The organism is Ruegeria sp. CJ6 (assembly GCF_056536665.1).
Genome location: NZ_JBQFQB010000002.1, coordinates 514,906 through 572,576 on the forward strand (window position 1 = coordinate 514,906; position 57,671 = coordinate 572,576).

The following is a 57,671-nucleotide window of genomic DNA, read 5'->3' on the forward strand; positions in this document are numbered from 1 at the left end:
CTGTTGTGGTTGGCCAGAGCGTGAGTCGAAGGGACAATTCGGGTCTGAAAAAATGGAGACCAGCAATAGCTGGATCTGTCTGATGGGCGTTGACTCGCAAATAATTGGCCCATCCACGCAAGCGGGCGAGGAATGGCTCAGCGTCTCGCTTAAGCCCGTTCGCTAGAGCCCTACAATGTCGAAGTCCTAGGTTTCCCAGCGCATGATTAAGGGGATGGGTTCTGGTGCCGCAGCATCCGGGTGTTCCAAACCTCCTATTGGGCCATGCGGAAACCAGACGTCGAAGAAGGAGGTTGCAGCTACGAAGATATATTACTCATTGCTATTCCCTTTGCTTTAGTAATGAACATATGATAAATACAACAAAATAAGGCGCTTACGTCTGATTTGGAACACAAACACACAAGAAGAAGTTACCTTGCAGGACGTTGTTGGTTACATACGCGTATCTACTCCTAGACAGGCGCAAGAAGGTGGCAGTCTGGATGAGCAAGGTTACGTGGTTCGTGGTTATAGTGAAGAGAAGAACCTGAACCTGCTGACGATCGAAGAAGACGATTGCTCAGCTGCTGGCGCACAAGGTCATCTGTATCGTCCTGGCCTTCGAAGAGCTATTCAAATTGCTGAGGAGAAAGAGGCAGCGATCTTGGTGCCCAGTGTCGATCGTCTCGCGCGACATCCGGCCGTGCTTGAGGACCTCTTCGAGAGCAACGTTCAGGTGATCTCAATAACTGAGCGTCGCAGGGTTGGGCGCAAATGTCTGGAACGTCTTCTTCTAAAGGCTCAGCGTGATCGTGACGAAATAGCTGGGCGTGCACGTTATGGAATGGCAAATGCCAAGAAGCGCGGCGTCAAGATGGGGAACCGGACCAACCTCCCTGTTGCACAGCGCAAAGGATCGATCTCCAATGCTGCGCGAGCTGACCGTAAGGTGCAGGAGCTCGCTGACTTCATCGAACGCACGGCTGGCTGGGAGAAGATGACCCTCCGGGAGAAGTTGGAGTTGGTGAACCGTTCTGGACTGCACAATCTCATCAGTGAGAAGCGTGACGAACGACGCCCTTGGACGGAAAGCAGCATTCGGAAACCCCTCAAGCGCGCAGAACAAGAGCTGTTGCTGCGCGAAGAGATTGAAGACGAGCCGGTCATCATCGCGCCGAATTGGTCTTCGGATGAGCCACAAGAGATACCGGCCGACGATAAGGGTGTCGATGCTGTCCGCGAAGCAGCGCTCGACGAAGACACGACTGTCGCGGACGCCTACAAGGATCATCCGGATTTTGGAAAGTTCTAACGCATACTGGTTGCAATCGTGCTTGCGCTCCTCGCCTCGCCATAACATCTTATAGGAGATCCAGCTCTTCCAGAAGGACAACGAGATGAAGAGTATCGTGCTCAGCGATAGCGAGGCGCGTGAGCAGGCGACACGGCACTTTTTTTTAGGCGGGCACAGCGGGCTGCGCGAGAGGCATGAACTATCGAGATTAAAGATGATTTGTAATCAATCTGTGGCCCTAAAGGCGCTGGTAGTTGTGATGCTGTGTTTCCGTGCAGCCAGTTTTCCCGCCACTGAACTCTTCTAAGACACGTCCAGCGCCAGCATAGGTTGGATTTGATTTAGCCATTCAAAGTAGGAGGAATCCTTGATTAAAGCTACATTTTCTGAGGCTGTTGCATGCGAGTAATTCTGCTTGGTGCAGGTGCATCCAAAAGTTATGGCGATTCTCCAACCGGCCAGAGAATGCCTATAGCAAACGACTTTTTTCCGACTTTCTTCAAATTAGACGCCGCGGCGAACCCGTGGGTGTTGCGCGATGGGTTAATTCACTACCTCCAGTCACAAAAGGGTATCAAGGACACAGACGCATATCTCGCTGCAGGTGTAGACTTAGAAGAAATACATAGCGAGATCGCCGAGAAGTTGGCTCGCGTCGAAAAGCAGCTAGATGGTTTTGAACGTATCATTCTTTCAAGACCTTACAATCAACTGATGTTCCTGTTTGCGACGACTTTGAATGAGATCGCAAATGGCCCGGTCTCGCGAAGTCACGTTGAACTTGCAGAAATACTTCAACCTGATGACGTCGTCCTGACATTTAACTGGGACACGCTGATGGATCGCGCGCTGATGGAGGTGGCAGGTTGGGCGGTCGATGGAGGATACGGCATTACACCACATAGTGTGTTTCGCGATGGCTGGAGTCCTGCCAAAGACTGTCGTTCACCCAACAAACTAATCAAGCTTCACGGCTCAGTGAATTGGTTGACCGCTCATCCGGTCTACGAAGGAGAGGAACTGGTTTTTACACATGCTCTTCCTGCAGAGTCGTTATTTGTCTACGAACATGCCACTCGTCCCTATGCGACGCATGCTGGTCGTTACATGGAAGGTTACGCCCCACTGACCTACGGATATTATCCACCTAACCTCACTGATGTCCCAGGTCGCCCTGCTCCTGCTGAGCACGTGATTGTCAAAGTTCAACCACGCATGCCTTGGATGCCAGATGGTGTTTCTGGAAAAGAAGGCCTCGCTTCGATGCCTCTGATAATCCCGCCGGTAAAGGACAAAAGCTATCAGTTTTTTGGAACATTGTTCGATTCTCTTTGGGGCCAGGCGAGCGACGCGCTGCAAGCTTGCGATGAAGTTCTAGTAATCGGTTACTCATTTCCTAGGACCGATCTAAAAAGCCTTGATCTATTTAAGGACGCTTTCGTGCGCCGAAGCTCTCTTCCCCGCGTTACTATCATTGATCCTCAACCAAATCGTCCAAGAGAGGTGTTCCAGCTGGAACTGGGAATCCCGGAGACACATATGCGAGTAGTGGCGGGGCCGTTCCACGGCGCCGAGACATTAAAGCCACTTCATTTGTAGGTTTTCTCACGAAAAGCATAGGAGTGTGGTCATGCCCGTCTCAGTGGCATTTAAACGCAGAACTCATTGCCAACGAATTGCCGAGAAGGAGCCGAAACTACCAGCACCCAATTTTCTTTCTTTTAATTTCAGATAGTTGAGATTTATTTTTCGAGGCATTCGCGCGTCCGACATCATTCTCGCTATAGACTAAACAGTTCGAAGCAAAAAGGAGCTGTTCAGGCGATGATCGCAATCACTCAAAAAGACGCCCATCATTGTTGGCCGACCTCAGTCAGCCGAGTCTTAGTTGTCTCCTCAGAAATAGGATCTCGTCGGGGATATGCCTCATGATTGCCGACGAAGCGCTCCTGACGATCGAGGATTTTGCGTCAGCTCTTCATAGCTCCGTCAAGCCTAGAGCGGTGAGGACGATGATACATCTCGGCAAAATCAAAGCGATCAAGATCGGTCGACGCTACTATATGACTCACGAAGAACTGGAGAGGTTCGTATCGACATGCCCCGTAAACGCAAACCGGCCCGACTCTTCCAGCGCAAGGACGATGGAGCCTGGGTCATCCTCGACGGAGGGCAGCAGATCCGGACAGGCTTTGGTGATGGACTTCATGAGGCAGCGGAAGAAGCCCTGAGCAATTACATCGCCAGCAAGAAGCGGCAAGATGATCGGGTCCGCGACCCGAGCGAGATCACCGTCGGCGAGGTTTTGGTGCATTACGGCGAGGCTAAGGTAAAGGTGGTCCGCGACAGGGACCGTCTGCTCTACACGATACAGGCACTGTCGCCCTACTGGAGCGACCTCAAGGTTTCCCAGATCGACATCGACAGGTGCCGGGGCTATACGGCCTGGAGGCGGTGCGCCGCATGGACCGTCCGGCGCGAGATGAACACACTGAACGCCGCTGTCAAATACGCCCTGGCGTCGCGCAGGATCAGCCATGCACCGATCGTAACCCTGCCTGAGAAGGGAGTCGCCAATGACCGCTGGCTGACCGAGGAGGAGATCCAGCGCCTGCTGGAAGCCTCTGCTTCTCACGTCCATCGGTTCATCAAGATCGCGCTATACACCGGACGTCGGAAGACCGCGATCACGCGGCTGAAGTGGATGCCCTCGCTTGATAGCGGCTGGGTCGATCTTGACAGCGGGGTGATCCATTTCCTTGGCAAGGCCGAGGCCGAGACCAAGAAGCGCAAGGGAATGGTCAAGATGCCTGGCACGCTCCACGCGGAGATGAAGACCTGGGCCCAGGAGGGGAGCCACGTAGTGTCGTTTAAGGGGGCGGCGATAGATCGGATCGACAAGGCGTTTCGTGCGGCCGTCCAGCGGGCCGGTCTAAAGGATGTGACGCCGCACACCCTAAAGCACACAGCGGTTACCTGGGCGTTCATGCGCGGCATGACACTGGAGGACGCCACGGCCTATTTTGCGACCTCGCGCGAAACCCTGGAAAACGTCTATCGGTCCTACAGCCCAGATGCGCTTAAGAACGCAGCGGGAATAATGGACTGGAAGATATGAAGCGCTAATTCGGTAGTTGGTGGATGCCGGTAATGAACGAACTGAGCACATCTATCGAACGAAACGTTGCGAATATCGTTGCGGCTTTCCCTCTGAAAACAACAAAGGCGCCCTTGGGCGCCTTGTTTTATTGGTCGGAGTGAGAGGATTCGAACCTCCGACCCCTGCCTCCCGAAGACAGTGCTCTACCAGGCTGAGCTACACTCCGACCGTGGCGCGTGATCTATACCTCGTCATATCGATGTGCAAGAGGGATTTTGGGCGTACACACATATGTCGTCGCTGGATTCGAGGGGTGGTTTTAACCCTTCGCCTGATCTGCGAATTCGCTGAGTCACTGCAACGGATCGGTTCGATACAGTCGGATTTTTGTTCCGCCGTGATCAACGATTGGGCCGGGGGGAAGCATTGGCAATCGCGTTGCGCGGGCAAGTCCGGGTGTGGTGGTGATGATGCCTACACGCCATCGCTGGAAACGACTGGATAATACCTTGCCTAAACTGCCATAGAGCGACCGCAGGCGCTTTTCATCACCGATGCGTGTCCCGTAGGGTGGATTGACGATGACCAGCCCAGCTGGGCCTTCTGGCGGCTTGATATCACTGACCGAACAGTGCTGAAATCGGGTGGCATGATCCACTTGTGCCTGTCGGGCGTTAGAGCCTGAAGCCTCGACTGCGCCTGTATTGCGATCTGAGCCAAAGAATCTCAGCTCTGTTTCGGGTTGACCGGTACGAGCGCGCATTTTTTGCCAGACATCTGGATCGAAGCTTGCCAAATCTTCGAATGCGAACTGACGTGAGCGGCCTGGGGGCAGACCAAGTGCAATTTCAGCCGCTTCGATAACGAATGTTCCAGAGCCACACATCGGGTCCAGAACCGGTTCAGACCCGTCAAACCCACACTCACGCAGGAACATCGAAGCCATTGTTTCCCGCATCGGGGCCTTGGCGACTGCAGGCTTATGACCGCGCTTGTGCAAGGGCTCGCCGGATGTGTCGACGGAGATCGTGCATATGTCTTTTTCGATTCTTAGCAGCACGCGGACTTTGCCATCGGGTGAGACTGAGGTGCCGAGCCCCTCGGATATGGCTTGTTCGATGCGCTGTCGCGCCGCTCCTGCATGATAGATACGAGATTTACGGCAGGTTGCTTCGACCTTCACGGGAATGTCTGGCCTGAGATAACTCGCCCACGGGAATTTTCGGGCGCGCTTGTCCAATTGCGCCAAATGCACGGCGGGGAAACTGCCCAGTCGCACCAGAACCTTGTTGGCACCGCGCAATTCCAGATTGGCGCGCCAGACTTCCGGCCAATCGCCACGGCACACGACACCACCCGGAACGATCCTGGCGCCCGAGAATCCGCGCTCGATGGCCTCGGCACACAAAGGCGTTTCGAGCCCCGGAGTGGCAATCAGAAAAATCTCGAATTTATCATTGTTGTCCATTGTGGTTGCTTACACCGGTTGATCAGCCTGTGCGACACGCAAATTAAATGGGCAAATTGTTCTGAACGACCGTAAGCTCAAAAGAATGTGACATTCCTTTTCGATTTTGGGCGGTAACAGGTTTGCGTTTGCACTCATCCCCGCGTAAAGGAGCCGTGATCGGAAATACGCCTGCGGATTCTGGTCGGATAATGGCGCTTTCGCGACCGGACAGACGGGAAATTTCGTGTTATTTCCTGGCATCATTGTAAGATGGCGCGCAGCAGGCGCAGGACAAAGGCTTGGAAGAACGTAGCAACATGCAAACTTTCAAACTAAAAAAAGGGTTGGATTTGCCGGTTGAAGGCGCGCCCGAACAGAAAATCCAGCCGGGGCCTGAATTCTCGTCGGTTGCCGTTCTGGGCAGTGATTATATCGGATTAAAGCCCAAGATGCTGGTGCAAGAGGGCGACGCGGTCCAGCGAGGAACGCCGTTGTTCTGCCACAAGGATGCGCCCGACGCGATGATGGTCGCGCCGCTGACCGGCAAGGTCGTGGCAATTAATCGCGGGGCGCGACGCGTATTGCAAAGCGTGGTGATAGAGGTCTCGGATGCCAATGACGCCGGCATAGATTTCTCGGGCACCGGCGATGCCGAGACTGCCGAAGGTGTTACGGCTAAGCTCTGCGCGGCCGGGCTGTGGACTTCTTTCCGGACACGTCCTTATTCAAAGATGCCCGAACCAGGCTCCAAGCCTACAGCAATCTTCGTGACAGCCATGGACAGCGATCCACTGGCAGGTGATGCGGCATTGGTTATTGCGGATGCGGGCGAGGCATTTGCGGCTGGTCTCGCAGCTGTCTCAAACCTGACCGACGGCAAGACTTATCTGTGCCAGCAAGAGGGGGCATCCATCCCCGGGTCCGATCTGCCAGGTATAGAAGCGGCTGCGTTTTCCGGCCCACACCCCTCGGGCCTTGCTGGAACTCATATTCACTTCCTTGAGCCGCTGGGAGGGGACAAGCAGGTTTGGACCATTGGCTACCAGGACGTGATCGCGATCGGTCGTCTGATGCAGACCGGTCATCTGGATACAAACATCGTGATTGCACTGTCTGGACCGGGCGCGCGCCAACCGCGCCTGATCCGCACCTTGATGGGCGCGTCGACGGATGACCTGACCCGGGATGAAGTGAACGTCGACGGGATCGCGCGGATCATCTCGGGGTCGATCTTGTCGGGGCAGCATGCCGATGGTCCGACCGCCTATCTGGGCCGTTTTGCGCGCCAGATCAGCATTATTCGCGAAGATCATGATCAGCACACACTGGGCTGGATTCTTCCTATGCCTTCGAAATATGCGGTACAGCCTGTTTTGGGATCGGCTTTTGCCAAGAAGCTCTATTCATTCACGTCAAACCTGAACGGTGGCCGCCGCGCGATGGTGCCGACGGGTGTATTCGAAGAGCTTATGCCCCAGGATTATCTGCCGACGCAATTGCTGCGGGCGCTACTGGTGATGGACACCGACACCGCGCAGGCGTTGGGTGCACTGGAACTGGACGAAGAAGATCTGGGCCTAGTGGGCTTTGCCTGCCCTGCGAAATATGAATATGGGCTGGCGCTGCGCGACTGCCTCACCAAGATTGAAAAGGAGGGCTGATCCACATGGGTTTGCGCAGCTTCTTCGATCGGATCGAGCCGAACTTTACCAAGGGCGGCAAGTACGAAAAATATTTCCCCATCTACGAGATGGTGGAAAGCTTTATCTACACTCCGAAAACCGTCACGACCGTCGCGCCGCATGCGCGCTCTTACGTGGATATGAAGCGGATCATGACCTACGTCGTGATTGCTACGATCCCCGCAATCCTCTGGGGGATGTATAACACCGGCTATCAGGCAAACTCGGCCATCGCCACGCTAGGACCGGATTCGGCAACAGGATGGCGGATTGCGATCCTGCAGATGTTCGGTATCTCGCTGAACCCTGACAGCATTTTCGCCAATGTGATGCATGGATTGATGTATTTCCTTCCGATCTACATCACCACACTGGTTGCGGGCGGTATTTTTGAGGTCATCTTCGCCACTGTGCGCGGCCATGAGGTCAACGAGGGTTTTCTAGTAACCTCCATGCTTTACACCCTGATTATGCCTGCGACTGCGCCATTGTGGCAGGTCGCGTTAGGCATCATTTTCGGTGTCGTGATCGGTAAGGAAGTATTTGGCGGCACGGGCAAGAACTTCCTCAACCCGGCGCTGGTCGGGCGTGCTTTCCTATATTTCGCCTATCCCGCGCAAATGTCGGGGGATTCAGTCTGGACCCCGGTGGATGGATTTTCCGGTGCGACGGCATTGGGCATCTCCGCTGCTGAAGGCGTTCAGGCACTGGCGGCCGACGGGATCACCTGGGCCAATGCGTTCTTCGGGCAAATTCAGGGTAGCTTTGGAGAGACATCGACGCTGGCTTGCATGATTGGCCTGGCCTTCCTGCTGATGACCAAGATTGCCAATTATCGCCTGATTGTGGGCTGTCTTGCGGGCACCATAGGCTTCACGCTTCTGCTGAATCTGATCGGATCGGACACTAATCCGATGTTCGCGATGCCTTGGTACTGGCATATCGTGCTTGGGGGCTACGCCTTTGGTCTGGCGTTCATGGTAACTGAGCCCGTTTCGGCCAGCCACACCAATATGGGCCGCTACATCTATGGCGCGCTGATTGGTATCATGGTTGTGATGATCCGCGTCATTAACCCCGCTTTCCCAGAAGGTATGATGCTGGCAATCTTGTTCGGAAACGTTTTTGCGCCGCTGATCGACTATTTCGTCGTCCAGGCAAACATCAAACGGAGGGCGCGTCGCCATGTCTGATACGCAATCCAATGAACCCAAGGGAGCGATTGCCAAGTTTCTGGCTGCTTCGCCGGATTCGGTTGGCAAGACTATCTTTGTTGCCGTTGCCGTCTGCCTTGTAGCCTCGATGGTCGTGTCTGCTGCTGCGGTTAGCCTGCGCCCGGTGCAGGAAATCAACCGTTTGAAGGATAAGCAAGTCAACGTTCTGCAAGTTGCCGGCATCTACGAACCAGGCATTGATGTGACCGAGGCATTCGCTGCCTTTGAGCCGCATGTACTGGAATTGTCTACAGGTGAATTCGTTGACGATCAGTTCGACGCGAGCACCTTTGATGATATCGCTGCTGCCAGCGATCCAGATCTGAGCGTCGCTTTGGACGATGACCCGGCTGGGATCGGGCGCAAGTCCAAGTACCGCGTGATCTATCTGCTGCGTGATGATGCAGGCGCGCTCGACAAGGTAATCCTGCCGCTTCACGGTTATGGCCTGTGGTCCACGCTTTATGGTTTCATCGCGCTGGAAAACAACGGCAACGATATCTACGGCCTGCAGTTCTATCAGCACGGTGAGACACCGGGCCTTGGCGCCGAGGTGGACAATCCTCGCTGGAAGGCGCTGTGGAATGGCAAAAAGCTGCGCGATGATGCAGGCGATCTGCAAATCACCGTTGCCAAGTCGCAACCCGCAGCAGGTCCTGATTTCTATGTCGATGCGCTGGCAGGCGCGACGCTGACTTCGGTTGGTGTCGATAACCTGGTGAAATTCTGGATGGGCGACGCGGGCTATGCTCCGTTCCTGGCCAAACTGCAAGCAGGAGAGCTTTGATGTCTCAGACCAAGAAAGAGATGCTGGTCGACCCGCTTGTCGACAACAACCCGATCACGCTGCAGGTGCTGGGCATCTGTTCGGCGCTGGCGGTGACCTCGTCGTTACAGGTATCGATGGTGATGGCGCTGGCGGTGATCTTCGTGACCTCGTTCTCGTCCTTCTTTATCTCGTGCCTGCGAAACCAAATCCCGGGTTCGATCCGGATCATCGTGCAGATGGTTATCATTGCCTCACTGGTGATCCTGGTGGACCAGATCCTCAAGGCTTATGCATTTGAGATTTCCAAGACGCTGTCGGTTTTCGTGGGCCTGATCATCACCAACTGCATCGTGATGGGCCGCGCCGAGGCCTTTGCGATGAAGAACCCTCCTGTCGCGTCATTCATCGACGGTATGGGTAACGGAATGGGCTATGGACTGATCCTGCTGCTGGTAGGTTTCATTCGTGAGTTATTCGGGGCCGGGTCATTGTTCGGCGTCACCATTCTGGAGACCGTCAACAATGGCGGCTGGTATGTGCCCAACGGCATGCTGCTACTGCCGCCGTCGGCTTTCTTCATCATCGGTCTGATCATCTGGGCCTTCCGCACATGGAAGCCGAACCAGGTGGAAGAGCGTGAATACAAAATCCAGCAGGTAGAGGCCCACTGATGGAAGGTCTGATTTCACTGGCCGTAAAGGCCATCTTTGTCGAAAACCTTGCGCTCAGCTTCTTTCTGGGGATGTGTACCTTCATCGCTGTTTCGAAGAAGATTTCAACTGCGCTGGGTCTGGGCATCTCGGTCATGGTGGTGCAAGCCATCACCGTGCCGGCGAATAATCTGCTGCTGAACTATCTGCTGAAACCAGGTGCTCTGGCTTGGGCAGGTTTCCCGGATGTGGACCTGACGTTCCTTGGACTGATCTCGTATATCGGCGTGATCGCAGCGATGGTTCAGATCCTAGAGATGGTGCTGGATAAGTATTTCCCCCCACTCTACAACGCGCTGGGGATCTTCCTACCACTGATCACGGTGAACTGCGCCATTTTGGGTGGTTCACTGTTCATGGTGGAACGTGACTACAATTTTGCCGAAGCGGCGACTTACGGTCTGTCCTCTGGCTTTGGCTGGGCTCTGGCGATTACTGCGATGGCGGGTGTTCGGGAAAAGCTGAAGTATTCGGACATTCCCGATGGTCTGCAAGGCCTGGGCATCACTTTCATCACCGCTGGACTGATGGCGATGGCCTTCATGTCCTTCTCGGGCGTGAAACTGTAAGGAGGGCGGAATGGAAACCTTTGGCTTAGGTGTAGCCCTTTTCACCGTTATCGTTCTTGGTCTGGTTGCCATCATCATGGCGGCGCGGTCCAAGCTGGTTTCAACCGGTAACGTGAACATCACCATCAATGGTGAGAAAACAATCTCGGTCCCGGCGGGTGGCAAGCTGCTGCAGACGCTTGCGGCAGAGAAGCTATTCGTGCCCTCCGCTTGTGGTGGTGGTGGCACCTGCGCGCAATGTCGCGTGCGCGTGCATTCCGGCGGTGGCTCGATCCTGCCGACCGAGGAAAGCCACATCACCAAGCGCGAGGCGTCTTGTGGTGACCGGCTATCCTGTCAGGTTGCAGTCAAGCAGGATATGGACATCGAAGTTCCCGAAGAGGTCTTCGGCGTCAAAAAATGGGAATGCACGGTGCGTTCGAACGAGAACGTAGCGACCTTCATCAAGGCTCTGACATTGGACCTCCCGGAAGGTGAGGACGTGAACTTCCGCGCTGGTGGTTACATCCAAATCGAAGCGCCTGCACACCAGCTCGCCTATACGGATTTCGACGTAGAAGAAGAATACCGCGAGGATTGGGATCGCTTCAATCTATGGCAGTACAAATCCGTCGTCGCCGAACCGATCGAACGCGCCTATTCCATGGCAAACTATCCGGATGAAAAAGGCATGATCATGCTGAACGTCCGCGTGGCTTCGCCCCCTCCTGGGTCCGAAGGTATCCCTCCGGGTCAGATGTCGTCGTATATTTTCAACCTGAAACCGGGCGACAAGGTCACAATCTCAGGTCCCTTTGGCGAGTTTTTTGCTCGCGAGACAGAAAAAGAGATGGTCTTCATCGGTGGTGGTGCTGGTATGGCCCCAATGCGCAGCCATATCTTTGACCAGCTCAAACGCCTTGAAAACCGCAACCGCAAGATCAGCTTCTGGTACGGCGCGCGGTCGAAGAAAGAGATGTTCTTTGTCGAAGACTTCGACACGCTGGCCAAGGAATTCGACAATTTCGAATGGCACGTTGCGTTGTCGGACGCCCAGCCCGAGGATGACTGGAAAGGCTACACTGGCTTTATCCACAACGTTTTGTTCGAGGAATATCTGAAGAACCACCCCGCACCCGAGGATTGCGAATACTACATGTGTGGTCCGCCAATCATGAACCAGTCGGTCATCAACATGCTGCTGGATCTGGGCGTGGACCGCGAAGACATCATGCTCGATGATTTCGGCGGATAAACAGCATCGGTCGGTTCCAACCCTTGGGACCGACCATTTTCATTTTTAGGTCTGATGTTGGGCAGGCTGCCAATATCAACGTCTGCATTTGGCGAATGCTGCTCCATATTTTTCCGCATTAGGCAGCAGGTCTTATGTTAACCGGATGGATCAAAAGGCTTATCGCATCTCAAACACCGTCTGATCAGCCGGTGAATCTGTATTCATTGGCGCCTACAGAAAAATTCTACGCAATCGGAGACATACATGGGAGGTTGGATCTTTTACAACGGCTCCTACCTGCGCTGGATAACGACTGTCCGGTGGTGTTTGTAGGCGACTATGTTGACCGGGGCGGATACAGCGCGCAGGTGTTGCGTCAGCTACACCACCTCGACACGAACCCTGAAACCCGGGCGATCTGCCTGAAAGGCAATCACGAAGATATGCTGCTTGGGTTTTTGTCTGATCCAACACGGATGGAGCGTGTCTGGCTGTATAATGGCGGTGCTCAGACTTTGGCTTCGTTTGGGCTTGCAGATATTGACCAGTCCAACCCGCAAGCCGTTGCCGAACAACTGCAGCAAGCGATGGGACAACCGCTTTTGGACTGGCTGCATGATCGGCCGCTGACCTGGACGAGCGGGAATGTAACGGTTGTTCATGCCGCGCTTGATCCTTCGCAGCCGGTCGATCGGCAACAGGACAGAACTTGCCTTTGGGGGCATCCTCATTTCCGCAAGAAACGCCGGAAAGACGAGCAATGGGTGGTGCATGGCCATACCATCGTCGACGAAGCTCGGGTCGAGCATGATGTTATTTCGATCGATACAGGTGCGTTCATCACCGATCAGTTGACGGCTGCGGAAATCTCGCCTGGTTCTGTCCGATTTATCTCGACAGCGCGCACCGGAATCGCGCGCGTATCAGCGTAAGTCGCTAACCGACGATCATTTGCTTCATTCTAAGTGCTTCGTATTCCAGTTCTTTCAAGCGGAAATGAACCACATCGCCAATGGTGATCACCCCGCGCAGATTTTCATCACTCAGCACGGGCATATGCCTGAACCGGCCTTCGGTCATGGTTTTCAGCACGTCGTTCAGATAATCTTCGGGGCTGCAGGTTTTAACCTCAGTCGTCATAAGATCAGCCACGGATTGGGGTAGGGTCTGGCCGGGCGTTTCCGCCATACGGCGCACGATATCACGTTCGGAAAGGATACCCTGCAGGGCACCATTCTGATCTGTCACAACAACAGCCCCGATGCGTTTTTCGCGCAAGATGTCCACGACCGAGTGAATCGTGTCGTTGGGCCGCACCGAAAACACAGCATCCCCTTTGCCTTCCATCAGTTTCGCAACCGTTGTCTGGGTATGCGACAGATTGGTCTCAACTGATTGACTGCGGGTTGTCGCCGCGGCCTTGTCGCCGCGTGTCGGAGGCTGGTAAGAGCTTGGGGCCATGGGCGGTCTCCTCTTTCACCGGTATTGTCCTTACAACCTACCTTACCGCAGGGACCGGCCCTGTATAGGGTGCAATTTCGAAAACCGGCGTAACTTGACCACTTCAAAAGGAAATTGCTTGTGAGCAACCTGTATCTGACGCCACCAGTTGCCGCGCTGATATTCTTTATCGTGGTGGTCTGCGGCCATAATTTTCGCATGGCTTGGAAACAGCAATCGGAAGGTTGGCAAAAGCGCGCTTGGCTGTTTGGCGTCCCGGCAGCAATCGGGCTTTTCGCATTGGCGTTTTTGCCGCTCAAGATTTGAGGTCGGTTTGACTCTGAACAGGCTCACTGGCATATGCCGGGCAAGAACACTCCCGGGAGATTGCACCATGCGCCCACTGATCGCACTGGCCTTACTTTTGACTGTTTCGGCCTGCTTGTTTGGCAAAGAGCCTGACGTGGTACGCCTGTCCGGCGAGACGATGGGCACCACGTTCAACATCACTGCAATCGGCGATGATTTGGACGAAGCAGCGCTGGGGCAAGCGGTTCAGGAGACCTTGGCGCAGGTCAATGCCAAGATGTCCAACTGGGACCCGAATTCCGAGGTCTCGACCTTCTCGGCCTCAGGCAGCACGGACCCCATGCAAGTGTCAGACGAATTTGCCTTCGTCATCGAGGCCGCAAATGAGGTTCACGAGAAATCCGGTGGTACGTTTGATGTTACCCTTGGTCCGCTGATCGAATTGTGGGGGTTTGGACCGCGAAAACCTGAAGACCCAATTCCGGCAGATGACGAGATCGCGACAGCGCTAGGGCAAGTGGGACAAGCGCGGTTGTTAGACTTGGATCGCGGAGCGGGCACTTTGGCCAAGTCAGAGGCCGGAGTCGGGATCAACCTGTCTGCGATTGCCAAAGGCTATGGCATCGATGCGGTTGCCGCACAGCTGCGCGAGGCCGGGATCGAGAACTATATGGTCGAGATCGGTGGTGATCTGGTGACCATGGGCGAGAATGACAAAGGCGAAAGCTGGCGGATCGGGATCGAAAAACCCGAGACTGGCGCGCAATCAATCCAGTTGATCGTGCCGCTCGACAATCTGGGAATGGCGACCTCGGGTGATTACAAGAACTTCTTCGAACAGGACGGGGTGCGCTATTCGCATATCATTGACCCGACGACGGGCCGCCCGATTACTCATCGCACCACTTCGGTTACTGTTTTAGCAGACAACGCCATGATGGCGGATGCGTGGGCAACGGCGATGCTAGCATTGGGTCTGGAAAAGGGTCTGGAACTGGCCGAAGAGCATAAACTTGCCGTGTTCTTCATCTCTCGGGATGTGACAAGCGGAGAAGAAGCCTATATCACCGTACAAAGCAGCGCCTTCAAGGATGCGCTGGGGACCAACTGACCGGTAGGAACCGCTATGAGCACCTTTATTCTAGCCTTTTTCCTGTTGCTGATCGTCATGGTTGGCATGGCGCTGGGTGTGATGTTGATGGGCAAAACCATCAAAGGCAGCTGCGGTGGCCTGAACGCGATCTCGGGTGCCGATAAATGTGTGGTCTGTCAAAAGGATATCGATCCCGACAGCCCTCTGCGCGACCAGTTGCAGTGCAAGCGTGCGAAAAAGATGCTGCAACAGATGGAAGGCTAGGATAACCCTCTTGGCATGAACAAAGCCAAGAACGTCCTCTTCATCATGTTCGACCAATTGCGCTGGGACTATCTCAGCTGCTACGGGCATCCACATCTGCATACGCCAAATATTGACCGTCTCGCCTCGATGGGTATGCGGTTCACACGGGCCTACATCCAGTCACCGATCTGCGGCAGTTCCCGTATGTCGACCTATACCGGCCGCTATGTGCATTCGCACGGCGCGTCATGGAACGGAATCCCGCTGAAAGTTGGTGAGATCACCATGGCCGATCACTTGCGCAAGGTAGGGATGGATTGCTGGTTGGTCGGCAAGACTCATATGCGCGCAGATGCCGAGGGCATGGCCCGTTTGGGGCTTGAGCCCGACAGCCTGATCGGCGCGCGCGTCGCTGAATGCGGGTTTGATGTCTTTGAACGCGATGACGGGATGCGCCCCGAAGGACCGGATGGGTATTATGACCCGGATGGCGCCAAAAGGTACAACGAGTATCTGAAAGACAAAGGCTATGAGAGTGACAACCCCTGGCACGACTTCGCCAATTCGGGGCTGGATGAAGAGGGCAATGTACTTTCAGGTTGGTTCCTGAAGAATTCGTCAGAGGCCGCGAATATCGCCGAGGAAGACAGCGAAACGCCTTATCTCACCTCTCGCGGCATGGAGTTCATGGAAAACCATGAGGGGCCGTGGTGCTGCCACCTCAGCTATATCAAACCGCATTGGCCCTATATTGTGCCAGAACCCTACGCCTCGATGTATGGTCCCGAACACATTCTGCCTGTCATTCGGTCCGAAGCTGAACGGCAGAACGCTCATCCGGTGCTGAAAGCGTTCATGGATACGAAAATCGGCCAGACCTTCTCGCGTCAGGATGTACGCGAGGCCGTGATTCCAGCCTATATGGGCCTGATCAAGCAGGCTGACGACCAAATGGGGCGGCTGTTTGACTGGATGGAACAGACCGGACGAATGCAGGACACGATGATCGTGCTGACCTCGGACCACGGGGATTTTCTGGGCGATCACTGGATGGGAGAGAAGACCTTCTTCCATGACGCCTCGACCAAAATGCCGCTGATCATCTATGATCCATCGCCCGAGGCTGATGCCACGCGCGGCACCACATGCGATGCATTGGTCGAATCCATCGATCTAGCGCCTACGTTTTTAGACATCGCAGGCGGTGAACCTGCGGGGCACATTTTGGAGGGGCATTCATTGCTGCCCATCCTGCGCGGTCAGGCCGAAAGCACTCCGCGCGATGTGGTGATTTGTGAGTACGACTACTCCGCATCCCCCATTGCGCAGACACTGAACGCCTCGGTTCGGGATGCGGTCATGTTCATGGTTGCAAACGAGAAATGGAAGCTGATCCATTGTGAAGGGGGCTATCGCCCGCTTTTGTTTGATCTAGAGAATGATCCGAATGAGCTGACGGACCTTGGCGTAAGCGATGAGCATGCAGACATCATCGCCGAGATGTATGATCACCTGTTCACCTGGACGCGGCGCCAGTCGCAGCGCACGACCCGGTCGGAAGAACAACTGCTAAACATGCGTGGATCAAGCCGAGGAACAGGCGTGGTGATCGGTATTTACGACGAAAACGAGATGCCGCTTGAGCTGACCGTTAAATACCGCAACCGCAAAGCGCGACCCTTTGGGGACTACAAGACAGATTAATTCTTCATTCGCGGCCCTAATGACGGTTCAACCTTGAGCGGGCAGGGGGTAGAAGACAGCAACGCCGCCTCAATCGGAGAGCTTTCATGACCGCCCCAAAGCCCGTTGTCCTTTGTATCCTTGATGGTTGGGGCATATCCGACGACACCAAGGCCAATGCGCCTTATCTGGCAAATACGCCAACCTTTGATGCTCTCATGGCTGAAGGTCCTCATGCGCAACTGAAAACGCACGGGCCGGATGTGGGTCTACCCAGTGGTCAGATGGGTAATTCCGAGGTTGGTCACACCAATATCGGGGCTGGGCGCGTGGTTGCGATGGATTTGGGGCAGATTGACCTAGCCATAGAAGACGGTTCTTTCTTTCACAATGAGGCGCTGCAGAGCTTCATCGCTAAGGTGAAAGCTGCAGGCGGGACAGCGCATCTGATGGGGCTGGTATCGGATGGGGGCGTGCACGGGCACCTGGATCATATCGTGGCTGCCGCCAAAGCGGTTACCGATGCGGGCGTGCCCGTGGCGCTACATGCGATCACCGATGGGCGCGATGTGGCCCCGAAATCGGCCTTTACCTACATCGCCGAACTCGAAGACCGGTTGCCCGATGGCGCAAAGGTCGTCACCGTCTGTGGGCGCTACTTTGTCATGGACCGCGATAATCGCTGGGAACGCGTTTCCGAGGCCTATGACGCAATAGTCAAAGGTCAGGGGCGCACCGTGGCCTCGGCCCATGAGGCCGTCGACCATGCCTACGCCCAATCCGAAACCGACGAGTTTATCGCGCCCACGGTTCTTGCTGGTTATTCCGGTATTAAGGACGGTGACGGGTTCTTTTGCCTGAACTTCCGCGCCGACCGTGCCCGAGAAATCCTGCGGGCAATTGGGGAGCCCGGTTTTGCCGAGTTCGACAACGGTCCGCGCCCGCAGTTGTCGGCGTTACTGGGCATGGTTGAGTATTCCGATGGCCACAGCGATTATATGACGACCGTATTTCCCAAGCGGGATATCGTGAACACGCTGGGCGAATGGGTTGCTAAGCAAGGCCTGCGCCAGTTCCGGCTGGCCGAAACCGAGAAGTACCCTCATGTCACTTTCTTCCTGAACGGTGGCAAAGAGCAGCCCGAGGGTGGCGAGGATCGCTTCATGCCCAAATCGCCCAAAGTGGCGACATATGATTTGCAGCCCGAGATGTCCTCGGCCGAAGTGACAGAAAAGTTCGTCGAGGCGATCCACGGCGGATATGATCTGATCGTCACCAACTACGCCAATCCAGATATGGTTGGTCATACCGGTGATCTGCAAGCTGCGATTGAAGCCTGTGAAGCTGTTGATCAAGGGCTGGGGCAGGTGGTTGCAGCGCTGAAGCAGGTCGGGGGTGCGATGATTTTGACCGCAGATCACGGTAATTGTGAAATGATGGTTGACCCGGAAACGGGCGGTCCACATACGGCGCATACGCTGAATCCCGTGCCTGTTGTTCTGGTCGGCGGCCCCGAAGGGGCAAGCCTGCGCGATGGGCGCTTGGCCGATCTTGCTCCAACTTTGTTGCAGCTTATGGAATTGCCGAAACCCGTTGAAATGACAGGGGAAAGCTTGCTGACATGAGATTGCGCCCGATCGTTGCTGCAGCGCTGATTTGGGCCACCCCTGTCGTCGCCCAAACCAGCCCGTCAAAGGCGGCACTAGAAGCGGCCGAGATGCTGGAGCAAGCCTCGATCGCGTTGACTGAGGCCGAATCTGCCCGCGACCGTGTCAAAGCTCTGACCGAAACCATAAAAGCCTACGAGGCTGGTCTGAGCGCCATGCGCGACGGCCTGCGCCGCGCGGCCTTGCGCGAGGCGCAATTGACTGCGGAATTGCAGGTACAAGAGCAGGAGGTGGCGCAGCTGTTAGGTGTTCTGCAGACGATCGAAACCACCGCGCCTCCGGTACTTATGCTGCACCCGTCCGGCCCACTTGGGGCCGCGCGCACTGGTATGATGTTGTCCGAAGTCACGCCTGGGTTGAACGCGCAGGCTCAGGCGCTTGCAAACGAATTGCAAGAGGTACAGACACTGCGACAGCTTCAACAAAACGCTGCCAATACGCTGACCGAAGGGTTGGAGGGTGTTCAGTATGCCCGCACGCAGCTTAGTGAGGCGATAGCGGACCGGACCGATCTGCCTCGCCGTTTCGTAGAAGATCCTGTGCGTACAGCGATCCTGATATCCTCGACCGAAACGCTGGATGGGTTTGCCAGTGGGTTATCCGAGATCACCGATGGTGAGATTGAAGATACAAATGCAGATGTCTCGGGCCGGAAAGGTCAAATCGCCTTGCCCGCACAAGGGGTCATGCTGCATCGGGCGGGCGAAACGGACGCAGCGGGGGTAACGCGCCCCGGGCTGGTGCTGGGCACGCGACCCCGCGCATTGGTCACCGCGCCAACGGCTGCCACGATCCGTTACCGCGGGCCCTTGCTGGATCTCGGGAATCTTGTGATCCTTGAACCCCAGCCCGGATTGCTATTCGTGTTCTCAGGTCTGCAAGAGGTATATGGTCTGACCGGGGAAGTGATACCCGAGGGTACTCCGGTAGGTTTGATGCCGGGTGAAACTCCGGAAATCGGCGCTATTATGTCAACAAGCGGTGATGGCACTGGAACTGACTGGTCAGAAACGCTCTATATAGAAGTAAGACAGGATAACAGCCCAGTGGACCCGGAATCATGGTTCCGGACGGACAAGGATGGATAAACGAGTATGAAGAAATTTGTGATGGCCGGACTGGCCGGCACCGTGGCAGGGATAGTCGCAACAACACAGATCGCAGGCCCTCTGCTTGCGCAAGAGGCCGAGAACAAGGCAAGTGTTTACGAACAACTTGATCTGTTCGGTGACATTTTCGAACGTATTCGCGCCCAGTATGTCGAAGAGGTAGAAACCGACGAGCTGATCGAGGCTGCGATTGACGGGATGCTGACCTCGCTAGACCCACATTCCAGCTACCTGTCGCCTGATGATGCCGAGCAGATGCGTGTGCAGACACGTGGCGAGTTTGGCGGGCTCGGTATCGAAGTCACGCAGGAAGAAGGCTTTGTCAAAGTTGTATCGCCCATCGATGACACCCCAGCGGATGCTGCTGGTATCGAAGCGGGCGATTTCATCACCCATGTGGATGGCGAGAGTATTTTGGGGCTGACGCTGGATAAAGCCGTGGACCTGATGCGCGGCCCGGTGGGATCGGAAATCGTGATCACAGTCGTGCGTGAAGGCGAGCAGGAGCCATTCGACGTGACGATCGTTCGCGACACGATCAAGCTGACCGCAGTTCGTGCACGTACCGAAGGTACAAGTGTCGTGTTGCGTGTCACGACCTTCAATGACCAAACCTATCCGAACCTCAAGGAAGGACTGGAAGAACAGATCGAAGAGGCCGGAGGCATCGAAAACGTCAATGGCATCGTTCTGGATCTGCGTAACAATCCGGGCGGGCTATTGACACAGGCCATTAAGGTCTCTGACGCGTTCCTGGATGAGGGCGAAATCGTCTCGACCCGGGGTCGCAATCTCGAAGATGGTGAGCGATTCAACGCAACACCCGGCGATCTGACCGGAGGCAAGCCCATCGTTGTGCTGATCAACGGTGGTTCGGCCTCGGCGTCGGAAATTGTCGCGGGCGCCTTGCAGGATCACAATCGCGCCATCGTGGTTGGCACTAAGAGCTTCGGCAAGGGATCGGTGCAGACGGTCATGCCGCTTCGGGGTGACGGGGCTATGCGTCTGACAACCTCTCGCTACTACACGCCCTCGGGTCGTTCGATTCAGGCGCTTGGCGTCAGCCCGGACATCATCGTCGAACAACCACGCAACAACCCGGTTGACGAGGAAGAGGAAGATACAAACACCCGCACCCGGTCCGAGGCCGATCTGCGTGGCAGCCTGAACAATGACAGCCTCAGCGAGGACGAGATTCGCCAGATCGAAGAAGATCGCGCCAAGGCCGAAGCCACCGCGGAGCTGCGGGAAGAGGATTATCAACTGGCCTATGCCATCGATATTCTCAAAGGCCTGTCCGCATTCAATCCGACTGGACCGTCACAATAAAGGGTAGGGGCCGCCACCAGCGGCCCCATACTTACACCTGTACGGGTTACCCTTCGACCTTGTGCAGTTTCTTCTCATCCAGCATCAGCGCTAGGACGATTCCGGCAGCGACTGAGATCGTGGCGAATACGAAAGCCATATTCATTCCGGTATCAAAGGCCGCCGCAATGGCGGCCTGAACCTTTTCAGTTTCACCTGAATTCAACTTTTCAAGCACTGCTTTTGCCGAGTCTGTGTTCAGCGTTCCACCATTGATCGCTTTCTGATCAGCCTCGGACATGTTGATGCCTGACGCGGTCAATCGGGTTTTCAGGCTGGACAGGCTTGTCACATACATGACCGCCGTCGCACAGGCGACCGCGATTGCTCCATAGACAAGATGGGTCATGAAACTCAGGCCGCCAACCAGTCCGGCGCGTTCCGGCTTGACCGCGCATACAGCGGCTGTTCCCGAAGGCCCGACCGTCAGCGTTGCGCCCAAACCAATCAGCGCCATTCCGGGAAGAATCTGAAAATATCCGGTCCCGGAAGGCATGATGACAACGCTTGCCGCCCCGACTGTGGCGCAAATATATCCCCAAAACAGCAGTCGCTTGGGCCCAAAATCGTTATACAGCGTACCCGAGACGATTGATCCGACCGCTAGCAACACCGTCAGCGGTGCCAAACCCAGCGCCGATTGGAACACAGACCATCCCAAGACTTTTTGCATATACTGCGGAAAATAAAGCAGCCCGACAAAAGCTGCCGAGACGTTGAACATATTCAAACCTAAGGTAATCAGAAACTCTCGGTTCTGCATCAACTGAGGCATTAGCAAGGGTTCCTTGACCCTCTTTTCGACTTTCGGAAACAGGAAGAACAAAACGGCGCTGACAAAAAACAGCAGCAAAAGCGGCAGCGAAGTCCAGCCCCAATCGGCACCAACATCCAAACCGTAAAGCAAGAGCAAAACTGCAAAAGACAGGATACCCATCCCGGCAAAGTCGATGTGTTCACCTTTCTTATGCTCGGTCTCACGCTCCATCAGCAGGATCGAAGTCGTCATCGAAATGCTGGAAAACACCACATTGGCGAGGAAAAACAACCGCCAATCACCCAGATTGACCACCGCGCCGCTAATCATCGGTCCAAAGACATTACCCGTGGTGACACCCGCCAGTATCAGCCCCATGACCAATGCGCGGTGTTCTTCTTTCGACACTTTGGTGGCTCCAAATGCAAGCGTGCAGGGCCACACGCATCCCGCCCCGATCCCCTGCAAGGCGCGTGCGCCGATCAGGTAGTCCAAACCGGGTGAGACAAAGCATAAAACCGACGCAAACAGAAAGATCGAAAGACCGATGATCATCATCTTGCGATGACCATACATGTCACCCAGGCGACCTCCGGCCACCATCGTCATGGCAAAGAACAGAGCGTAAATATTCAGAACCCACTGAGTGCTGGTGATGTCGGCGTCAAAGCTGTTTTCGATTGCCGGGACCAGCATGAGGGCACCGGTAAAATCGATCCCGATCCCGAAACCCGTCACCATCAGCGCGATGACCTTTATGATGCTGTTGCGATCCATAGGCCAATCCAATGATGCACGTATGGACCTGAAAAGATAGGGACAATCCTATCAGTACTGTGGTCAGGTTTCGCTTTGAGATGCCTGAGAGCGGCGGAACGCGCGCTTTAACATATCCAACTCGGCGCGCAACAAAGCGACTTCGGCCCTCAGATCATCTGCGGCGGGTGAACCGGCGATGATGGTGAAATCCCCCAGCTTATGGCCTGTTGTTCCATCGTGAATCACGACAGTATGGACACCTTCCGACAGGGCGGCGGGCGGCACTGGGATGCGCAAGGCCCAGCCATCTGTTGCTGGTTCCAACTCAACATCAGTCAAAGGCTCACCAAGAAACAGCACCTCGATCTGAGGGGGGCTTTCGCTGGTCAAATGGCCTTCCCACAGGCCGTTTTCGAAGCGGATTGGTGTCAGGGTGGTATGAGACATTGAGTACCCTTTACAGATCAGCCCGGTGGTAACGGCAGAATGTCAGGTCACGAAACACCACACGGTTCATCGCGGGTTGATCAATGATCAGATCCAGCCAGAGTTTTTCAATTCGACGCTCATTCACGTTCAGATGGGCCAGATCAAAATCTACAGTCGCCGCAGGTGTTGAAAGATCAAGTTCGCGCAGAACCTGCTCGGTATTTGGGCCATGCTGAATGTTCAGGCGGGCGAAGACTACGGTAGAACGCTCGCACTCAACCAGAGTGTCGACCCGCATCAGATGCTGGCGGGACAGATTTATGGCGGCATCCGTGGGCAGATCAATGGAAAGCGACAGGAAAGATCCCTGAAAATCAAATACCTCAACGGCCAGACTGAAAGGCGCCAAATCCTTGTCTCGCCGATTTCGGATTTGCTGCAGCCCGATCTCGACCTGGCTGCAATCGTGAAACAGGATGACCTGCCCATCCATCCGCGCCTTGCGCGGGGCCGAGGCTATACCTTTGCGGATCAGTGGCGTCCGCCACAGGTCCGGTCGCCACGACCAATCCGTTCCCAGGGGTTTTGGAAACTGCGTCGCCCCAATCAAGGGTTGGATCAGGCGAGCATCAGCTTTTTGAATTGCTTGTTCAAGTTTGCCGCGCAACCGCCGGGCGTCATCACGTTGCCGGCGAAGCTCAGGCAGTGCGAGGTGGTCAGACTGCTGCGCGGCACGCTGCCAGCGCCCGAGAGCCTTTAGTTGAATATATCGATCCAGTAATCTGCCCATCGCCCCATCTTTCAAGACAGCCCCTCTTTAGTCAAAGTCGGGGCAGGGGACAAACCAGTCTTACTTGATTAGCGGATAAATCTTCCCGAATCCTAAATGTGATCTCCTATCCAGCTGGTTTCTGCGTCGCAAAGAGCCGCCATTCTTGCAATAGCTCGGGCCGAGGCTTACCGTCGTCGCTCGGGCAATCGGCATTTGTCCCGGATCATACAGGCTCATCATGAGGCAGGGGAATGGAACCCACCCTATTTTCATTCATATGGAAGCATTCGAAAAAACAGCAATTGGTCCTACTATTGCTGACCGTTCTGTCATTTCCGTTCCTTTACGCTTCGTTGGAGCTTCCTAAGCAGATCATCAACGACGCGATTGGTGCGCCCGCAGACACCGTGACAGTACTCGGTATCACCGTGACACAGGTGCAGTACCTGCTGATTCTGTGCTTTGCCTTTTTGGCAACTGTCATCGCCAGTGGCGTGATGAAAATGCGCATCAATACCATGAAAGGCATTCTCGCCGAGCGGATGTTGCGTCGCCTTCGCTTTACCTTGATCAGCCGCTCGATGCGCTTTCCCAAATCCTATTTCGCCACCACCAGCCAGGGTGAACTGGTATCGATGATCACGTCCGAGGCCGAACCCATGGGCGGGTTGATGGGAGATGCCATTGCGCAGCCCGTTTTTCAGTTCGGCCAGATGATGACGATCGTCACGTTTCTTTTCATGCAAAGCGTGTGGTTTGGTCTGGCCAGTATTGCATTGATCCCTTTGCAGGCCTGGCTGATTCCCAAATTGCAACGTCAGATCAACCTTCTGAACAAGGATCGCATTCAGGAGGTCCGGCGGCTGAGCTCTGAGATTGGCGAAAGCGCTGCTGGTATTAGCGATCTGCGCACCAATGGCGGCTGGCGCTATCGTCTGGCGCAATTCAGCCATCGGCTGGGAACCTTGTTCGAGATCCGCTTTAAGATCTACAACAAGAAGTTCTTCATGAAGTTCCTCAACAATCTGATCACTCAGATGACCCCCTTCCTGTTCTATTCAGTGGGCGGCTATCTGGCGATCACGGGCGAGGTGACGGTGGGCGCATTAGTCGCCGCGTTGGGCGCATATAAAGACCTCAGCGGCCCTTGGAAGGATCTTCTGACCTACTACAACCAAGTACAGGACATGTCACTGCGCTGGGAAATTGTGACCGAACGGTTTGCCCCATCGAATATGATACCCGAACAGTTGTTTGAGGGCGTCCCCGAGGCAATCCCGCACCTGACCGGCGATATCGAGCTGCGCAACGTGACCGTTCGTGATGATGACGGCAAGACCATCCTTGAGGATATTGATCTTACCATTCCCCAAGGCGCTCGGGTTGCGATTCAGTCGAAACACGCTTCGGAACGCAGTGCGCTTGCGCAGTTGCTGACGCGCGAAGTGCTGCCGGTTCAAGGCGAGGTTCTGATGGCTGGCCACAACCTCAACAGCCTGCATCAGGCGGTGATTGCGGCGCGGATCGGCTATGCCTATTCACGCCCTTACCTGTTCGACGGAACATTGGGTGATAACCTGCTAATGCCGCTACGCACGCATCCTCAACACGAAAGTGGTGCATTGCAGGCCCCCTCACGCCGCCAGATCGAAGCCGTGCGCGCCGGGAACCCACCCGATTCACTGTCCGATGAATGGATCGATCCAAGCCTCGCGGGTCTTGATGACATCGAGGATATTCGCGATTGGTGGTTCCAGCTTGTCGAAGCGATGGGCATTGATGAATTTATGTTCCGGCGCACTTTGCGCTCTCAGTTCGACCCGGAAGTACACCCGGTGCTGGCGAAAGAAATAGTCGATCTGCGAGATACCGTTGCTACACGCCTGCAAGAGCGCGGTTTGGACAAGTATGTCTATCGGTTCGATCCTGACCAGTTCAATCCCGCCGTGCCCTTGGGCGGGAACCTGCTGTTCGCTTCGCCGACGCATGATATCGCACCGGACATTCTGGCGGGGGACCACCGGTTTCTGTCGTTGCTTACGGGCAATGGCCTGGATGATGACGCGCTCAGCATCGCTCAGGCCGTTCTGGAAACCCTAAACCAGACTTTCGGGCGAGATGGGGCCGATCACCCATTGTTCTTGCGGCTTGGCATGTCAAAAGACATGTACCACCGTCTGCTCGATATCGAAGAGCGCCGCAAAACCAAGGGCGAAGAAGCCATCGGCGATCAGGAACGTGCGCTGCTGTTGACCGTCCCATTCATGCTGACCGCTGAACAAATCGGCCCGAGTTTCCCTGAGGAGTACAAGGACAAAATCCTTTCCATTCGTCACAGTCAGGCCGAACGGCTGCGGGGCGCTATGGGTGCGATGTTCGTGCCGGTGTCACCGGACGTCTACGTTCCCCGCCTGACAGCAATGGAAAACGCTCTGTATGGTCGGGTATCCATCATGGCTGGTGCTCATGCAGAAGAGATCGAAGATCTGGTCGCGGAGGTTCTGAACGAGGCCGGGCTGCGCCGAAGGGCCGCCGCGATCATCTACGACCTGCCCTCCGGGTTAGGTGGGAACAACCTTCCGACAGTGTTTCAGGAGCGTGCTGCCTTTTCTCGTGCCGGGATCAAACGCCCCGATATCCTGATACTCGACAAGGCACTGGCCAGCCACGACTCTGAAAGCCGCCTGCGGACCCGTCTGAAGCTGCGCGAGTTATTACCCGACTCGATCATGATCTTTATGGAGGATCATTTTGCCCATCCGGAAGCCTATGATTTATTTGTTGAAATAAAGGACGGTCGCATCGATGGTGTCTCACGCGTGTCCACCGATGCCGAAGACACCGGGACGGACGACCTGAGCCGGAAACTCAAGATCATTTCTTCGACCGAGTTGTTTTCACGAGTCGATGGGCGCAACCAGCGTCTTCTGGCGTTTTCGGCCCAATGGTACGAGGTCGCGGCAGGTCAAACCATTTTCGCACGTGGCCAGGCTCCCGATGCGGCGTATTTGTGTATTTCAGGTTCGGCAAGCCTGAATTGGCTGAATGAACACGGTGAAATGCGTTCGCTCTCGATAGTAGAACCCGGGCGCCTTATCGGCGATCTTGCGATTATCACCAATGAGCCGCGACAATTGGATTTGGTAGCCCTCACGGATTGCTCGTTCCTGCGGATCGGCGCGGAGGAATTGCGTGCTGTGATTGAAAGTGACGCGGGCGTTGCGATGAGGTTGCTTGAAACCGTGGCCGGATATTTGTCCACGGTGTCCGAGCGGTTGCGTGACCCCAACACTCCAATTGGGGATGACCTGCCTTCGGTAAGTGCTGAGCAATCCGATGAGCACTAATGAAAGGCGGGGGGCCTATTCAAGTCATCAGCAATTGCTAGGTGCCGCCCGCAGATATCCCGAGATATGGCGCTTGTTGGCTGGTCTTGCGCTGGTCTCAGTGGTTGTGGTCACGCTCAATGCAATCTTGTTCGCAATCGTTGCCAGTCTTGGCTCATCAGGATCGGCGGTCACATTCTTGAATGGATCGTCGCCAACAGCGCTCCTTATTGTGCTCTCCAGCTTTATTTTTGTCACTATTGGCGTGGCGTTGGGGGCACGACTAATTCAGCACCGGTCACTTGCCTCGGTCCTGGGCGAACAATCCATCGCAATCTGGCAGTTTTGGCGCGTTGTTCGCGCATTGCTTCTGCTGGGTGCAGTCATATTCATACTCCCCCCCTATGACCTTGGTGCACCATTGGTGGCGAACCTCGCGTTAACCAAATGGCTTTTGCTGCTTCCCTTATCCGCTGTTGCGGTGCTGATTCAGACCAGCGCCGAGGAAATCCTGTTCCGAGGCTATATGCAACAGGGCCTCGCCGCGCGGTTTCGGTCTCCGCTGATCTGGATGGGTCTGCCATCAATCTTGTTCGCAGCTGGCCACTACAGCCCCGCGACGGTCGGAGACAATGCGGTCTTGATTGCCATCTGGGCGCTGACATTTGGGCTTTTGACCGCCGATCTGACCGCGCGAGCGGGTACGCTGGGCCCCGCCATTGCGCTGCATTTTTTCAATAACATCGCGGCTCTGCTTGTCATTTCGCTTCCCGACAACCTTGGTGGCCTGGCCTTGTTCCATCTTCCTTATGAGGCATCGGACGCCGAAGCGTTGCGACCTTGGTTGCTAGTCGACTTTGCGCTGATGATCGTGGGGTGGCTCACCGCAAGATTGGTCCTCAGGCGCTGATTGCATTTCCCGGCATTGCGTCTTATTTGACGTCAACGCCGCATTATCAAGGTTCCGACATGAACTGGATCACAAACTACGTCCGCCCCCGGATCAATTCGATCTTCTCGCGCCGCGAAGTGCCCGAAAACCTTTGGCACAAGTGTGATGAGTGTGGAACCATGCTGTTCCACCGCGAATTGGCGGAAAACCAGAATGTCTGCACCCAGTGCGACCATCACATGGCAATCACGCCGCGCGATCGGTTCCAACATCTGTTTGATGGCGGTATTTTTTCCGAGGTTGATGTCCCGGCACCGAAAGACGATCCCCTGCAGTTTCGGGATCAGAAAAAATACCCTGACCGCATGAAGGCGGCCCAGAAAAAGACCGGCGAGAAAGAAGCGATGCTGGTCGCCGTTGGCGAAATCGGCCGTACCCCGATCGTGGCTGCCGCGCAGGATTTTTCGTTCATGGGCGGATCGATGGGCATGTATGTAGGCAATGCCATCATTGCTGCAGCACAGGAGGCTGTTAGGCTACAGCGGCCCCTGATCCTGTTTTCGGCAGCCGGCGGCGCGCGGATGCAGGAAGGCATTCTGAGCCTGATGCAAATGCCGCGTACGACGGTCGCAGTGGAGATGCTCAAAGAAGCAAACCTGCCCTATATTGTTGTCCTGACCCACCCGACTACAGGCGGCGTTACAGCCTCGTACGCGATGCTGGGTGACGTTCATATTTCGGAACCCAATGCCCTGATCTGTTTCGCCGGACCCCGTGTGATCGAACAGACCATTCGTGAGAAACTGCCCGAAGGATTCCAGCGCGCTGAATATCTGCTGGATCACGGAATGCTCGACCGAGTGACCAAACGCACCGAGATGCGGGATGAGCTGATCACCATCACCCGAATGCTGATGAAGCAGCCCCCTGCGGTCAAAGGCGACCTTCCTGCGCCCGAGCCGGAAGAAGCCCCAACCGAGGCACCCACCGAGGACGCGGTCGAAAAATGACCTCCCCATCTTCGGATGCCATCCTAGACCGGATGATGGCGCTGCACCCCAAGATCATCGACCTGACCTTGGACAGGGTATGGCGTTTGCTGGCGGCACTAGACAATCCTCAGGTTAAGCTGCCTCCGGTCATTCATATCGCTGGAACCAATGGCAAGGGCTCGACCCAGGCCATGATCCGGGCGGGGCTTGAAGGGGCAGGGCATGCGGTCCATGCCTATACCTCACCTCATCTGGCCCGGTTTCACGAGCGAATCCGACTGGCAGGTGAGCTGATTTCCGAGCCCGACCTTACCGCCGTGCTGGATGAGTGTTACGCCGCAAATGGCGGTGAGAACATCACCTATTTTGAAATCACCACCTGCGCCGCGCTGCTGGCATTTTCCCGCACCAAAGCTGACTATACGCTGCTCGAAGTCGGGCTGGGCGGGCGGCTGGACGCCACCAACGTGATCGAACGGCCCGAGTTGACGGTCATCACCCCCGTCTCGATCGACCATGAGCAGTTCCTGGGCGACACTTTGGGCAAGATCGCCGCTGAAAAAGCCGGAATCATCAAGCCGGGCGTTCCCTGCATCGTCGGCCCGCAGCAAGATGAGGCGCTGGAAGTCATCGAATATACCGCAGCCCGTCTGGGCGCTCCGCTAATGGTCCACGGGCAGCACTGGCATGTTCATACTGAGAACGGTCGCCTTATTTATCAGGACGAAACCGGTTTGCGCGATCTGCCTATGCCAAACCTACTGGGTGCTCATCAGATCGAAAATGCAGGCGCGGCGTTGGCTGCGTTGCGCCACCTGCAAATGGGCGATGATGCCTACGAGGCCGCTGTGGCCAAGGCCGAATGGCCCGCGCGTATGCAGCGGCTAAAAATCGGTCCTCTGGTTGAGCAGGCGCCTCAAGCTGAGTTGTGGTTGGATGGTGGTCACAACGCGGCTGCAGGCACTGCTTTGGCCGAGGTTTTAGCGTCACTACCAGAACGTCCCACGCATTTGATTTGTGGTATGCTGAATACCAAAGATGTCACCGGTTATCTCGCGCCATTGGCCCAAAGGGCAGACAGCCTGACGGCCGTATCGATCCCGGGTGAGCAGAATACGCTGAGCGCGGACGAAACCGCCGCCGCTGCTGCTAAGGTGAATCTGGCCGCCACGACAGCAGACAGCGTCACAGACGCGCTCGCCGCAATCACCGCTCAAACCCCTGATGCACGCATTCTGATCTGCGGGTCGCTTTATCTTGCGGGAAACATCCTTAGAGAAAACGCCTGATGAAAAAGATCCTGCGCCAGGGCAGCAGCCCCTATCTGCCCCAATCCTTGTCTTGCATCTCCCGCAGGCGCGAGGCCGTACGCTCAAACTCAAAAGTTCCTTCCCCTTCGACATAGAGCATCTCGGGGTCGGCGGCGGCGGAACAAATCAGCCGAACTTTCGCCTCATAAAGCGCATCGATCAGGGTGACGAAGCGCTTTGCCTCATTGAAGTTATTGCGTGACAAACGCGGGATGTCTTCAAGAACCAGTACCTTCAGCGCTTCTGCGATAGCCAGGTAATCTCCTGGACCCAACATTCGTCCGCAGAGGTCATAAAACGAGGCCCGTGCAACGCCGTTGCGAAAGGCGGGCAGGACAACTTCGCGACCCTTCACCTGAAGGGCCAGCTCTTCTGCCGGTCCACCCGACAGATCATTCCACACCTCACGAATCTTTTCCCGCGCTTCGGGCCCGATGGGGGTGAAGTAAACCGACGAGCCTTCAAGTCGGTTCTGCCGGTAATCCGTGGGTGAAACCAACTCCCACACTTCCAGTTGCTCTTTGATATGCTGAATGAAAGGCAGAAAAAGCTGCCGGTTCAACCCATCCTTATATAGATCATCCGGATGCCTGTTCGAAGTCGTAACGATAACGACACCACCCTTGTGGAGCAGATCGAACAACCGCCCCACGATCATCGCGTCGGTGATATCGACGATCTGCATCTCATCAAAGGCCAGCACCCGCGCCGATTTGATGACTGCATCGGCCACAGGGACCAGCGCGTCCTCAACGCCGTCTTCACGCGCCTTGTGCAGACCGGAATGGATTTCCTGCATGAACGCATGAAAATGCACCCGTCGAACTGGGATTTCACCTAATGTCTCGACAAACATGTCCATCAACATCGACTTGCCGCGCCCAACACCTCCCCAAAGATACAAACCCTTGGGTGGCGGCGGCGCTTTGCGGAAAAATCCACGCTTAACCGGTTCGGCCAAGGCTGCTCGAATGCGCTCAAACCGGGGCAGCACAGCCTCTTGCGCGTCGTCCCGGGTCAGTGTCCCATCAGCAATAAGATCTTCATAGTGCGAAATTAGAACCGTCATGAGTTGAGCCATACCGATCGCTTCGTGGGTTGAAAAGAAACCTTTTTTCCAGACACATCAATTTTGCTGAACTGGCGTCACAAAACTCCTGAATTGACGCGCCGAGTTGTACCGCTAACGTCTGCTGGAACCAATCTTCGGAGCCTTAATGTCGCAATCCACCCGTTTGCTGAACCCGATCCTGATCGTCGGCTGCATCGTAATTACAGTCAGTTTTGCCGTACGCGCCTCTTTTGGTGTGTTCCAGATACCGATTGCGGATGAGTTCGGCTGGCTACGCAGCGATTTTTCGATGGCGATCGCCATACAAAACCTGGCTTGGGGGATCGGCCAGCCGATCTTTGGCGCCATTGCGGAAAAGATAGGTGATCGGCGCGCCATCGTTCTGGGCGCTCTGACCTATACGGCGGGAATGGTCCTGACGGCATGGTCCGTTACCCCGTTTGAACATCAGATGTATGCCTGGCTCGTGGGTTTCGGGATCGCTGGGACGGGGTTTGGCGTGGTCCTTGCGGTCGTAGGTCGTGCCTCATCGGATGCGAACCGCTCGATGTCATTGGCGATTGTCACCGCAGCGGGCAGTTTCGGGCAAGTCATTGGCGCACCCACAGCAGAGTGGTTGCTGACTTTCTTACCCTGGCAGCAAGTGTTTCTGATCTTTGCGGTGGCTATCCTTGCATTGATCCTGACATTGCCATTCATGCGCGCGCCTCAGCCCGTCAGCAGGACGGAGCTAGAAGAGAGTATGGGGCAGATCCTGTCCAAGGCATTCCGCGACCCGTCTTATTCGCTGATTGCGATCGGCTTTTTCAGTTGTGGCTATCAACTGGGCTTTGTCACGGCCCATTTCCCCGCCTTCGTCACCGAGATGTGCGGCCCGATCCAACCCGGAGGCCTCTTACATTCGATGGGGATCACCACAACTTCAGCCTTGGGGGCGATTGCGATTTCGTTGATTGGGTTGGCCAATATCGGCGGAACCCTTTTGGCCGGATGGGCTGGAAATCACTTTCCGAAGAAGTACCTGCTCGCGGCGGTTTACACCGGCCGAACGCTTGCCGCAGGTGCCTTCATCGTGTTCCCAATCACGCCCTTGTCCGTGATCGCATTCTCGCTTGTGATGGGGTCGCTCTGGTTGGCGACCGTACCGCTAACATCTGGCCTTGTCGCACATCTCTATGGCCTGCGGTACATGGGCACGCTCTACGGGATCGTATTCCTGAGCCATCAGATCGGCAGTTTTCTGGGCATCTGGTTAGGCGGGCGCATGTACGACCAATTCGGTGATTACACCATGGTTTGGTGGATCGGCGTCGCTATCGGAGCGTTCAGCGCCATCATTCACCTGCCCATCCGCGAAAATCGTTCACCAACCGGCGTGACAGCCTGAGCTATGCGGCCTCTTCAGCGGTCAGCAGCCCCTCAGAAACCAATCGATCCGCCCAACCCTGCGGATCGATGAAGTGATGCGTTTGCCATCCGCGCGCCCTTGCTGTTTCGATATTCTCGATCCTGTCATCTGCAAACAAAAGCGCCGAGGGAGGGATGCCGCAATCGGCCTCAACCATTTCGTAAATTGGCATATGAGGTTTGACCGTCTTCATCCGACCCGAGACATATTGACGATCAAACTCATTCAGAAACGGATAAACAGTAGTGGCATAGTCAAAATTCTGAACCCCAAAATTCGTCAGGGCAAAGACCGGGATCTTCTTGGTCCGTAACGCGCGCAGCAGTCGCGCTGAATGTGGGATCTCGGGCGCGGCCAGTTCGATCCAGTTGTCATGCCACATTCGGATCTCATCGCGCCATTCCGGGTACTTGTCCGCCCAATTGTAAATCGTATCCGTGAAATGATGGCCCTGATCTACCAGATCATTCATCCCATGCAGATCGACCTCGTCAAACATGGCGCGACGACGATCCTCGCCGATTACCCGATCATAATAGCGCTCGGGCTGCCACTCGATCAGCACATTTCCGATGTCAAAGATGACGGCTTCAACGGCCATGACTTAATCCCATACCAGTTCAATCACCACCGACTGAACCAAGCGCAGGTCAGAGATGCAAGCGCCAACCGCAGCGCGGCACGCGCTGCCCAGCCCAACGGAAGGATATGCATCTTTGATGCGTCTCTGACCGGCGGGAGCACTACCTGCGAAGGGCAGCGCGTATCTCGCGCTCAAGCGCATCCAGAAAACGCGAACGGTCGGCTTTGCCAAATGGTTTTCCTCCGCCACCTGTCCCCAGCGGGTTTGCCGCGCGAAGGTCCGCCATCAGATCGCGCATTGCCAATTGCTGACCGATATTGGCCGCGGTGAAAGCCTCACCACTGGGCCGAAGCACGCGTGCTTCGGCTTCAATACACTTGGCGGCCAGCGGTATATCAGAGGTAACGACAATATCGCCGGTGCCGCAGCGTTCGGCAATCCACTTATCCGCCTCATCTGCTCCCGAGGCGACGATCACTACCTGCACCAACGGGTTGGCGGAGGGGCGTAGGCCTCCGTTTGAGACCAGAACCATCGGCACCTTGTGCCGGGTTGCCACCCGTTCAGCCTCGGCCTTGACCGGGCAGGCATCCCCGTCGATGTAAAGCGTCGTCACGCCTCTTTGACCTTTGGGGCTGACTTCGCCGTTGGCGTCGATTTGCGCACCTTGAATTCGTCCGGAATGGGCATCCGGTTAAAGGCATCCAGCCCCGCGATTTTGTAAGCTTCGGCAAGGGTCGGATAGTTGAACGTGTTCTGCACGAAGTAGTCCACCGTGCCTTTCAGGTTCAGCACCGCCTGTGCAATATGGATCAGCTCGGTTGCCCCTTCGCCAACGATTTGCACACCTAGAACCCGCCGGGTCTTGAGCGAAAATAGCATTTTCAGCATGCCATGCTCCAACCCCATGATGTGCCCGCGCGAGGTTTCGCGGAACCGGGCCACACCCACTTCGTAGGGAATACCACGCTCCTGCAGTTCTTCCTCGGACATCCCGCAGGTTGAGATTTCGGGGACCGAGTAGATCCCATACGGATACCAGGGGCTTTCCGGCAGGGTTGGAGTCTCCAGCGCATGACAGGCCGCGACCCGCCCTTGTTGCAACGAAGTTGAGGCCAACGACGGATGCCCGATGACGTCTCCGGTGGCATAGATATGCGGCACCGAGGTCTGATAGGTCTTGCGGTCCACGCTGATACGATTGCGATGATCCGTTTCAATGCCAACCGCGTCCAAGTTCAGCGCCGAGGTCGCCCCCATCCGGCCGGCTGCAAACAGCAGCATCTCGGCCCGGACGTGCCGCCCATTGTCCAGCGTGATCTCAACATGGCTACCGGCGTCTTCTATTTTCTCGACGGCTGCCCCCAACCGCAGATCGACGCCATTTTCACGGATCTGATGCGTGAAATCGTGGATCAGTGTCTTGTCGATGAAATCCAGAAACGTCTCGCGCGGTTCGATCAATGTCACCCGGACATCAAGCGCCGAGAACATGGTTGCATATTCAACGCCGATCACGCCCGCACCGATCACGCAGAGCGAACGCGGGATTTCCTCCATCTCAAGGAAATCATCCCCATCGACGACAGTTTTGCCATTGAAAGGCACGTAATCTGGCCGGTAGGTCTTGGTGCCGGTGGCGATCAGGAATTTGGCTGCTGTCAGACGCGTGGATTCGCCTGCATCCGTAGCCACCTCGATCTCGTGTGGCCCCGTGAACGTCGCCAACCCGTTCAGCGTTTCAACATGGTTGCGGTTGAACTGATGCTCCAGCACATCGACCTCGTGATCGAGTGTCATGTGCAGCCGTGCTTTCAGATCCTCTGCGCTGATCTGATCCTTGACCCGGTAAGAACGCCCGTAAAAACTGCGCTCGCGCCAGCCTGACAGGTTCAGCACCGTCTCTCGCAAGGTTTTCGATGGGATCGTGCCGGTATGTACCGAAACGCCACCAAAACGGTCTTTGCGGTCAATCACCAGCACCCGGCGTTGCAATTTGCCTGCCTGAATCGCCGCTGCCCGGCCTGAAGGGCCCGAGCCGATGATGATCAGGTCATAGTCATATTTGCTCATGCCTCAGTCCCCATACAGCGCTTCGGCGTGGAAGGTGATGTGATCCTCCATAAAGGTGGACACGAAATAGTAGGAATGGTCATAGCCGGGCTGCAGTCGGTAAGTGGCCTGCTGGCGACGCTCGGCAATTGCCTGCGCCAGTGCCTCCGGGCGCAACAGATCCATAAACTGATCGTTTGCACCGGTGTCGATCAGGATCGGTCCGTCAAAGCCTGTGCTTTTCATCATCGCCGACGCGTCATGCTTGGCCCATGCGGTCTCATCATCGCCCAGATACGCGCTGAGTTGCTTGCGGCCCCAATCCGCCCCCATGGGGTTCGAGATCGGCGAGAAGGCCGAAACAGAGCGGTAACGCCCGGGCAGGTTCATCGCCAGCGTCAATGCGCCATGCCCACCCATCGAATGTCCTGTGATGGCCTGACGATCAGGATCAATCGCAAAGTTCTTGGCCAGAAGGGCCGGCAACTCTTCGGCAACATAATCCCACATGTTGAAGTGAGGCGTCCAAGGGCCTTGCGTGGCATTGACATAGAACCCTGCACCTTGGCCAAGGTCATAGTCCTCGTGATCCGCCACACCTTCGCCGCGTGGCGAGGTATCGGGGAATACCAGAGCAATGCCTTGTTCGGCCGCCCAGCCCTGGGCACCCGCCTTCGTCATGGCATTTTCATGGGTGCAGGTCAGGCCCGACAGGTACCACAGAACAGGAACGGGGCCGTCCTTGGCTTCGGCTGGAAGAAACAGGCCAAATGTCATATCACATTTGCAGGCCGAGGAAGCATGGCGATAAACGCCCTGCACACCACCAAAACAGGCATTTTCCGAAAGGGTTTCCATCAAGCTGATCCTTACGTTGTTTCCGGGCCATGGCTACCGGTCTGCAGCGTCGGCGTAAAGTGCAGCCACCTCTGGAAAGCTCATTTTTCGAAAAGGTGAAGATCAGAATCCGTTGACCCATCCTATCGCCAGCGGGACGGTCAGAATGCTGGCGATGGTAGATAACAGGATGGCAGCAGATGCCCGTTGCGGGGCCACACCGTAGTGCGCGGCCAGCATGTAAACATTGCCTGCAACTGGTAAAGACGCCGCCGCGATTGCGACCATCGCAGGGAATGAGGCAACCGGGATCAGCCAAATCACCATAAGTGCCACGAAAAACGGATGCAGCACCAGTTTGCAAAAACTCAACCAGCCCGCGATCTGGATGCGCTCGGCCGATTTGTCTGCCAGTGATGCCCCGATTGCAAATAACGCACCTGGCGTAGCAGCGCCGCCCAGAATCGTCAGAAAATCATTCAGAGGCACCGGTACAGGCGCTTTTAATGCAGACCAGAGCAATCCGGCGGAGATTGACAAGATCATGGGGTTTCTCAGCAGGCCAATCCCGATCAGGCGCATCGTCCCCAGGCTGAGCCGACCATCGCGGCCACCGTTGATCAGGATCACGATCAATGAGGAAAACACAACCAGATCAACTGTCAGCACCAACATCACTGGACCTATGGCAGCTTCGGAGAATAAAAGCGCAAGCATGGGCAGGCCCAGAAACCCAACATTGCCAATAGCAGCACATTGCGCCTCGACCGCGGCGGTGGGGATGTCCAGCCCTCGGAGATAAGCGATAGCCGTCGCCAGCGCATAGACGCCAGCAGTGCCGATCAGATACCCGATCACCAGCCGACCGTTGAAAATTTCGGCAAAGGGCAGGGTGGCGGCAAACCGGAATAGCATAGCCGACAAAGCAAAGAAAAACACGAACTTGGTTAGATATGCTGTCGCCTCGGGAGGGAAAAACCGGCTGCGTCCGGCCCAGAACCCCAGGCCGATGATTGCGAAAAAGGGGAGAGTGCGCAGAAATATCTCGACCATGGCAACGTGTTAACATGGCTGGTCTGGCTCGCAAGGTTGACGCACGGTCGGCGGTACGATTGAAGCCGTAACGTTGTGCCAAAACCGCGATCGGAGTGAAAAGCGTTGAAACTGAACCGAACGGTTTATAGTGTTGCAGGATATCGCAATCCGGAGACACCATGACCCAAGCCGCCACCATCCTGCGTACAGGCCGTAAATTCGACCAGGTGTTACGTGGGGCCCGAGAGGTTTTCATGGCGGATGGGTTTGAAGGTGCAAGCGTCGATGACATCGCGCGTGCGGCGGGTGTTTCGAAGGCAACGCTATACAGCTATTTCCCCGACAAGCGACTGTTGTTCACCGAGGTTGCCCAGACCGAATGTCGCCTGATGTCTGAACGCATCCTTTCGATGATCGATGAGACCAAGCCAGCCCGCGAGGTGCTGACGATAGCAGCCACTCAGCTTACGGCTTTTCTCGTCTCGGACTTCGCGCAGCAAGTCTTTCGCATATGTGTGGCCGAGCGCGACCGATTCCCCGAGCTTGGTAAAGCGTTTTATGAAGCAGGACCGAAGAACGGCCAACGCCAGATGGCCGAATATCTGACCAAGGCGGTTGGTAAAGGTGAGTTGGCGGTTGAAGACGTCAACATCGCGGCCGAGCAGTTTTCTGAACTGTGCAAAGTCCGACTATGGGGCCGCGCGGCGTTCGGTATCCAAAATCGATTTGACCAGAACGAAATCGACGAGGTCGCATTGCAGGCCGTCGACATGTTTATGGCCCGCTACGGCGTTTGAACTGCGTAAGTTCGCCAGCGATAAGTCACATTGATGGTAAGAAGTCGTGTTGGTGCGGGTGGAGGGACTTGAACCCCCACGCCTTGCGGCGCCAGAACCTAAATCTGGTGCGTCTACCAATTTCGCCACACCCGCAACCCGATGCCGAAGCACCGCGACGACGCGCTGAATAGCAAAGCTTTTGAATGAGTGCGAGAGGTAAAATCAAGCGAGAGGGCAGTTTATTATCGTCTCGCTGGAAACAATCCTTTGCCCAAGTAAGTTTAACCAGAACTCGCATGTGCCAAATGTTAAAGAACGTGCCTTGGACAGTGAGAATGCGGTTTGGCCAGTCTTTTCAGCACGAACAGTGCTCAGGTGCTGGTTTTGGTCGTAATTTCACCTGTGTGAAGGCCCGTTTTCTGGTCCTTCTTTTTGTTTCCATTTAGCGAACATTTATCACAATTTTTCTCTTTATCTTAAACTCGCATACGTTGAGTCGCTGAAAGATTACTTTGTGTGGGGCACATTTCAAAAAAGTGTAACTTGAGGTGAGTGGTTTCGTATCGAATTTCAATCAGGGGTTCCTTCGATCACAGAAATAGAAATTATTTCTATATATTTCAAAAAAGTAAGAAGCAGCATGTAAATCCTTGACGCCACGGAACCTCGGGCTTTTTAACAAGCAATCAAAGCCATAAAAACTTGGGCAACTCGTCAACGTCGTGGCTTACACTCTCATAGGTTGAGGTATTTCTATGAGACGCCATCATAATTGTGCCACATTTCAAACGCCAAAATATCCTATTCGCGTCAAAATAACACCGCGGTAATCGTAATTGATTGGGCGCAGGAGTTAATGAGTCTTTTTGCCTTCTGGCACCGTGCGAGTTTCTGCTCAACTCCAGAACAAGGGTCTCTGTCGTGACCAACCAGATCAAATCCGTTGCTTCCGAGCAAGACGCTGTCAGCCTTGCGCGTGAAAGCTTTATTGGCGAACTGAAAACCCTGAACCGTCAGCACCCTGGCACAGGATTCGGCGTCGCTCTCCGGACGCATTCGGGCAATCGCTACTTGCTGGCTAATGCCCGCATGCCGCTGCCTGCCAACAAAACAGATGATTTTCCGACCGGACGCCGTGTGGCTTGTTTGGAAAATGGTGAAGGCTTCAGTTCAATCGAAGTTCTGGCTGATTCTTTCGCATATGAATCGATTTCACCGCGAACCGAGGCCGCAATCCTCGGCAACGCGCTGGACCTGATCGCACGAATCGACACGCTTGCAAGCCTGCCTGACGGGGCAGGGAACCACATCGCTGCAACTGGTACCGGAGGCTGACCATGGCGCGTAACGACCACCTTCTGTCTGTCGGAAACGAGTCCCTGTCTGAGATGACAGAGGCAATGACCTCGTTGACGACACAGATCGACCAACTGACAGAGGTGGCGGATGCACGGTCTTCCGCACGGCTGGCTGCGCTCAAGACCAAAATGGAGAATTTTACCGCCAGTGTCACGATGGTGGGGCAGGTGAAGGCCGGCAAATCCTCGATCGTGAACATATTGGCCGGGCGGCCAAATCTTTTGCCTTCGGATGTGAACCCGTGGACCTCGGTGGTTACAACGCTGAACATCAACACCCGCACAGAAGGCGACACCCGTTCCAAATTCACATTCTTCGAGCAGGAAGAATGGGACAATCTGATGGTTGGCGGCGGTCGTCTGGGCGAGTTGGCCAATCGAGCCGGTGCCGATGATGAGATGGACGATATTCGCCGTCAAATCGGCGAGATGAAGGCCAAATCAGAAGAGCGGCTTGGGAAGCACTTTGACCTGATTCTCGGTCAGAGCCACCAGTATGATTACTTCGATGATGAACTGATACAGCGGTATGTGTGCCTTGGGGATGAGGATGACCCGGATATCGACCCCAAGACGGGCCGTTTCGCCGATGTGACCAAATCGGCCGAGCTGTTCATGGATATCCCGCAATATCCGATCTCGCTCAAGCTCTGCGATACCCCAGGTGTGAACGATACCTTTATGGTACGCGAACAAATCACCCTACGCAGCCTGCGTGGATCAGAGGTGTGTGTTGTTGTTTTGGCTGCCAGCCAGGCGCTGACTACGATGGACATGGCGCTAATGCGGATCATCGCGCAGTTCGAGAACCGCCAGATCATCCTGTTCGTGAACCGCATCGATGAATTGTCTGACCCGGTCAATCAAGTGCCTGAGATACGTGATCGTATTCAAGATACACTGAAACAGAACAACATAGACGCCAACACCAGCGTTGTTTTTGGCAGCGCTCTGTGGGCCGAGGCTGCGCTAACCGGAAACCCGGACATTCTAACTGAGGAATCGCGCGAGGCGTTGAACACCTTCTATCTGGCGGCCGGATTTGGCGATCAGGCTGCATCGCTGGATAAGATCTGGGCGCTATCAGGATTGCCTGATCTGCTGCTCGCCATGAATGAGCGTATCGCTGAGGGTGCAGGAACGCGTCTTTTGGATCGCGTTCGCCATCGGGCGCGCAACATCGCCAGCCAGATCCGGGCTACTGCAGTGGCCAAGACGCTGTCAAACTCCGACGGTATCGTTCGGGATCTGGACGGTGCGTCGCCCGAAGAAGCGATCGCAAAGGTTTCGGCTGAGTACGAAAAGAAAGCCTCGGAACTGACAACCAAGCTGCGCGACAAGGTATTAGAGCGACTTGCGTCCGCAGAAGCAAATTTTGTCAAACGTGCGACGGATTCTCTGATCTCACATCTGGAACAGAATGGTGAGCAGGGTACATGGCAATATGATCCGGCAGGTCTGCGCACCTTGCAGAAGGCGGCATATTTCAGCTTTGCCCGATCCATGCGTAAGGATGCCGGTGCTCTGTATTCGGCTGCTGCAGCGGATGTCGAGGCACTGTATCAGAAGCTGCTGGGCAACCACTTAGGTGAATTCAACATCGAAGCCCCGATCGTGCCGCGTGTACCCCCGCCATTAGGGATTGGCCGCACAATCGCACTGGACCTGCAGAGCACATGGTGGCGACGTTGGTGGCAACGCCGCAAAGGGTTCGAAGCCTATGCCGCAGATTATACGCGACTGATCGCGTCCGAGGCGAACTCGATCACCAAAGACATCGAGGAAAACCAGATCGCCGCCGTACTAGAGAACGTGCGGGCCACGTTGACCGACTTTATTGCCGAACAGAAGGACACGCTGCTCAGTATCTCGCAATCGCCTGAAAGGGCAGCGGCCCAGATGGCCGAGCAGAAGCCGCAGAAATCACGTGACGATATTCTGGGCGATATCCTGAAAGACCTTAGTAACGAAGCAGCATAAGAAGAGTTATGGTAAAAGAATCGCAAACCCGCTTCGTCTCTCCCAAGGCTTGGAACCGCATCGAGCAGTGGTCCCGCCGCAAACCTGTGTTTGCGCTCATGGGGGAATTCAGTGCAGGCAAATCGACGTTGATGAATTTCCTGCTGCGCAAACAGGCACTGCCGACGCAGGTCACAGCGACGCAACTGCCGCCGATCTGGTTCAGCTGGGGCAATCGACCCGCCTATATCAAACGCCATGATGGTAGTACGCAGAATATCGAATTGGATCAGCTTGAACAGGTTGGTGTCAACGACGCCCAGTTCATTCGCATCTTCCTTGAAGCCGACATTCTTGAGGCGGTCGACCTGATCGACACACCCGGCATTTCGGACCCGAAGATTTCGACGGATGTCTGGCAACGCGCAGTTGGCCAGGCCAATGGTGTGTTGTGGTGCACGCACTCGACCCAAGCTTGGCGCGAAACTGAACGTGCCACATGGGTTTCGCTGCCGGAACGGCTGCAGCATAAATCGCTTTTGCTGGTGACGCGCGCAGATGCATTGAATCAGAAAGACCGGCAGAAGGTCTTGCGCCGCGTAAATCGCGAAGCGGGTCATTTGTTCAATCGCACGATCCTGTTCTCGGCCCGTGATGCTATCATGGCCCGTGACAAAACCGGTGACGCCGAGCTGTGGTCACGCAGCGGCGGCGGCAAGATGGTCGACAGTTTCCTTGAGATCACTGAGCAGATCATGGACAGCCGTGCGGATATGCTGTCGCGCTATCAAATTGACAAATCCCTGTCAGACGCACCCAAAGTTCAGCCATCGCGGCCCGAGAAAACCTCTGGCGATGCGCCGCTGAAACTTGTCACGCCGATGGAAGATGACTCTGCCGAGAATGATGTGGTTACAAGTTTCCCGGTACGCCCTGCCCGCGTGGAACGCCGCACCGAGGAGCCCGGACAGGCGCGGATTGATGCAGAAGAAGCCGAGCGGATGCGCGCGGAAATGGCTACCGAAGCGGAGCCTGCTGATGAAGACTTACGTGCCTTGTTCTCTGACAAGACGGAAGATCCGCTGGATCTGAACCTCTTAGCAAACCCCATCACCGACGTGGATGAGTTTGATTTCATGGATGACGATGATGAGGAAGAGCAGGAAGATGCCGAACTGATCGTCTTGGGTGAAGAAGAGGACGAAGCGGAAGCAGTCGAAGCTGCGGACACCGAACAAGAGCCGTCGGAACACGCCGAAGAATCATCAGATATCGAAGTATCGGTTTCGTCGATTACGGCCCTGTTGGCGGAACAGTCGGAAAACTCGGCAGACGAATATGAACCGGAGCCCGAATCGAATGCGCTGGCTCCAAACCGCGTCGTATCAATGGTGGGTGAAGCTGCTGCCGAAGAGATTGAAGATGCAGCCGATGACAAGGCAGATGATTTGGGCGATCGCCTCATAGAAACGCCACTCAGTGCTGCAGCAATGTGGGGTGAAATCGTGGCGCGTGAGAACCTGCCTGACGATGCAAATGGCCTGAAAAGCGCCTTTGCAGCATTCTTGTCCGAGTTTGACCAGATTGCGTTGGAACATGACGCTAAGCGGAATCAAGACATACCGCGCGCCGTTTCTGAGGCTCGCAAGAACGGCGGAGCGGAGTGGCATGCGATTTAGATTAAACCCGAAGGTGGGCATCTGAATGTCGATTGACTCTGCTCTGGCTTCGGCCATCGAAACCATACCCGACTGCATCGCAGCCGGGTATGTCGACATGGAGACCGGCATGTTATTGGGCGTCGACGCGGCGGACCAAGACAGCGCTGATGCGCTCGAAAATCTCGCACTTGCAGTAGCTAATCTGTTTCAGGGACGCGGTATGAAGGGATTCGAAGAACTTCTGCGTGCGGCAAAAATCGATGATACTGAACACCCCGGATTTGGGGAAATCGCGGTGTTCTCAAACGACCGGCTGCACATCTTTCTCAGGACAACAGAATATCCTGATCACGTGGTATGCTATATCTGCCGCGACAGCGCGAATGTCGGGCTGGCGCTTACGAAATCACATCTCAGCCTCGGGCCGGTGGCGGCCGCGGTGTAGACGGGACCAGAGGGGGTCACGCATGATGGATAGTGAAATACTGGATATGCTCGAAGGGATCGGGCGGACTTCGGTCGCGCGCTTATCGCCAGCAATCTACCTATCGGGTAGCAGCGCACTGTTACGCCGGAATGAGGTGCTGGGGGCCATCCGGGGCACGATCTTGCCTCGGCGTTTGGAATTTACGGCGGCTGACGGGGCAACTTTGGCTATCGAAGTCAACAGCTCTCGGGTCACCGACGTATTCCGCTGTGCTTCGGGTCCTGTCCCGGATTTTGAAACCGAAGCACGCGAAAAACTGATCGAACGACTGGCGCAAGTGGTGTCGGAAATTGCAACGGCACCCGGCCCGCTTGAGTTGGTTTCTCTGCGCCCGGATACGGCGCTTGAGGCTGATGACGTAGGGGTTACCTTTTCGGAGGTCGAAGCGGCCTGCGCGCGGATTGAACTAATCGAAGAGCCACGCATGGCCATCGTTTCCGACCAGACCTTAGAACCAGAAGCCCAGCCAGAAACTGCGTCACAAGGCGCCACCAGTATTGCCGGAAAATTCTTTGAGGGCGCGGATCGGTTCGCATTAGGTCGAATACTGATTGGGTCGACTGAAGACGAGATGCAATTTGACGGGTTGTGTGCGCAGGGCCAAGACGCACATCCGGACACGGATATATTGGCCCGATTCACCCGGGATCTGGCGGGATGGCAGGCCGATGGTTCCGATGCTTTAACTGATCCACAGCTGATCGTCATTCGCCCGACAGGTGGACAAGGCGCGGGTCTCGCCATCTTGTGCGACGGTCAGGAAACCGCCGCCGCCGTTCATGACGCCCGCAAGCTGGGCGCTGTCGTCAACCTATGGAAAACATTGAATAGCGCCGTTGAATAACCGCGTTCCTGCCAAATAGTGTCCACTTTGCAAAGTTAAACAAAATACGAGTTACCAGGGTAAATCTTATGAGCGAGTTAAACCGCCGCGAGCTTATTCGCATCGCAGAAGACATGAACGGGACGAGCAATGACGAAACGCGTCACTTCATCTCGCGCATCGTTGACGACTTGTCGAACCTCAAGCCTTCGATAGCATTCGTAGGTCAAATCAAGGCCGGAAAATCGCGCTTGATCAACGGTTTCACCGGGCATGCAGAATATCTACCCTCGGACGTGAACCCATGGACGACAGTGATCACCGACATGCATTTCGGTCATCCGTCCGGTCGGACGTCGGGCGCCGAGTTTCATTTCTTCGACAATCGCCAATGGCAGGCCCTGATCGCCGAAGGTGAAGAGTTGCGCAACATGTTCCCTGATGAAGAGGACAGCTACAAGCGCGAGATGATCGAAGAGCAGGTCGAGGCAATGAAAACCCGCGCCAAGCTACGCTTGGGGGAAAGCTACAAACACCTTCTTGGCGAGCATCACGATCTGGATGAACTGACCTCGGATGACCTAGCGCGCTATGTCTGTGCCGGGGATGACCCGACAGATGAAGACCAGTATGACCCCGGTTCAGATCGGGGCCTTTACAGCGACATCACCCGTAAGGCCGAGGTCTATTTTGACATTGGCCATTTTCCGTATCCGGTGACAGTCACAGACACACCCGGTGTCAATGACCCGCTGCTGATCCGTGAAGAGATCTCGCGCCAGTATCTCAAGGAATCCGACTTTTTCGTCGTCGTGCTGTCTGCGCATCAGGCGTTGTCGCGGGCTGATCTGAAGCTATTCCGCCTGATGCAAGCGCTAGAGCTTGGTCAGATCGTGGTCTTCATCAACCGCGTGGACGAGTTGGGCGGTGGCGCCGAAGATGCCGGCAAGGTGCGCACAGACGTATTGGACGGGCTCGAACAGGCGCTTGGCAACTCGGAGATTGACGTTCTGATGGGCAGCGCCCAATGGGCCCATTATGCGCTGACCGGGGATGAAACCGGAATCGACCATGATCAGATATTGGCGTGGCTGAGGGCGCATCCCGAACAGATGAAGCAATATCTTGACGGCGTCGAAGAGATCAAACAAGGCCCCGGCCCCATCAGCCGCGAAGGTGTATTGCGATTTGCCGCGATGATCGCGTCGGGCCTGCCCGATCTGCGCCGTCATGTGACCAAAGCCCTGACCGAAGGACCGCGCCAAGAACAGCTTAATATTGCGTGGCAGCACCTCAACAGTTTTGCCCAAGGTGAGCTTGAGCGCAGCACTGCGCGGCTTCGTGCGATTGAAGAAAAGGATGGTCCCGACACAGCGGATGTCGAAGAAAACAACAAAACGCTTTCTGAGTTGCGTGCGCTAGTTGAAGATAAATCCAAGGCCATCACCAATGATATGGACGATGTATTGGCCAATTTGCGGGGTGTTATGGATGACACCGTCGCCGAGGCTGTCTCGATCGTTGTGCGCGGCCCTGATGGGCAATCGCCTTTGCTGGCCAAAGACGGAGATACCGAGCTGAACTTTACGCCTCTGCGTGAGCGGATGCGCGAGCTTGTTCAGGGCGCGACACAGGTGGTACGGCAGCGCATGCTTAGTGAGCTTTACGCTATCGATATGCAGACCAATGCTGCTTTGCGCGCCCTGCCCGGATGGCAGGAACCCGTGGACAATCGCATGAATACCAGTGCGGTGCGTTGGTTCCGTCCGAACACAAGCGCGCTGACGCGTGGCATTACGGTTGAGTTGCGTGTGACATGGCTGTCGCGACTGATATCGCGTCGCAGTGTGTTGAACCGCGCCGAACGGATGATCGTTCAAGAGTTTGAGATGATCGGAGACGATCTTGTAGATACCGCCAGAAGCGACCTGATCGAACGGATGAAAACCGTTCTTGACCATTATATGGCGCTGCTGGCCGGGCATCTGGAACATCGCGCAGGCCCCGATGGGTCGAACGCGCGCGCCGAAGCGCAACGTGCGGTTGACCAAGCGCGGCGCATCAGCGATGAACTAGGGGCGGTGCACGGAACTGCACCCGTGGACACTCGACAGGCAGAGGCCGCAGAATGATTGAATTCCCCGGAACCGAGAAGGAAGTGCGCCAGCTAGAGCGTTTCCTGACCGCCACCGAAAATGCACCCTCATCGGCAGAGCTGGATGATATGCGCGCCCGCGCGCTGGCCCATGCCGAGCGGCTTTCGAACGCGGTTTCCATTGGTTTTGCCGGGGAGTTTGGAGCCGGAAAGTCCAGCCTTGCCAACATGCTGGCGGGGGCAGACATTCTGCCCACCGGGCCGCAGCATCTAAAATTGCCCCTGGTGATCGTGGCCTATGCCGATACGCCTGAGACAACCGTTGGTTGGTGGGACAAGGAACCCAAAGTCTATTCCGGTATAGCGCTGGAAAAGGCAGCGGCGGATGAACCCGATTTCATCTCGGTCGGGTTGAATACCCCTGCCCTGCAGGAGATTTCGCTGTTTGATTTGCCCGGTGCCGGTGCACTGGATGATACCTACAAACAGACTCTAAATTTGCTCGACTATGTGGATTGTGCGATCTGGTGCACCAATGGCACCAACGCCTGGCGTGAAACCGAACGCCATTTGTGGTCGCAGGTCCCTCAAAAGCTGCGCAATAACAGCTTGTTGGCTGTAACACATGCCGATTTGCCTCCGGTGCGGGATGCTCTGGATCGGGTAGTCGCACGCCTGAACAAGGAGAAGGGCGATTTGTTTCGCGCGGTTGTGACCATCGGCACCCCGGTAGCGGTACGGGCCATGGAACAAGAGCCTGAACCCGACTTTGCTTTGTGGGAAACCTGTGGCGGGCAGAACTTGGCAGAACAGGTTTTGCACATAGCCTCTGATCACCGTCGCCATGATCTTGAGGCCGCCCAAAAAGATCTGGCTGAAGAGTTTATGCCTTATCTGGAGAACCTTACTGGTGCGGCTTCGACAGATCGCGCTGAGGCCGACGGCAATACTGTGCAGGCAAGCCTAGAGGCCGCCCTGCCCCCCCTGGACAATCCGATCCTTGAAGACTGGCTTGCGGCCATCGCCAGCATTTACAACGATCTGCGCGAAAGCTCAGATATTGAACCGGCGGCCTTCCTGCAAAGCTGTCAGGAAATCGTCGAGGATTTTGCCGAAAGGTTAGAATCTGGTACCGAAATCGATCCCAAAGCAGACTGGATTCCGGCCGAGTTTGAAAAGGCCACTGACCTGTTGCTGTTGCTGCAGTTTGAAACCGGGGACGCACCGCTGAAGGATGCAATAAGCATTCTCGCACAGCTCAGCGACAATCTGGCTTGGGCGGGCAGCTCTGTTGCGTCGGCGCCCCCAAAAACCGGCACATAAGTTTTTCCCGCTTGAATTGAGCCGCATCGCAGCGATTCGAAGCGTTCGGAATCGCCGCGATATTGTTTCGAATTCGTGGACCAAGCGTCTATTTCGGCGGTATAGAATCCATTTCTTCCATCAGGTAAACACAACATATTGTGGGATGATGGTCTGGACTCACTATATAGGCGATTTCGATTTTTGTGATCCATAGTGAAGCCATCAGGCGGCCCCAATAAAGTCAAATTTGAAACGTCTAACCGTCTTAAGTGTCCTGCGGTTGTGTTTGGTTGTGAGTTCGCGGGCTGAAGCCCTGGTTATCTATGCCGCAATAAACGAGTAGAATGGGCGGGAAGAAATGAGCCACAACCAGGCGGTCGGCGCAACGCACGACGAACCTCAGATCGAAGGATTGCAGCCAGGCGCAAAGCTGCTGCGCGGACAGTATGAAATCCTCCGGTTCCTAAGCAACGGCGGGTTTGGGATCACCTATCTCGCGCGCGATAGTCTGGATCGCGATGTGGTCATCAAAGAATGCTATCCGGGGGCGCTCTGCCAGCGGAATGGTGATCTGGTCGAACCTGCCAACCCCGACCACAAAGAAGACCTGCGCGCCATTATCGACCTGTTCATTCAGGAAGCACGCAACCATGCGCGGCTGGTTCATCCCAATATCGTCGACGTGCATCAGGTGTTTGAGGACAACGACACCGCTTATATCGCGATGGACCTGATCCGCGGATGCGATCTTCTGGATTATGTCGAAAAACCCGAAAACAAGAGCGGACCGGACTTTATCGTTCAGGTCACCGAAAAAATGCTGTCTGCGGTGTCGTTCATTCACCAAAGCGGCATGCTACATCGCGATATTTCACCCGACAATATCCTGATCGATGAGAATGGCGAACCCATCCTGATCGACTTTGGCGCAGCACGCGAGCAGGCGGCACACAAGTCAGCGGCGCTATTGACGCTGCGCGTGATTAAGGACGGGTATTCGCCGCACGAATTTTATGTGCGTGGCGCGGATCAGGGCCCCAGCAGTGACCTCTATGTACTGGCTGCAACGCTGTATCATGCGATCAGCGGCGAGCGACCGATTGATGGCCAGACACGTTTGAATGCGTTCAACAACGGCCAAGACGATCCTTATGAACCGCTGACAGGGCGATTCAAAGGGTATCCAGACGGGTTCCTTGAGGCGATCGACAAAGCAATGGAAGTGCACGCCACTGACCGTGTGCAAACCGCATTGGACTGGCTGCGTATGTTCCGTGGTCCCGGTGTGATGTTCGATAGTTTCGCGTATCGCCCGGTTTCGGTCATTGTTGGCATGGATCGCAAAGACGAAGAGGCCGAAAAAGAACGGATCAAAGCCGAAAGCGAGAATGCGGAGGCCGTCGTGACCGCGCTGCTGGCCGGGAACTCTGATCTGGCCCTCGGGAACGAGGAAAAAACGGAAGACACTCTTGCTAAATTTGCACCTCAGGACGAGGCCGTTGCTGCAGTCGACACCGTTGTAAAAAGCGGCTCGGGCGGCAGTGGCAAGATGATCGCGGGTATCGCGATTGTATTGGCGGCTCTGGCCGGAGGTGGATACTTCGTAATGACGGGCGATCAGCAATCGCCCGAGGCAACTCCGGTGACTGCAGAGGTTCCGACTACTCCGGTGCCCGCAGAAGCAGCTCCGGAACCCGTCGAGCAGACCGCCGAAGCCACAACAGAGCCGCAACAGGCCGAAGTCGCTTTGGCATCAGAACCAGAAGCGGCGCAGGAACAACCTGTCGAGCAGGCTAATGAGGTGCCGGAAGCCGCCATTGTGTCAGAGCAGCAACCCGAAGAAATCGCTTTGGTGGAACCTGAAGAAGTGGAACCTGAAGTGACGGAACCTACGGTTGAAGACATCACACCCATCGCACCTGCGACGCCGGTAAATCTAGCCGAAAACCAGGTCGCATTTGGGCACTGGGATATTGAGATTCCATTCACGATGTCCAAGCGTCGCAGCTCGACCGGGAGTGTCATTGCCATCAATGGATTGAACGCCGGTCAAGATAGGTCGGTGATCGGGGATTGGGTCGAACGGGGCGCTACGATTTTTACTCTGAATGGTGAACCTATTCGTCCGGACACAACGCTTGCATCGTATGTTCTAGATAATTTCTCGGTCGACCCAGACGGGTATATCCGTGTAGCAGCGCGCTATCGCAGTCTGGGCGAAACGCGCGCGCAGAATGGATTGCTGGCCCTGCCCGCCTTCCGCAGTTTTGGCCTTCTGAACGGTTATTCGTTTGATGTGGCTCATGCGGGCGAGGCAGGTTGGCAAACCGTCGTCGCATCTGTTCCGGAAGAAGTTGCTGGCAGTTTGCAGCGGGGGGATGTGCTGCTGCGCGAAACACAGACTGGTGTCTCGATCAATGAGCCCGAGAGTCTGGACGGCATCCTTGCTCAACTTGTTTCCGACAACCAACCCGAGGCGCGCCTAAGCATTCTGCGCAACGGAGCTGAAAGTACTGCGGTCATGCAACTAACGCAGGAGTGATCGCCCAGTTGATGTGACTATCGCCAGGTCAGTGTGCTGGGGGTGCCGCCCATCGCGTCACCCCGTCGGGGACCAACCCGTCGCGACGTAAATGTTTCTCTGTTTCCTCTTCATCAGTGCCCTGCGCCTACGGCGAAGCGGTTTGTAGCAGTCCCGCGGGTAAAACCCCGCATCAGAAATCAAAGAAGGTGACGACACCATGTTCAAATACAAAAGCCCTCTGAGCCGGCTTCTAGAAGGTGCCGGAAAACCGAAAGAAGAAGATGCGGTGGAAACCGAAACCGAAACCGTTGCGGAAGCGGTCGAAACAGAAAGCGCTGCTCCGATTGCGGATTTCAACGCCCTGCGCGCGGCCCTTGCGGGTGGAAACGTTAGCTCGGACAGCTACGAGGAAGCAGACGAACTGATCCCCGAAGAACCGATGCCCGAGTTTTCGGAAGACCAGATCGAAGATCAGGCGACCGAAGAAGAAGTGGCCGAGATTCAAGAGGTCGAAGAAGATGAACAGATTGTCACGCTTCATCTGACTGCGGAAGACGAGGTTCAGGACGATGAACCCGAAGTCACCGTAGAAGAACCAGAGGCCATCGAACCTGAAGTCGTATCTGAAGTTGCGGGCGAGGTGGAAATCGTCGGAGAACCCACACCGGAACCGGAGCCTGTTGATGTAACCCCGGAACCCGCCATGGTCGCACCTGCACCTGCACCGGCTGAAGATCGGCGTTCTCGTGTGAAGACGACGTTTTTGGGTTTCGAGCGTGCAGACACGCATGTTCAGGAGCTGATGGAAACAGCTGAGCCCGTTGAAAAGACAGAAGCGGCCGAACAGACATTCCCGGTTGGCTGGCTGGTCGTGACCGCCGGACCGGGTCGGGGTGCCGCGATTACCTTGACCGAGGGATTGATGCAGATCGGTCGGAATGACGATCAGGCTATTCAGCTGGATTTCGGCGACACCGGGATCTCTCGCAGCAATCACGCCGTCATCGCATATGACCCAGAGGACCGGAAATGCTATCTGGGCCATGGCGGCAAGGCCAACTTGGTGCGCCTGAATGGCAAGCCTGTGCTCAGCACCATAGCCTTGTCCAGCGGCGATCTGATCCGGATCAGCGAAACCTCGATCCGCTTCACCGCTTTCTGTGATGACGGCTTTGACTGGCGGGATGCCGATTAATGCTGGCTACCCCTGCATATGATATTGCCCTGATCCTGGACCAGGGTCAGCGCGACTCGCAGGAAGACGCGATTGCTGCGCGGGTCTCTGACGCGGCAGACGCGGGTTATGTCGTGATTGCCGACGGTATGGGCGGCCATGAAGCGGGTGAAGTCGCTTCGCAGTTGGTCATTTCAGCCTGGCGCGATGCGATGGATGCCCAGTTGGATGGGCCCGACCTTGCTGAGAGCGCACTGCTCGACGCTCTGCCGTTGGCCGCAATGCAGGCCAACGCCGCTATGGCGAGCCATAGTGAGGAAAACGAGGTCAATCTGGGCTCCACCCTTCTGGGCATGTTGATGCTGGATCAACGCGTATTCTGGATCTCGATCGGTGACAGTCCACTTTACCTGTTCCGCAATGATGCCCTGTCACAGGTCAACGAAGATCACTCGATGGCCCCGGTGATCGACGAACAGCTCGCACAAGGATTACTGAGCGCGGAAGAGGCGCGGGGCCATCCGGATCGTAACCAACTGACTTCGGTGATCATGGGGGCTGCGATTCCAAAAGTGGATTGTCCGGAACAACCATTGGCGCTGATTGCGGCAGATGTACTGATCCTTGGCAGTGATGGCCTGCAATATCTCGGCAATTCCGAGATCGAAACGCTGGTGCGCACGCATATTCATTCCCCGGCTCGCGATATTGCTGATGCGCTGCTTCAAGCACTGCATGCAAAGGCAGACCCGGATCAGGACAACATTTCAATCGCCGTGGTCAAACCGGCACAGACTTAGACAGGCAGTGAAACAGGACAAAATGCGAAACCATCTTATCATATCCACCCTCGCTCTTGCTGCTGCAACAGGTGCAGCATCGGCGCAAGAGGCGTGTTCGACTTATGAAATCCAGCCCGGTGACAGCTTGCGGGAACTGGCAATTGCCGTCTACGCGACGGAAGATTACCGGGTCATCTATGATGCGAACCGGGAAACGATCGGGTCGAACCCCAATATCATTCGCGTCGGTGATGTCCTGACTTTCCCTTGTCTTGAAGATATCGGGCGCGCGGCGCAACTGCCGGATACCGAAGCTGGCCGCATGGCTGCGGAAATGGCCTCGGAACTGGTCAAAGCTGCCGAGGAACGGGCTGAAAAAGCCATTGCCGAGGCCGAAGCCCGCGTGGCCGCTGCAGAGGCCGAAGCTAAAAAGACCAGCGAAGAAGCCGTAATCGCGGCCAAGGCTGCGGCCAAGAAAGAGATCGAAGCAGCGCGTGCGGAAGGTGCCGCATTGATCCGCAACGCGGATGGTGGCGAAAGCCCTGAAATTCGTGACCGTCAGATTTTGTTGATCACGGGTGGTAACTACGCCCCGTTTACGGATGAAGCGCTGCCAAATCGTGGGCTTTATACCAACCTGGTTGAAACCGCGATGCTGAGGGCCGCGCCCGAGCAGTCCTACAAGATTCAGTTCGTTAATGACTGGTCGTCGCATCTGGACCTATTGATGCCGACTCTCGCCTTTGACGCCACATTCCCTTGGTCGCGGCCGAACTGTGAACAAGCCGCTACGTTGTCGGAAAATGATCGTTCACGGTGCGAAACCTATAATTTCTCAAACCCATTCTACGAGGTCGTTGATACGTTCTTCGCAAAAAGCGGTTCGGGTTACGAAGAGACTCTGACTTATGCAGATTTCGCGGGCACAACGATTTGTAGGCCGGAAGGTTGGTCATTGTCGCATATGGATGCAGTTGGTCTTTACGAGCCTGCAATCACTTTGATGCGCCCCGTTTCACCCGATGATTGTTTTCGCGCAGTTATGGATGGCACAGCCGATATCGTCGCGATCGAAGCGCATCTGGCGGTCGAAGCAATCGGGCGTCTGGGCTACGAACATCAGATCATCGAAAACCCCAACCTAGCGGCAATCAAGTCGCTTAACGTCATGACCCACAAAGATAATCCGGATGGGGAAGCGATCCTTGAGACGCTCAACCAGGGTCTGGCGATCATGCAGCAATCAGGCGAGTGGCGCGACATCGTATCTACCGCACTGCGCTATCAAATGGAAAATGGCTAAGGCCTTGATTGGCCCAACGAAACAAAGTCTGGAGGAAGTGGACATGTTTAACAAGAAATTGAAGAAAGCAGTACTGTCGGCATCAGCCTTCACCGCCCTGAGCGCAGGTGCAGCCGCCGCTCAAGAGGCCTGCTCCAACTATACGGTTCAGGATGGTGACACATTGGCGACCATCGCCATTGCCGCCTACGGCACCTCAAACTATCAGCCGATCTTTAACGCTAACCGCAATGCAATCACCAATCCCGGTTCGCTAACCCCCGGTCTGGTACTGGCGCTGCCCTGTGAGGATGGCAGCCTGCCCAACGGTCAGAGCGCGCAAGAACTGATCGCGGCAGAAGAACAACGTGCTGCAAGCGTCAAGCGCTCGAATGTCTACGCGCCTCCGATCAAGATGGTCGCTGGCAACGGTTGGGAACCGTTCACTACTGAAGATCTGAGCGGCGGTGGCATCATGACCCGTCTGGCGACGACAAGCCTTCAGCGTGCTGGTAACAGCCGCGATTTCTCGGTCAGCTTTGTAGATGACTGGAGTTCGCATCTGGACACACTGTTGCCATTGGGTGCGTTTGATATTTCGATCGCGTGGACTGTACCGGATTGTACCAACCGCTCATATGAGTGGTCTGCAGAGACCGAAGCCCGGTGTACCCAATTTGTCGCTTCTGTTCCGGTATATGACATTGTCGGAGGTTTCTTCACTTTGCCTGAAAGCGAATACGCAAAGGCGACAGATTTCTCCGACCTTGAGGGCTCGACCGTTTGCCGCATGGCAGGCTGGAGCATGGTGGTGCTGGAAGAACAAGGGCTGAACCGCGAGAACACAACCGTGGTCCAACCCAATTCGGCTCGCGAATGTCTCGATGCCGTATTGACCGGTACGGCAGACGTGGCTGCATTCGAAGTCGATCTGTTTGCCTCGACAATGAAAGACATGGGTTTGACCTCGGCGGACATTGTTGAGAACCCGTATGTCTCGACACTGTCTTCGATGAGCTTCCTTGCACACCGCACCAATCCATTCGCGCGCGAGTACATCGCGATGATGAACAAGGGTTTGATCGAGATGCGCGAGTCCGGCGAATGGTACGCGATTATTTCCGACACGCTGCGCGAACAAAATGAAAAGCTGAACGCAGCATCAAACTAATCCCTCGGTCGTTATGACCTTTCTTAGGGGCCGGTCTTCGGACTGGCCCTTTTTTTGTCGGTGGGTCAGAATCTTCAATGATAACGGCAAAGCCAACTGACTAGGCCTCAGACGTGGCGCAGTCAGCATTTGGTCTTATTTGTACATACATAATGATTATTTTTATCCTTAATCGCTCATAAAAGGCGGCCGTCTACGGGAATCCCCGAATATTCAGCGTGAACGATAAGCGTAGGATGAACTCAACTGCACCGGTGAGGCGTAAGCCCCGCCACTCACTCAGAAAGAGGCTGGCTATGGGGGCTGGCCTTTTTCTTTTTCAGGGCATGAAAAAACCGGCCCTCTTCGGACCGGTTTCTTTTTAGGCGTTTATGCAACCCTTGGCTTATCCGATGATCGCATTCAGGGTCGCACTTGGACGCATCACCGCAGCCGCTTTGGCCGGATCAGTGTGGTAGTATCCACCCAGATCGGCGGGTGCGCCCTGCGCTGCCGCCAACTCGGACAAAATCTGTTCTTCTTTGTCCGCCAACTCTTTCGCGAGCGGTGCAAACTCGGCGGCAAGCCCAGCATCATCGGATTGCCCCGCCAAAGCTTCGGCCCAGTAACGAGCGAACCAGTAGTGGCCATCGCGGTTATCCGGCTGGCCGACTTTGCGGCTGGGTGACTTGTTGTTATCCAAAATTCCCTGCGTGGCAGCCTCGGCAGCGGCGCCCAATACGCCCGCTTTGGCGTTGCCCTTGCTGTCAGCGAGGAAGTTCAGGGATTCTCCGAGCGCACAGAATTCACCCATGGAGTCCCAGCGCAAGTGGTTTTCTTCAACCAGTTGCTGAACATGTTTCGGCGCCGAACCGCCTGCACCGGTTTCGAACAGACCGCCGCCATTCATCAGTTTAACGATTGATAGCATCTTGGCCGACGTCCCCAGTTCGAGGATCGGGAACAAGTCGGTCAGATAATCCCGCAATACGTTACCGGTGATGGCGATGCTGTCCTTGCCCGCCGTGATAGTTTCCAGCGACTGGCGGGTTGCTTCACGCGGGGCCATAGTCAAGAACTTGTCGGCCACGCCTGCTGCTTCAAGCGCTGGTTTGACATACTTGATCAGCTCGGCGTCATGTGCGCGGTTGGCATCCAGCCAAAAGATCGCCTCGGACCCGGTCAGGCGCTGACGGTCCATCGCCAGCTGGATCCAGTTCTCGATCGGGGCCTTCTTGACGGTGCAGGCGCGCCAGATGTCGCCCTTTTTGACGTCATGGGAATGCAGCGTTTCGCCATTGGCCAGAACGATACGGATTGTACCATCTGCGGGCGCTTCAAACGTCGTCGGGTGCGAGCCGTACTCCTCGGCCTTCTGCGCCATCAATCCAACGTTGGCGACGGCTCCTGCGGTGGCTGGGTTCAGTGCACCATTGGCTTTGAAGAAATTGATGGCCTCATCATACACCGGTGCATAGCAACGGTCAGGGATCACACAGTTGGTATCGCCCTTGGCGCCGGTTTCGTCCCAACCCTTGCCACCAGCACGGATCACTGCGGGCATCGAGGCGTCAATGATAACATCAGACGGGACATGCAGGTTGGTGATGCCACGGTCCGAGTCCACCATATACATCGACGGACGATCCCCTTTAATCGCATTGATTGCGGCGACGATGTCTGCGTTGCCCTGAACCCGCTCAAGCAGGTCCCCCAGACCCGAGTTCGGGTTTACACCCAGCGCGTCCAGCTCTGCACCGAATTTCTCGAACACGGGGGCAAGCCACGCCTTGACTGCATAGCCGAAGATAATCGGGTCACTGACCTTCATCATCGTCGCCTTCATGTGCAGCGAGAACATGGTGCCGTCTTTCTTGGTGTCCTCAATGGCTTCGGTCAGGAACGACGACAGCGCCTTGACCGACATGAATGTTGCGTCGGCCACGGTGCCTTCGGCCAGTGGCCAAGCGTCTTTCAGAACCGTAACGCTGCCATCTTTGCCCACAAACTCAATCTTGGCATCGCCGGCTTGCGCCGCAGTGATCGTTGCCGATTTCTCATTGGCGTAAAAATCATTGCCCGGCATCGAAGACACTTTGGTCTTGCTGTCCGCGCTCCACTCTCCCATCGAATGAGGGTTCTTCTGGGCATAGTTCTTCACAGCGCGCGCTGCGCGGCGATCGCTGTTGCCTTCGCGCAGGACCGGGTTCACGGCCGAACCCTTGATGGCGTCATAACGCGCACGGATCGCCTTTTCGTCGTCCGTCGAAGGCTCTTCGGGGTAGTTCGGAATGTCATAACCCTGTGATTGCAGCTCTTCGATGGCTGCCACCAGCTGGGGCACCGACGCCGAGATGTTGGGCAGTTTAATGACATTTGCGTCCGGTGTTTTAACCAGCTCACCTAAAGCAGCCAGATCATCAGTAATACGCTGTTCGTCTGTCAGCTTTTCGGGGAAGGTCGCGATAATACGCCCGGCCAGCGAAATGTCTTTGGTTCCGACGCTGACACCGGCTGCTGACGCAAACTTGCGGATAATGGGCAGGAACGAGGCGCTCGCCAGCTCGGGCGCTTCGTCTACAATGGTATACAATACGTCGAAGTTCGATTTTTCTGCCATATTCCCTTACCTTTTTTAAGCCTTTCAGGGGCGTGCGATCCAAGAGCATGTGCCGCCGTGACATAGGCACCAAGCCCAAAGGGGACATGACGGCCCCACGGGTGACTCTGATTTGACAGGGCCTCCCTTAAATGAGGATTGGCTTGGGATCAATCGTATTGAGCGGCGCAAATTGACACGGGTCGAATTAGTTTGGGCTATTGAGTGATATCACACACCCGGAAACACCAACTCAAATCGCGCACCGGTCTTGGAAGGCACCAGCAAAATCCGCCCACCATGTGCCCCCAACAGGTTTGTAACGATGGTCAGGCCCATCCCGGTCCCTCCCTTCTCGCGCGCGGTTGTGAAGAATGGGTTGAAGATGCGGTCCCGATTACCGTCGGATATGCCGGAACCATCGTCTTGGACAACCAATCGACCGAGTTCTGCGTGCAAGACCACCTGCCTTGCCCCGTGACGGCGTGCATTGTCCAGAAGATGTTGCAGGGCAATTTTCAGGCCAGAGGCTGCAAGGTTCAATGCCTGATCGCCGCCTTCTATGCTG

The 57,671-nt window shown here is 55.7% G+C and carries 50 protein-coding genes, 2 tRNA genes and 1 pseudogene (2 of these 53 only partly in view); 38 read left to right on the forward strand and 15 right to left on the reverse strand.

The genetic code is table 11. The annotated features are described in order from the left end of the window. The 6 genes and pseudogenes from ACR0BT_RS07975 to ACR0BT_RS08000 form a co-directional block, all read left to right on the forward strand. Nucleotides 1-83, forward strand: the 3' portion of a protein-coding gene (locus ACR0BT_RS07975; protein ID WP_480762893.1) for an EamA family transporter. It extends 814 nt beyond the left edge of the window; 83 of the gene's 897 nt are visible here — the last part of the coding sequence; the start codon falls outside the window, past its left edge; it ends in the stop codon at nucleotides 81-83. Nucleotides 84-418: 335 nt separating this feature from the next. Further along, complete coding sequence (locus ACR0BT_RS07980; RefSeq protein WP_480762894.1) at nucleotides 419-1,294, forward strand: recombinase family protein; 876 nt, start codon at nucleotides 419-421, stop codon at nucleotides 1,292-1,294. An 85-nt stretch (nucleotides 1,295-1,379) separates the two neighbouring features. Continuing rightward, entirely contained in the window at nucleotides 1,380-1,583 is a 204-nt protein-coding gene (locus ACR0BT_RS07985; RefSeq protein WP_480762895.1) for a hypothetical protein, read from the forward strand. Between the two features lie 92 nt (nucleotides 1,584-1,675). Beyond that, on the forward strand, nucleotides 1,676-2,875 hold the full coding sequence (locus ACR0BT_RS07990) for a hypothetical protein (protein WP_480762897.1): 1,200 nt from the start codon (nucleotides 1,676-1,678) through the stop codon (nucleotides 2,873-2,875). 329 nt (nucleotides 2,876-3,204) lie between these two features. Beyond that, nucleotides 3,205-3,315: pseudogene (locus ACR0BT_RS07995) on the forward strand (hypothetical protein); the annotation flags it as partial. Nucleotides 3,316-3,374: 59 nt separating this feature from the next. Then, a complete protein-coding gene (locus tag ACR0BT_RS08000) occupies nucleotides 3,375-4,394 on the forward strand; it encodes a tyrosine-type recombinase/integrase (RefSeq protein WP_480762898.1) in 1,020 nt (339 codons plus the stop codon). Nucleotides 4,395-4,525: 131 nt separating this feature from the next. Here the strand turns inward: ACR0BT_RS08000 and ACR0BT_RS08005 are convergent. Beyond that, nucleotides 4,526-4,602 (reverse strand) — tRNA-Pro (locus ACR0BT_RS08005). A 126-nt stretch (nucleotides 4,603-4,728) separates the two neighbouring features. Then, the gene (locus ACR0BT_RS08010) at nucleotides 4,729-5,844 is read right to left on the reverse strand and encodes a THUMP domain-containing class I SAM-dependent RNA methyltransferase (RefSeq protein WP_480762899.1); all 1,116 of its coding nucleotides are present in this window, start codon (nucleotides 5,842-5,844) and stop codon (nucleotides 4,729-4,731) included. Nucleotides 5,845-6,143: 299 nt separating this feature from the next. Here ACR0BT_RS08010 and ACR0BT_RS08015 point away from each other — a divergent pair, with 299 nt between their 5' ends. From ACR0BT_RS08015 to ACR0BT_RS08045, 7 genes are all read left to right on the forward strand, one after another. Next, complete coding sequence (locus ACR0BT_RS08015) at nucleotides 6,144-7,487, forward strand: Na(+)-translocating NADH-quinone reductase subunit A (RefSeq protein ID WP_480762900.1); 1,344 nt, start codon at nucleotides 6,144-6,146, stop codon at nucleotides 7,485-7,487. Nucleotides 7,488-7,492: 5 nt separating this feature from the next. Next, nucleotides 7,493-8,701, forward strand: a complete 1,209-nt coding sequence (locus ACR0BT_RS08020; RefSeq protein ID WP_170596544.1) for an NADH:ubiquinone reductase (Na(+)-transporting) subunit B — start codon at nucleotides 7,493-7,495, stop codon at nucleotides 8,699-8,701. Then, complete coding sequence (locus ACR0BT_RS08025) at nucleotides 8,694-9,509, forward strand: Na(+)-translocating NADH-quinone reductase subunit C (RefSeq protein ID WP_170635799.1); 816 nt, start codon at nucleotides 8,694-8,696, stop codon at nucleotides 9,507-9,509. Before ACR0BT_RS08020 ends, ACR0BT_RS08025 begins: the two co-directional genes overlap by 8 nt. Then, complete coding sequence (locus ACR0BT_RS08030; protein WP_152460184.1) at nucleotides 9,509-10,162, forward strand: NADH:ubiquinone reductase (Na(+)-transporting) subunit D; 654 nt, start codon at nucleotides 9,509-9,511, stop codon at nucleotides 10,160-10,162. The genes ACR0BT_RS08025 and ACR0BT_RS08030 overlap by 1 nt, the downstream gene beginning before the upstream one ends. After that, on the forward strand, nucleotides 10,162-10,770 hold the full coding sequence (gene nqrE, locus ACR0BT_RS08035; RefSeq protein ID WP_050603817.1) for an NADH:ubiquinone reductase (Na(+)-transporting) subunit E: 609 nt from the start codon (nucleotides 10,162-10,164) through the stop codon (nucleotides 10,768-10,770). Before ACR0BT_RS08030 ends, nqrE begins: the two co-directional genes overlap by 1 nt. Before the next feature lie 10 nt (nucleotides 10,771-10,780). Then, on the forward strand, nucleotides 10,781-12,004 hold the full coding sequence (gene nqrF, locus ACR0BT_RS08040) for an NADH:ubiquinone reductase (Na(+)-transporting) subunit F (protein ID WP_170393981.1): 1,224 nt from the start codon (nucleotides 10,781-10,783) through the stop codon (nucleotides 12,002-12,004). 134 nt (nucleotides 12,005-12,138) lie between these two features. Then, the gene (locus ACR0BT_RS08045) at nucleotides 12,139-12,918 is read left to right on the forward strand and encodes a metallophosphoesterase (RefSeq protein ID WP_480762902.1); all 780 of its coding nucleotides are present in this window, start codon (nucleotides 12,139-12,141) and stop codon (nucleotides 12,916-12,918) included. Between the two features lie 4 nt (nucleotides 12,919-12,922). Here ACR0BT_RS08045 and ACR0BT_RS08050 read toward each other — a convergent pair whose 3' ends face one another. Continuing rightward, on the reverse strand, nucleotides 12,923-13,447 hold the full coding sequence (locus ACR0BT_RS08050) for a CBS domain-containing protein (protein WP_480591117.1): 525 nt from the start codon (nucleotides 13,445-13,447) through the stop codon (nucleotides 12,923-12,925). A gap of 120 nt (nucleotides 13,448-13,567) precedes the next feature. Here ACR0BT_RS08050 and ACR0BT_RS08055 point away from each other — a divergent pair, with 120 nt between their 5' ends. From ACR0BT_RS08055 to ACR0BT_RS08085, 7 genes are all read left to right on the forward strand, one after another. Next, the gene (locus tag ACR0BT_RS08055; protein WP_480762903.1) at nucleotides 13,568-13,753 is read left to right on the forward strand and encodes a hypothetical protein; all 186 of its coding nucleotides are present in this window, start codon (nucleotides 13,568-13,570) and stop codon (nucleotides 13,751-13,753) included. A 67-nt stretch (nucleotides 13,754-13,820) separates the two neighbouring features. Then, nucleotides 13,821-14,846, forward strand: a complete 1,026-nt coding sequence (locus tag ACR0BT_RS08060) for an FAD:protein FMN transferase (RefSeq protein WP_170561987.1) — start codon at nucleotides 13,821-13,823, stop codon at nucleotides 14,844-14,846. Between the two features lie 15 nt (nucleotides 14,847-14,861). Continuing rightward, nucleotides 14,862-15,092 carry a (Na+)-NQR maturation NqrM gene (gene nqrM / locus ACR0BT_RS08065; RefSeq protein WP_170393970.1) on the forward strand — a complete coding sequence of 77 codons (231 nt, stop codon included), beginning with the start codon at nucleotides 14,862-14,864 and terminating at the stop codon, nucleotides 15,090-15,092. 15 nt (nucleotides 15,093-15,107) lie between these two features. Continuing rightward, complete coding sequence (locus ACR0BT_RS08070) at nucleotides 15,108-16,778, forward strand: sulfatase-like hydrolase/transferase (protein WP_480762904.1); 1,671 nt, start codon at nucleotides 15,108-15,110, stop codon at nucleotides 16,776-16,778. A gap of 86 nt (nucleotides 16,779-16,864) precedes the next feature. Further along, entirely contained in the window at nucleotides 16,865-18,382 is a 1,518-nt protein-coding gene (gpmI, locus tag ACR0BT_RS08075; protein ID WP_480762905.1) for a 2,3-bisphosphoglycerate-independent phosphoglycerate mutase, read from the forward strand. Next, nucleotides 18,379-19,512, forward strand: a complete 1,134-nt coding sequence (locus ACR0BT_RS08080) for a murein hydrolase activator EnvC family protein (RefSeq protein ID WP_480762906.1) — start codon at nucleotides 18,379-18,381, stop codon at nucleotides 19,510-19,512. Before gpmI ends, ACR0BT_RS08080 begins: the two co-directional genes overlap by 4 nt. Nucleotides 19,513-19,518: 6 nt before the next feature. Continuing rightward, the gene (locus ACR0BT_RS08085; RefSeq protein ID WP_170393963.1) at nucleotides 19,519-20,862 is read left to right on the forward strand and encodes a S41 family peptidase; all 1,344 of its coding nucleotides are present in this window, start codon (nucleotides 19,519-19,521) and stop codon (nucleotides 20,860-20,862) included. A gap of 46 nt (nucleotides 20,863-20,908) precedes the next feature. Here the strand turns inward: ACR0BT_RS08085 and ACR0BT_RS08090 are convergent, their stop codons facing one another. From ACR0BT_RS08090 to ACR0BT_RS08100, 3 genes are all read right to left on the reverse strand, one after another. Continuing rightward, complete coding sequence (locus ACR0BT_RS08090; RefSeq protein ID WP_170561996.1) at nucleotides 20,909-22,435, reverse strand: MFS transporter; 1,527 nt, start codon at nucleotides 22,433-22,435, stop codon at nucleotides 20,909-20,911. A 63-nt stretch (nucleotides 22,436-22,498) separates the two neighbouring features. Then, nucleotides 22,499-22,864: a hypothetical protein gene (locus ACR0BT_RS08095; RefSeq protein ID WP_480762907.1), complete on the reverse strand. Its 366-nt coding sequence runs from the start codon at nucleotides 22,862-22,864 to the stop codon at nucleotides 22,499-22,501. 10 nt (nucleotides 22,865-22,874) lie between these two features. Beyond that, the gene (locus ACR0BT_RS08100; RefSeq protein ID WP_170562004.1) at nucleotides 22,875-23,636 is read right to left on the reverse strand and encodes a DUF6478 family protein; all 762 of its coding nucleotides are present in this window, start codon (nucleotides 23,634-23,636) and stop codon (nucleotides 22,875-22,877) included. A gap of 233 nt (nucleotides 23,637-23,869) precedes the next feature. Between ACR0BT_RS08100 and ACR0BT_RS08105 the strand changes: the two genes are divergently transcribed. The 4 genes from ACR0BT_RS08105 to ACR0BT_RS08120 are packed head-to-tail and all read left to right on the forward strand — an operon-like array spanning nucleotide 23,870 to nucleotide 30,117. Beyond that, complete coding sequence (locus ACR0BT_RS08105; protein ID WP_170407253.1) at nucleotides 23,870-26,965, forward strand: ABC transporter transmembrane domain-containing protein; 3,096 nt, start codon at nucleotides 23,870-23,872, stop codon at nucleotides 26,963-26,965. Next, nucleotides 26,955-27,854: a CPBP family intramembrane glutamic endopeptidase gene (locus ACR0BT_RS08110; protein WP_480762908.1), complete on the forward strand. Its 900-nt coding sequence runs from the start codon at nucleotides 26,955-26,957 to the stop codon at nucleotides 27,852-27,854. Before ACR0BT_RS08105 ends, ACR0BT_RS08110 begins: the two co-directional genes overlap by 11 nt. A gap of 59 nt (nucleotides 27,855-27,913) precedes the next feature. Then, nucleotides 27,914-28,846 carry an acetyl-CoA carboxylase, carboxyltransferase subunit beta gene (gene accD, locus ACR0BT_RS08115; RefSeq protein ID WP_170393952.1) on the forward strand — a complete coding sequence of 311 codons (933 nt, stop codon included), beginning with the start codon at nucleotides 27,914-27,916 and terminating at the stop codon, nucleotides 28,844-28,846. Beyond that, nucleotides 28,843-30,117 (forward strand): bifunctional folylpolyglutamate synthase/dihydrofolate synthase, encoded by a 1,275-nt coding sequence (locus tag ACR0BT_RS08120; protein WP_170635810.1) that lies wholly within the window; start codon nucleotides 28,843-28,845, stop codon nucleotides 30,115-30,117. The genes accD and ACR0BT_RS08120 overlap by 4 nt, the downstream gene beginning before the upstream one ends. A gap of 31 nt (nucleotides 30,118-30,148) precedes the next feature. On the opposite strand, the gene zapE is transcribed toward ACR0BT_RS08120, so the two are convergent. Continuing rightward, a complete protein-coding gene (zapE, locus tag ACR0BT_RS08125; protein WP_480762909.1) occupies nucleotides 30,149-31,207 on the reverse strand; it encodes a cell division protein ZapE in 1,059 nt (352 codons plus the stop codon). Nucleotides 31,208-31,355: 148 nt separating this feature from the next. On the opposite strand from zapE, the gene ACR0BT_RS08130 reads away from it, so the two are divergent. Beyond that, nucleotides 31,356-32,597: an MFS transporter gene (locus ACR0BT_RS08130; RefSeq protein WP_480614051.1), complete on the forward strand. Its 1,242-nt coding sequence runs from the start codon at nucleotides 31,356-31,358 to the stop codon at nucleotides 32,595-32,597. Between the two features lies 1 nt (nucleotide 32,598). On the opposite strand, the gene ACR0BT_RS08135 is transcribed toward ACR0BT_RS08130, so the two are convergent. From ACR0BT_RS08135 to ACR0BT_RS08155, 5 genes are all read right to left on the reverse strand, one after another. Next, nucleotides 32,599-33,219 (reverse strand): HAD family hydrolase, encoded by a 621-nt coding sequence (locus ACR0BT_RS08135; protein ID WP_170422724.1) that lies wholly within the window; start codon nucleotides 33,217-33,219, stop codon nucleotides 32,599-32,601. Nucleotides 33,220-33,361: 142 nt separating this feature from the next. Then, the gene (locus ACR0BT_RS08140; RefSeq protein ID WP_170393941.1) at nucleotides 33,362-33,817 is read right to left on the reverse strand and encodes a YaiI/YqxD family protein; all 456 of its coding nucleotides are present in this window, start codon (nucleotides 33,815-33,817) and stop codon (nucleotides 33,362-33,364) included. Continuing rightward, the gene (gene sthA / locus ACR0BT_RS08145; protein WP_480762911.1) at nucleotides 33,814-35,274 is read right to left on the reverse strand and encodes a Si-specific NAD(P)(+) transhydrogenase; all 1,461 of its coding nucleotides are present in this window, start codon (nucleotides 35,272-35,274) and stop codon (nucleotides 33,814-33,816) included. The genes ACR0BT_RS08140 and sthA overlap by 4 nt, the downstream gene beginning before the upstream one ends. Before the next feature lie 3 nt (nucleotides 35,275-35,277). Then, on the reverse strand, nucleotides 35,278-36,111 hold the full coding sequence (fghA, locus tag ACR0BT_RS08150) for an S-formylglutathione hydrolase (protein ID WP_170422726.1): 834 nt from the start codon (nucleotides 36,109-36,111) through the stop codon (nucleotides 35,278-35,280). A 102-nt stretch (nucleotides 36,112-36,213) separates the two neighbouring features. After that, nucleotides 36,214-37,143: an AEC family transporter gene (locus ACR0BT_RS08155; RefSeq protein WP_480762912.1), complete on the reverse strand. Its 930-nt coding sequence runs from the start codon at nucleotides 37,141-37,143 to the stop codon at nucleotides 36,214-36,216. A gap of 161 nt (nucleotides 37,144-37,304) precedes the next feature. Here ACR0BT_RS08155 and ACR0BT_RS08160 point away from each other — a divergent pair, with 161 nt between their 5' ends. Then, nucleotides 37,305-37,922 carry a TetR/AcrR family transcriptional regulator gene (locus ACR0BT_RS08160; protein WP_170393933.1) on the forward strand — a complete coding sequence of 206 codons (618 nt, stop codon included), beginning with the start codon at nucleotides 37,305-37,307 and terminating at the stop codon, nucleotides 37,920-37,922. 50 nt (nucleotides 37,923-37,972) lie between these two features. Here the strand turns inward: ACR0BT_RS08160 and ACR0BT_RS08165 are convergent. Continuing rightward, nucleotides 37,973-38,057 (reverse strand) — tRNA-Leu (locus ACR0BT_RS08165). 768 nt (nucleotides 38,058-38,825) lie between these two features. Here ACR0BT_RS08165 and ACR0BT_RS08170 point away from each other — a divergent pair. The 12 genes from ACR0BT_RS08170 (at nucleotide 38,826) to ACR0BT_RS08225 (ending at nucleotide 54,525) form a co-directional block, all read left to right on the forward strand. After that, nucleotides 38,826-39,239, forward strand: a complete 414-nt coding sequence (locus tag ACR0BT_RS08170; RefSeq protein ID WP_170393931.1) for a hypothetical protein — start codon at nucleotides 38,826-38,828, stop codon at nucleotides 39,237-39,239. A gap of 2 nt (nucleotides 39,240-39,241) precedes the next feature. Next, nucleotides 39,242-41,242 carry a dynamin family protein gene (locus tag ACR0BT_RS08175; RefSeq protein WP_170393929.1) on the forward strand — a complete coding sequence of 667 codons (2,001 nt, stop codon included), beginning with the start codon at nucleotides 39,242-39,244 and terminating at the stop codon, nucleotides 41,240-41,242. 8 nt (nucleotides 41,243-41,250) lie between these two features. Then, the gene (locus tag ACR0BT_RS08180; protein WP_480762913.1) at nucleotides 41,251-42,900 is read left to right on the forward strand and encodes a dynamin family protein; all 1,650 of its coding nucleotides are present in this window, start codon (nucleotides 41,251-41,253) and stop codon (nucleotides 42,898-42,900) included. Between the two features lie 25 nt (nucleotides 42,901-42,925). Beyond that, the gene (locus ACR0BT_RS08185; RefSeq protein WP_170511880.1) at nucleotides 42,926-43,327 is read left to right on the forward strand and encodes a hypothetical protein; all 402 of its coding nucleotides are present in this window, start codon (nucleotides 42,926-42,928) and stop codon (nucleotides 43,325-43,327) included. A 22-nt stretch (nucleotides 43,328-43,349) separates the two neighbouring features. Then, nucleotides 43,350-44,213 carry a hypothetical protein gene (locus ACR0BT_RS08190; RefSeq protein ID WP_170393923.1) on the forward strand — a complete coding sequence of 288 codons (864 nt, stop codon included), beginning with the start codon at nucleotides 43,350-43,352 and terminating at the stop codon, nucleotides 44,211-44,213. 68 nt (nucleotides 44,214-44,281) lie between these two features. Further along, the gene (locus ACR0BT_RS08195; protein ID WP_170407302.1) at nucleotides 44,282-46,324 is read left to right on the forward strand and encodes a dynamin family protein; all 2,043 of its coding nucleotides are present in this window, start codon (nucleotides 44,282-44,284) and stop codon (nucleotides 46,322-46,324) included. Beyond that, nucleotides 46,321-47,610: a dynamin family protein gene (locus ACR0BT_RS08200; protein WP_480762914.1), complete on the forward strand. Its 1,290-nt coding sequence runs from the start codon at nucleotides 46,321-46,323 to the stop codon at nucleotides 47,608-47,610. Before ACR0BT_RS08195 ends, ACR0BT_RS08200 begins: the two co-directional genes overlap by 4 nt. Before the next feature lie 340 nt (nucleotides 47,611-47,950). Next, the gene (locus ACR0BT_RS08205; protein WP_480591138.1) at nucleotides 47,951-50,134 is read left to right on the forward strand and encodes a serine/threonine protein kinase; all 2,184 of its coding nucleotides are present in this window, start codon (nucleotides 47,951-47,953) and stop codon (nucleotides 50,132-50,134) included. 199 nt (nucleotides 50,135-50,333) lie between these two features. Next, the gene (locus ACR0BT_RS08210) at nucleotides 50,334-51,311 is read left to right on the forward strand and encodes an FHA domain-containing protein (protein WP_170407311.1); all 978 of its coding nucleotides are present in this window, start codon (nucleotides 50,334-50,336) and stop codon (nucleotides 51,309-51,311) included. Then, nucleotides 51,311-52,090: a protein phosphatase 2C domain-containing protein gene (locus ACR0BT_RS08215; RefSeq protein ID WP_170422736.1), complete on the forward strand. Its 780-nt coding sequence runs from the start codon at nucleotides 51,311-51,313 to the stop codon at nucleotides 52,088-52,090. Before ACR0BT_RS08210 ends, ACR0BT_RS08215 begins: the two co-directional genes overlap by 1 nt. Before the next feature lie 22 nt (nucleotides 52,091-52,112). Next, nucleotides 52,113-53,375 (forward strand): transporter substrate-binding domain-containing protein, encoded by a 1,263-nt coding sequence (locus ACR0BT_RS08220; RefSeq protein WP_170511889.1) that lies wholly within the window; start codon nucleotides 52,113-52,115, stop codon nucleotides 53,373-53,375. Nucleotides 53,376-53,418: 43 nt separating this feature from the next. After that, the gene (locus ACR0BT_RS08225; protein WP_170393909.1) at nucleotides 53,419-54,525 is read left to right on the forward strand and encodes a transporter substrate-binding domain-containing protein; all 1,107 of its coding nucleotides are present in this window, start codon (nucleotides 53,419-53,421) and stop codon (nucleotides 54,523-54,525) included. A gap of 385 nt (nucleotides 54,526-54,910) precedes the next feature. Here ACR0BT_RS08225 and ACR0BT_RS08230 read toward each other — a convergent pair whose 3' ends face one another. Together ACR0BT_RS08230 and ACR0BT_RS08235 are read right to left on the reverse strand one after the other, a co-directional pair. Further along, the gene (locus ACR0BT_RS08230; RefSeq protein WP_480762915.1) at nucleotides 54,911-57,124 is read right to left on the reverse strand and encodes an NADP-dependent isocitrate dehydrogenase; all 2,214 of its coding nucleotides are present in this window, start codon (nucleotides 57,122-57,124) and stop codon (nucleotides 54,911-54,913) included. 210 nt (nucleotides 57,125-57,334) lie between these two features. Further along, a protein-coding gene (locus ACR0BT_RS08235) for an ATP-binding protein (protein WP_170736048.1) crosses the window boundary here: on the reverse strand, nucleotides 57,335-57,671 show its end. Its footprint extends 629 nt past the window's final position; 337 of the gene's 966 nt are visible here — the last part of the coding sequence; its start codon lies off the right edge, out of view; its stop codon occupies nucleotides 57,335-57,337.

Bases quoted from the DNA above. Each gene is read 5' to 3' on its own strand.
- ACR0BT_RS07985 (WP_480762895.1), top strand. From the start codon at position 1,380: ATGAAGAGTATCGTGCTCAGCGATAGCGAGGCGCGTGAGCAGGCGACA.
- ACR0BT_RS07990 (WP_480762897.1), top strand. From the start codon at position 1,676: ATGCGAGTAATTCTGCTTGGTGCAGGTGCATCCAAAAGTTATGGCGAT.
- ACR0BT_RS08000 (WP_480762898.1), top strand. From the start codon at position 3,375: ATGCCCCGTAAACGCAAACCGGCCCGACTCTTCCAGCGCAAGGACGAT.
- ACR0BT_RS08010 (WP_480762899.1), bottom strand. From the start codon at position 5,844: ATGGACAACAATGATAAATTCGAGATTTTTCTGATTGCCACTCCGGGG.
- ACR0BT_RS08015 (WP_480762900.1), top strand. From the start codon at position 6,144: ATGCAAACTTTCAAACTAAAAAAAGGGTTGGATTTGCCGGTTGAAGGC.
- ACR0BT_RS08020 (WP_170596544.1), top strand. From the start codon at position 7,493: ATGGGTTTGCGCAGCTTCTTCGATCGGATCGAGCCGAACTTTACCAAG.
- ACR0BT_RS08025 (WP_170635799.1), top strand. From the start codon at position 8,694: ATGTCTGATACGCAATCCAATGAACCCAAGGGAGCGATTGCCAAGTTT.
- ACR0BT_RS08030 (WP_152460184.1), top strand. From the start codon at position 9,509: ATGTCTCAGACCAAGAAAGAGATGCTGGTCGACCCGCTTGTCGACAAC.
- nqrE (WP_050603817.1), top strand. From the start codon at position 10,162: ATGGAAGGTCTGATTTCACTGGCCGTAAAGGCCATCTTTGTCGAAAAC.
- nqrF (WP_170393981.1), top strand. From the start codon at position 10,781: ATGGAAACCTTTGGCTTAGGTGTAGCCCTTTTCACCGTTATCGTTCTT.
- ACR0BT_RS08045 (WP_480762902.1), top strand. From the start codon at position 12,139: ATGTTAACCGGATGGATCAAAAGGCTTATCGCATCTCAAACACCGTCT.
- ACR0BT_RS08050 (WP_480591117.1), bottom strand. From the start codon at position 13,447: ATGGCCCCAAGCTCTTACCAGCCTCCGACACGCGGCGACAAGGCCGCG.
- ACR0BT_RS08060 (WP_170561987.1), top strand. From the start codon at position 13,821: ATGCGCCCACTGATCGCACTGGCCTTACTTTTGACTGTTTCGGCCTGC.
- nqrM (WP_170393970.1), top strand. From the start codon at position 14,862: ATGAGCACCTTTATTCTAGCCTTTTTCCTGTTGCTGATCGTCATGGTT.
- ACR0BT_RS08070 (WP_480762904.1), top strand. From the start codon at position 15,108: ATGAACAAAGCCAAGAACGTCCTCTTCATCATGTTCGACCAATTGCGC.
- gpmI (WP_480762905.1), top strand. From the start codon at position 16,865: ATGACCGCCCCAAAGCCCGTTGTCCTTTGTATCCTTGATGGTTGGGGC.
- ACR0BT_RS08080 (WP_480762906.1), top strand. From the start codon at position 18,379: ATGAGATTGCGCCCGATCGTTGCTGCAGCGCTGATTTGGGCCACCCCT.
- ACR0BT_RS08085 (WP_170393963.1), top strand. From the start codon at position 19,519: ATGAAGAAATTTGTGATGGCCGGACTGGCCGGCACCGTGGCAGGGATA.
- ACR0BT_RS08090 (WP_170561996.1), bottom strand. From the start codon at position 22,435: ATGGATCGCAACAGCATCATAAAGGTCATCGCGCTGATGGTGACGGGT.
- ACR0BT_RS08095 (WP_480762907.1), bottom strand. From the start codon at position 22,864: ATGTCTCATACCACCCTGACACCAATCCGCTTCGAAAACGGCCTGTGG.
- ACR0BT_RS08100 (WP_170562004.1), bottom strand. From the start codon at position 23,636: ATGGGCAGATTACTGGATCGATATATTCAACTAAAGGCTCTCGGGCGC.
- ACR0BT_RS08105 (WP_170407253.1), top strand. From the start codon at position 23,870: ATGGAACCCACCCTATTTTCATTCATATGGAAGCATTCGAAAAAACAG.
- ACR0BT_RS08110 (WP_480762908.1), top strand. From the start codon at position 26,955: ATGAGCACTAATGAAAGGCGGGGGGCCTATTCAAGTCATCAGCAATTG.
- accD (WP_170393952.1), top strand. From the start codon at position 27,914: ATGAACTGGATCACAAACTACGTCCGCCCCCGGATCAATTCGATCTTC.
- ACR0BT_RS08120 (WP_170635810.1), top strand. From the start codon at position 28,843: ATGACCTCCCCATCTTCGGATGCCATCCTAGACCGGATGATGGCGCTG.
- zapE (WP_480762909.1), bottom strand. From the start codon at position 31,207: ATGACGGTTCTAATTTCGCACTATGAAGATCTTATTGCTGATGGGACA.
- ACR0BT_RS08130 (WP_480614051.1), top strand. From the start codon at position 31,356: ATGTCGCAATCCACCCGTTTGCTGAACCCGATCCTGATCGTCGGCTGC.
- ACR0BT_RS08135 (WP_170422724.1), bottom strand. From the start codon at position 33,219: ATGGCCGTTGAAGCCGTCATCTTTGACATCGGAAATGTGCTGATCGAG.
- sthA (WP_480762911.1), bottom strand. From the start codon at position 35,274: ATGAGCAAATATGACTATGACCTGATCATCATCGGCTCGGGCCCTTCA.
- fghA (WP_170422726.1), bottom strand. From the start codon at position 36,111: ATGGAAACCCTTTCGGAAAATGCCTGTTTTGGTGGTGTGCAGGGCGTT.
- ACR0BT_RS08155 (WP_480762912.1), bottom strand. From the start codon at position 37,143: ATGGTCGAGATATTTCTGCGCACTCTCCCCTTTTTCGCAATCATCGGC.
- ACR0BT_RS08160 (WP_170393933.1), top strand. From the start codon at position 37,305: ATGACCCAAGCCGCCACCATCCTGCGTACAGGCCGTAAATTCGACCAG.
- ACR0BT_RS08175 (WP_170393929.1), top strand. From the start codon at position 39,242: ATGGCGCGTAACGACCACCTTCTGTCTGTCGGAAACGAGTCCCTGTCT.
- ACR0BT_RS08180 (WP_480762913.1), top strand. From the start codon at position 41,251: ATGGTAAAAGAATCGCAAACCCGCTTCGTCTCTCCCAAGGCTTGGAAC.
- ACR0BT_RS08185 (WP_170511880.1), top strand. From the start codon at position 42,926: ATGTCGATTGACTCTGCTCTGGCTTCGGCCATCGAAACCATACCCGAC.
- ACR0BT_RS08190 (WP_170393923.1), top strand. From the start codon at position 43,350: ATGATGGATAGTGAAATACTGGATATGCTCGAAGGGATCGGGCGGACT.
- ACR0BT_RS08195 (WP_170407302.1), top strand. From the start codon at position 44,282: ATGAGCGAGTTAAACCGCCGCGAGCTTATTCGCATCGCAGAAGACATG.
- ACR0BT_RS08200 (WP_480762914.1), top strand. From the start codon at position 46,321: ATGATTGAATTCCCCGGAACCGAGAAGGAAGTGCGCCAGCTAGAGCGT.
- ACR0BT_RS08205 (WP_480591138.1), top strand. From the start codon at position 47,951: ATGAGCCACAACCAGGCGGTCGGCGCAACGCACGACGAACCTCAGATC.
- ACR0BT_RS08210 (WP_170407311.1), top strand. From the start codon at position 50,334: ATGTTCAAATACAAAAGCCCTCTGAGCCGGCTTCTAGAAGGTGCCGGA.
- ACR0BT_RS08215 (WP_170422736.1), top strand. From the start codon at position 51,311: ATGCTGGCTACCCCTGCATATGATATTGCCCTGATCCTGGACCAGGGT.
- ACR0BT_RS08220 (WP_170511889.1), top strand. From the start codon at position 52,113: ATGCGAAACCATCTTATCATATCCACCCTCGCTCTTGCTGCTGCAACA.
- ACR0BT_RS08225 (WP_170393909.1), top strand. From the start codon at position 53,419: ATGTTTAACAAGAAATTGAAGAAAGCAGTACTGTCGGCATCAGCCTTC.
- ACR0BT_RS08230 (WP_480762915.1), bottom strand. From the start codon at position 57,124: ATGGCAGAAAAATCGAACTTCGACGTATTGTATACCATTGTAGACGAA.